Origin of the sequence: Streptomyces solitudinis, assembly GCF_036323765.1 — a bacterium.
Taxonomy (GTDB): Bacteria; Actinomycetota; Actinomycetes; order Streptomycetales; family Streptomycetaceae; genus Streptomyces.
Genome location: NZ_JAZDCW010000002.1, coordinates 516975 through 574043, shown reverse-complemented (window position 1 = coordinate 574043; position 57069 = coordinate 516975). Strand labels below are relative to the sequence as shown.

The following is a 57069-nucleotide window of genomic DNA, read 5'->3' as shown; positions in this document are numbered from 1 at the left end:
CACCGCAAGGTCATGGTCTTCAGGCCGCTGTACGCGGTCGGCGGCCAGGATCTCGGCTACCTGCCGGGCACGGCCGACGAGAAGATGAACCCGTGGGCGCAGGCCGTCTTCGACACGCTGTCGGCGGTCACCTCGCGGGAGGTCATCGAGGAGGTCGTGGCGCGCGGCATGCTGGAGGTCCTGCCGCTCACGCACATCCGCGGCCGTTCGCTGCACGACGCGTTCGTCATCGTGGACGAGGCGCAGTCCCTGGAGCGCAACGTGCTGCTCACGGTGCTCTCCCGGATCGGTCAGGACTCCCGCGTCGTGCTCACCCACGACGTCGCCCAGCGGGACAACCTGCGGGTGGGCCGGTACGACGGCGTGGCGGCGGTGGTGGAGCGGCTCAAGGGCCACCCGCTGTTCGCGCACGTCACCCTCTCCCGCTCCGAACGCTCGCCGATCGCCGCGCTGGTGACCGAGATGCTGGAAGAAGGGCGCCTCTGACCCCGGGCCACTCGGGCCGAGCCGGTGCCCGCGGCGGAACCCCGCCGCGGGCACCGGCTTTTCCGGCGTCGCCCGCCCCGGCCGGGACGAAGGGGGGAAATACCGCTGAACCGGGCACGCGTCACCGGCGAGGCGCAGGAGCCTACTCACGGCCCGGCCGGTTACGCTCGCGTTTCGGCAATTCCCCGGAAGGGAACGGCGTGTGAGCTTTCACACGCCACGCAGAATTGCCAGGGTGCCCGCCCGTCCGGCAGGGTGTGGAACTTGTCAGGCCCCGCATACGGCGCAGGGGCACCCCCAGGGGTGCAGCACCACACAACTCAACAGCCAACTCAGCCGTATGCCGCCCGAGAAGCACCACGCGGGTTCCGCTTGGGACCCAGCCGGGCCCGTACCTCCTGTGGCCATGTACACGCATGTACGACGGAGGGCAGTGCCAGGGGCACGATTGCGCCCGCGGGGTCACCACAGCGGGCAACTGTGGAAGGAAACTGTGTGACTGCTCGGATTTCGGTCCGGGGATTCGCCGTGGCGTCCGCCACCGCGGTCACCACCGTCGGAGCTGTCGTCGGTGTGGCCTCCGGGAGCCAGCAGGACGCGGCGGAGCCCGTCGAGTTCGTCGCCTCCGACGCGACGCTGCTCGCCGACATTCCGGTGGACGGCAACACCCAGGTGCAGACCGCCTCCCTCACGCAGCAGGCCGACCGCCAGTCGGACGCCGCCAACGACGCCGTCAAGAAGCAGGCCGAGGAGAGCGCCCGGAAGCAGGCCGCCAAGGACGCCGAGGCCCGGAAGCAGGCCGAGGAGGAGCGCAAGCGCAAGGAGGCCGAGGAGGCCGCCAAGAAGCGCGAGGAAGAGCGCCAGGCCGCGGCCAGCCGCAGCGCCGAGCGGTCGGCGTCCGCGTCCTTCCCGCAGCAGTCCTCCTACAGCGTCGCCGAGGTGCAGGCGATGGCCCAGCAGATCGTGGGCGGCGGCCAGTACCAGTGCTTCTCCAACATCGTGGAGCGGGAGAGCACCTGGAACTACCAGGCCACCAACCCCTCCTCCGGGGCCTACGGCCTCGTCCAGGCGCTGCCGGCCTCGAAGATGTCCTCGGTCGGCGCCGACTGGCGCACCAACCCGGCCACGCAGATCAAGTGGGGCCTGAAGTACATGAACGAGCGGTACGGCAGCCCCTGCGGCGCCTGGGAGTGGTGGCAGGTCAACCACTGGTACTGAGTCCGCGCCGCGCGCTCGCCACACCAGGTGCGACGCCCCTGTTCCCGCCGGCCGGGACCGGGGGCGTCGCGCGTTGCGCCGAAGGCAACCCCGCGGGCCGGTAACGTCGTCCCTCGGTGGGACAGGACCGGTTTCGAGCGGGGGCGAAGGACAACACCATGTCAGGACTTGACCGGCTGACGTCGGGGGCCGGGCGTCTGCTGTCGCGGATGGCCGACTTCCGCCAGCGGGCGGAGGAACAGCGCGAGCGACGCGACCACGAGCGCGGCCTGCCGACGGAGGAGGAGAGGGCCCAGCCGGTGCCGCCTGCGGCGCCCTCCCCCTCCGAACAGCCGCCGGCGCCCGCCACCGTCATCCCGTGGGGGCTGCGGGTGGCGTCGGAGGCCGGGTGGCGGCTGCTCGTCCTCGCGGGGGTCGTGTGGGTGCTGATCCAGGTGATCGGCGCCATCAGCCTGCTCATCATCGCCTTCTCGGCGGGCCTGCTCATCACCGCGCTGCTCCAGCCCACCGTGGCCCGGCTGCGGCGCTGGGGGCTCGGGCGGGGCCTGGCCACGGCCGCCACCTTCATCAGCGGCTTCGCGGTGATGGGCCTCATCGGCTGGTTCGTGGTCTGGCAGGTCATCGAGAACCAGGAGGACCTGACCCGCCAGGTGCAGGACGGCATCGACGAGCTGCGGAACTGGATACTGAACAGCCCCTTCCAGGTCACCGAGGACCAGCTCAACGACTCCGTCGACACCATCAACCAGTGGATCGGGGAGCACAGCCAGGAGCTCACGAGCGCGGGACTCCAGGGCGCCTCCTACATCGTCACCTTCTTCACCGGCGCGGCCCTCACCGCGTTCGTCTGCCTCTTCCTGCTCTACGACGGCCGCCGCATCTGGCAGTGGTTCCTGAAGTTCGTGCCGCTCGCCGCGCGCGAGGGCGTGGCCGGCGCGGGCCCGCGGGCGTGGGTCACGCTCACCGGCTACGTGCGCGGCACGGTGATAGTGGCCTTCATCGACGCCATCGGCATCGGGCTGGGCATCTGGGTCCTGGGAGTACCGCTGGCGGTGCCACTGGGCGTCATCGTCTTCCTGTCCGCCTTCGTCCCGGTGGTCGGCGCACTCGCCTCCGGGGCGCTGGCGGTCGTCGTCGCCTTCGTCACCAACGGCCTGGTGACCGCGCTCCTGGTGCTCGGGGTCGTGCTGCTGGTGCAGCAGATCGAAGGCAACGTCCTCCAGCCGCTGATCCTGGGCCGCATGGTGCAGGTGCACCCGCTGGCGGTCGTGCTCACCGTCACCGGCGGTTCGCTGCTCGCGGGCATCCCCGGCGCGGTGCTCGCGGTGCCGCTCGTCGCGGTCACCAACACGGTGGTCACCTACCTGCGGGCGTACGCGGAGTCCCGCAGCGCGCAGCCGCGCGCGGTCAGCGGCTCCACCGCGCTCGGGCTGTCCCCGGCGGTGCCGCCCTCGATGCCGGGGGCGAAGGAGCCGCCGAGCGGGGCGGTGGACGCCACCCAGGCCGTCGCCCGGGAGCTGGCCAGGGCCGAACGGGCCGCCGCCGGCGCCCCGGAGGAACCCGGCGGCGCGGCGGGGGAGCCGGAGCCGCCGCCGGGGCGGGGCGAGGCGGACGGGGGACGCCGCCCGTAGGGCGCGCCGTCCCGGTCCCCGCGCACCGCTGCGGGGAACGGGCCGGGCGGGCACGTGCGGCGCCGTGCGGTGCGCGTCAGTACGGTGACTCGTGGGCCTCGGCGAATGCCTTGAGCCGGAGCGTGTCGGCGTCCGTCCAGCCCGCGGGGGGCAGCACCGCCGCCCAGCCCTCCACCGCGTTCGTGCCGTAGCGGTGGCCGTGCGGCGCCGCCACGCCGTAGGACGTGCCCATGTCCACGGCCGTCTGCCAGAAGGTGACGAAGGGGAACCAGTTGACCTCCTCCGTCACGTCCGGGCCCAGCGGTTCCTCCAGCCACTCCGGAGGCTGGACGGCCAGCTCCGGCGACCACCACACGATCGGGTCCGAGGCGTTCTGCAGGTACACCACCCGCGGCCACTCCCACACGGCGCCCGCCGGCTGGAGCAGGTCCCGCTGGGGGTACTGCGCGAACCGGACGTTCCGCCCGCCGTCGTACACCGGCCGCCACACCGGGCTCCCCGGGTCGCGGCCCTCGGTGACCTCCGTCCACAGCGGGCTGTAGTTGGGCGGGCCCACCAGGAGGGCGCCGTCGGTCGAGGCCAGGAGGTCGTCGATGCCGTCGAAGGAGTCCTCGACGGCGGTGGCCCCCATGGACTCGCCGAACGCGACGAGCTTCGGCCGCTCGGCCTCCGGCATGCGCGCCAGGCGTTGCCGCACGGCGTCGACCAGCTCCCGTGTCGCCCTGCCCGCCTCCTGGCGGTCCACCACGAACGAGACCCAGCTCGGCAGGTACGAATACTGCAGGGCGACGATGGCGGTGTCGCCGTTGTACAGGTACTCCAGCGGTTCGGCGGTGCGGGCGTCGATCCAGCCGCTGCCCGTCGTCCCGGCGATGGCCAGCACCTCGCGGTCGAACCCCCCGGTGCGTTCCAGCTCGGCCACGGCCAGCTCCGCCTGTTCGGCGTACCCGTCGGCCGCGGCCCGGCCCACGTACACCCGCACCGGCTCCATCGCCTCGCCTCCGGTGAACGTGCTGATCTGCTCGGCGGACAGCACGCTGCCGGTGAAGTTGCGCCCCTGGTAGCCCAGGTCGTCCCAGGAGATCAGGGACGCGGGGCTGCCCGAGACGTACGGTGAGTCCGACGGGACGACGCCCTCCTTGGTGCTCTGGTCCGTGTTCGCCGCGATGTGCGAGGCGAGGTCCACGACGCCCCGCTCGAAGACGACGTCCTTGGCGCCGAAGGTCACCACCAGTGCGCTCACCAGCAGCCCGACGGTGACCGCGACCGGCTTCGGAACGAAGCGCAGCAGGCCGCGGATGAGCTGCCGGGTGCCGAGCCGGATGACGCGGGCGACCAGCAGCACCACCCAGCACAGCGCCATCGCCAGCAGCGCGATCATCATCGAGTGCCAGGTGAGCGTGGGCGGGAGTTCCTGGAGCTTGCGCAGCTCGCGCTGCATCCGGGCGCTCTCGCCCAGCAGCACGACGGTGAAGAACAGGCCCAGCGCCCAGTAGGCCTGCCAGGCGCGGGCCCGGACGCGCCGCTGCACGGCCTCGCCCGGGCGGCGCCGCACGAGCACCGGGACGACCCAGCTGAGCAGGCACCCGATCCCGTAGCCGATCGCCGCGGTGATGCCTCCGACGACCCCCTGGAGGTACCAGGGGCGCGGCACCAGGGAGGGGGTGAGGGAGAGCCAGAAGAAGACGGTGGCGACGGTGGTGGCCGTGAGGTCCGGCCAGCGCCGCACCAGCCAGGTGTCGTGGGGGCGCTCCCAGTACGGCGCGCGCAGGACGTCGAGGGCGCGGCGGCCGGCCTGCTGCCAGGGCGTGAGGAGGCCCGGCTCCTGCGCAGGAGCGGGAACCCGTTCCCCCGCGGTGTCGAGCATCGAGATCTCCCGGCTGTCAGTACCTGACGTCAGCGTCACGGTATTGGATGACTCGCCCGCTCCAGTGGACGCATCGGTGGATTCAGGGGTTGTGAGAGGGCACACCCCGCCCGGTCGTGGCGGGCGGCCGGGCGCGGTCGAGGGCGTGGGCGGGCGGGCCGCGGGTGCCCGGGGGGTCGGGAGCCGCTCCAGTCTGCCGACTGCGGGATCACCGCACATCCGCTTTTCCGCGGGGCTCCGGCGCGCGTACGGGAAATCGACCGTATCGCGTGGTGCCGGAGCGTAGTGCTGCGGCCACTGCGGTATTACCATCTGCTCCACCCCGCTCAGGAGCCTCGTGTGGCACGGGTCACACCTCATCGGCGGGACGCGACGGTACGTGCCGTCGCGCGCGGATTTGGGGGGCCGATGACGCAGACGCCAGGGCAGCAGTGGGGGCCACCGCCGCCCGTGCCACCACCCGCACCGGCCGGGCAGCCGGACAGCAGGCCGATGCGGAAGCGGCCGAAGTTCTGGGCCGCCGTCGCCGTCACGTACGTGCTCGCCTTCTCCTGTGCCGCCGTCGTCGGCGGGGACGGGGAGGAGTCCGGGGGCGGCGGGGAGCAGGCGGCGGCCTCCGCCCCGGCGGCACGGGAGGACGCGCGGCCGGCGGCCACGGTCACCGCGACCGTCACGGCCGATCCGGAGCCGCGCCCGGAGGTGACGGTCACGGAGGCGGTGGAGGTGAGGGTCACCGAGACCGTCACGGCGGAGCCCGCGGTCGTCGACGCGGGGGACGTGGGCGGTGCCGGCGGCGGAGGGGGCGACGACGGCGGGAGCGTCTCCTACGCGAACTGCTCGGCGGCCAGGGCGGCCGGCGCGGCCCCCGTCCGCGTGGGCGATCCCGGGTACGGCCGTCACCTGGACCGGGACGGGGACGGGGTGGGATGTGAGTGAACGGCGCCGCCCCTGAGGGCGGCGTCCGGCGGCGGCCCTGGGCCCCGGCACCGCCCGGTGCCGGGGCCCAGGGCCGTCCAGTGCCGGGACGGGGGCCGCGCCCGGGTGCCGCCTCCCGCGGGGGCGGTCAGCGCGCTGCGCGGTGCCGCGTGACATCGGGCGCGATGCCGCAGGTCACACGTTTCTCCACAGCCGCCCGGAGGGCTATGCACCAGGTGTATACCCGTGGTGTACAGTCCTCCGCATGTCCATCAGCCACACCCTTCTGGGGCTCCTGGAGGCCGGGCCCAGTCACGGGTACGACCTCAAACGCGCCTTCGACGAGCGGTTCCGGCAGAACCGGCCGCTCCACTACGGGCAGGTCTACGCGACGATGTCGCGGCTGCTGAAGAACGGCCTGGTCGAGGTCGACGGCATAGAGGCGGGGGAGGGCCCCGAGCGCAAGCGGTACGCCATCACCGACGCCGGGGTCACCGACGTCGCGCAGTGGCTGGAACGCGCGGAGAAGCCGGAGCCCTACCTCCAGTCCACGCTCTACACCAAGGTCGTCCTCGCCCTGCTCACCGGCCGGGACGCGGCGGGCCTGCTGGACACCCAGCGCGCCGAGCACCTGCGCCTGATGCGGGAGCTGACCCGTCGCAAGAACGGGGGCGATCTGGCCGACCAGCTCATCTGCGACCACGCCCTGTTCCACCTGGAGGCCGACCTGCGGTGGCTCGAACTGACCGCCGCCCGCCTCGACCGGCTCGCCCAGGAGGTAGCCGTATGACCGCCGAGACCACCACCGGCCCGCCCTCCGGGGCGCTGCTGCGCGCCACCGGGCTGCACAAGACCTACGGGACGACACCCGCGCTGGCCGGGGCCGACTTCGCCATCCACCCCGGTGAGGTCGTCGCCGTCATGGGCCCCTCGGGCTCGGGCAAGTCCACGCTGCTGCACTGCCTGGCGGGCATCGTCGCGCCGGACGCGGGCGCGGTGCACTACCGGGGGCACGAACTGTCGGCCATGTCGGACGCCGAGCGCAGCGCCCTGCGCCGGGGCGAGTTCGGCTTCGTCTTCCAGTTCGGCCAGCTCGTGCCCGAGCTGACCTGCACGGAGAACGTCGCCCTGCCGCTGCGGCTCGCCGGGGTGGAACGCAAACCCGCCGAGGCCAGGGCCCGGGAGTGGCTGGAGCGCCTGGAGGTGGACGACGTGCGGCACCACCGACCCGGGCAGGTCTCCGGCGGCCAGGGGCAGCGCGTGGCCATCGCCCGCGCCCTGGTGGGCACGCCGCGCGTGGTGTTCGCCGACGAGCCCACGGGCGCGCTCGACTCCCTCAACGGCGAGCGGGTCATGCAGCTGCTCACCGACGCGGCACGTGACACCAGGGCGGCCGTGGTCCTGGTCACGCACGAGTCGCGGGTGGCCGCCTACTCCGACCGCGAGGTCGTCGTGCGGGACGGCAAGGCCAGGGACATGGCGGGCGTGGCGGGCGCCGCGTGATCCGCCAGTGGGGCCGCGAGCTGCTCATGGGCGCCCGCATGGCGGCGGCGGGCGGCCGCGCGGGCTGGTCCCGCACGCTGCTGACGGCGGTGGGGGTCGGTCTCGGTGTCACGGTGCTGCTGCTGGCCGCGTCCGTGCCCACCGCGATGAGCGCCAGCTCGGCGCGCACGGACGCGCGGCAGCACATGTGGCTGGGCGGTGACGAGGTCGCGGCAGGGGAGCGCACGCTCGTTCTCGCCGACGCCGGGACGGAGTTCCGGGACAAGCGTGTCTGGGGACGGCTCGTCCAGCCCGACGGGGAACGGGAGGAGGCGGTGCGGCCGCCGGGCGTGGCCGAGCTTCCGGCGCCCGGGGAGATGCTGGTCTCCCCGGCGCTGCGGGAGCTTCTGGGCACGGCCGCGGGCGCACTGCTGGCGGAGCGGTTCGACGGCGCGCGCGTCGTCGGCACGATCGGGCCGGAAGGGCTGGAGGGGCCCCGGGAGTACGCGTTCTACCTGGGCAGCGACGAGCTGACCGCCCACGAGGGCAGCACCTACCGGGTCGCCGAGTTCGGCGTGGAGGCGGATTCCGGACCGCTGGACCCGGTGCTGGTCCTGCTCGTCGTCGTGATCCTCGTGGTCCTGCTCATGCCGATCGCGGTCTTCATCGCCACGGCGGTGCGGTTCGGCGGTGAGAGCCGGGACCGGCGGCTGGCGGCGCTGCGGCTCGTGGGCGCCGACGTGAACATGACGCGGCGCATCGCCGCGGGTGAGGCGCTGTTCGGCTCGCTGCTGGGACTGGTGATCGGTGCCGGCGTGTTCCTGGCCGCCCGGTCGTTCGCGGGAGGGGTGGAGCTGTTCGGCAACAGCGTCTACCCCGGGGACATGACGCCTGCCTGGCCGCTCGCCGTGCTGATAGCCATCCTGGTGCCCGTCTCCGCCGTCGCCGTCACCCTCCTCGCGCTGCGCGGTGTGGCGATCGGACCGCTCGGCGTCTTCCGGGAGGGCACCGACCGGGGGCGCCGCCTGTGGTGGCGGCTGGTGGTCTCGGCCCTCGGCACGGCCGTGCTCGTCGCGGCCGGTTCCAAGGTCGAGGGCGGGACGGTGTCGGAGCTGTGGATCGCCACCGGGATCGTCCTCGTCCTGATCGGCATCACCTCCCTGCTGCCGTGGCTGGTCGAGCGCCTGGTGTCGCGGATGCGCGGCGGCCCGCTGTCCTGGCAGCTCGCCACGCGCAGGCTCCAGCTCAACAGCGGCATGGCGGCCCGCGCGGTCAGCGGTGTCACGGTCGCGGTGGCCGGCGCGGTGGCCCTCCAGATGCTGTTCTCCACGGTGGAGGCCCGCGACTCCCGCGCGACCGGGCAGGACCCGAGCCGGGCGCAGGTCATGGCGGAGGCCGTCGTCTCCGACGGCGCGCAGGCCGACGCCGTCCTGGCGGACTTCGCCGCGACGGAGGGCGTCCGCTCGTCGCTCGGTTTCGTCACCGGGCACGGCGTCTCCGAGGAGACCGAGCCGGACGAGAGCGGCTACCTGACCACGGTGATGGTGACGGTGGGGGACTGCGCCACGCTCCGGCAGCTCGTGCGGACGGGTCCGTGCGCGGACGGTGACGTCTACGTGGCCGCCGCTCCGGACGAGGAGTCCGGCGCTCTGCCCGCCCCCGGGGAGCGGATCGACCTCCAGGGCGCGTACGAGGTGTCGGAGCGCGGGACGCCGCGGTGGTGGACGGTACCTGACGGCGCCCAGCGGGCCGAGTCCGTCCTGGACCCGGTGGGCTGGCAGCGCAGCGGGGTGTTCGCCACCCCGGCCGCGCTGGACGTCGCCCTCATGCGGGACGGACGGGTGACGGCGATGCTCCGGACGGAGCCGGGCGCCCCGGACGTCCTCGAACACGTGCGGAACACGGCAGGCGTCACCGACCCGAGCGTCAGGGTCATGGCGCTGGTCAGCACGCGGGCCAGCTCCGAGTTCGCCTCCATCCGCAGCGGGCTGCTGATCGGCTCACTGATCGTCATGCTGCTCATCGCGGCCAGCATGATCGTGTCGACGCTGGAGCAGCTGCGCGACCGCAAGCGGCAGCTCTCCGTGCTCGTGGCCTTCGGGACGCGGCGCTCCACGCTGGGTGCCTCGGTGCTGTGGCAGACGGCGATCCCGGTGGTGCTGGGACTGCTCCTCGCGGCCGCCGGCGGTACGGGGCTCGGTGTGCTGCTGCTGGACATGGTCGGCGAGTCCGCCTCGGACTGGCTGACCTTCCTGCCGCTCGCCGGAGCGGGCCTCGGGATGATCGCGCTGGTGACGCTGGCCAGTCTGCCGTCCCTGTGGCGGCTCATGCGGCCGGACGGTCTGCGCACCGAGTGACGTCCACGTCCACGGGCGCGTGAGCCCTCGCCCCGGTGCTCCCCTGTGGCGGCCTTCCCCGAGGCCGCCACAGGGGTTAAAGTGATATCACTTTGAAAGCACACCGGCACCGCCACGGGGGAGTCATGGACCACAGCACACGCAGGGACGACGGCAGCGCGGGCACCGGCACGGTGGACGCGCCGCAGATGCCCGCGGCCCCGGTGAGGGAGCATCCGGCGCACAGCCTCTCCGGCGCGCTCGGACTGCTGCTCGCTGCCGTCGGGCCGCTCCTGGGCATCGGCCTCGCCCTGGCCGGGATCGCCGTCGGCTTCAACCCCGGGGACCGGACGGCGCTGGGCGTCGTCATGCTCGTGCTCGGCGTGCTGCTGGCCATCGCCGCGCTGTTCGCCTGGAACGGCGTCAAGATGGTCGCCCCGGGTGAGGCCCGTGTCATCCAGCTCTTCGGGCGCTACGTGGGCACCCTGCGGACCGACGGCCTGCGCTGGGTCAACCCGCTGACCAGCAGCAGCAAGATCTCCACCCGGGTGCGCAACCACGAGACGGCCGTGCTGAAGGTCAACGACGCGGGCGGGAGCCCGATCGAGATCGCCGCCGTGATCGTCTGGCAGGTCGAGGACACCGCCCAGGCCACCTTCGGCGTCGACGACTACGAGGAGTTCGTCACCACCCAGGCCGAGACGGCCCTGCGGCACATCGCCACGAACTATCCCTACGAGGCGGACCAGAGCACCGAACTGTCCCTGCGGGACAACGCCGAGAGCATCACCGACCAGCTCTCGGCCGAGGTCAACGCACGCGTCGCCGCCGCCGGGGTGCACGTGATCGAGTCCCGCTTCACCCACCTGGCGTACGCCCCGGAGATCGCCGCCGCCATGCTCCAGCGGCAGCAGGCGGGCGCCATCATCGCCGCCCGGCAGCAGATCGTCGAGGGCGCCTGCGGCATGGTGGAGACGGCCGTCGCCCGGATCACCGAGCGGGACTTCGTGCACCTGGACGAGGAGCGCAAGGCCGCGATGGTCTCCAACCTGCTGGTCGTGCTCTGCGGTGACCGCGGCCCGCAGCCCGTCGTCAACACGGGCACCCTGTACCCGTGACCGAGCGCCGGCCCGCTCGCAAGCAGGTGCTGCTGCGGCTCGACCCGGCCGTCCACGACGCGCTCGCGCGATGGGCGGCGGACGAGCTGCGCAGCACCAACGCGCAGATCGACTTCGTGCTGCGCCGTGCGCTCGCGGACGCCGGACGCCTGCCGGGCGGCGCCCGCCCCCATCCGCGCCGCGGCCGCCCGGCGGGCGGCACGCCCAAGGACGGCCCCGCCGCCCCCGGAGCGGACGACGACCGCACGGCCCCTCCGGAGTGACCCGCGCGCCCAGGCGGGTACAGACGCCGGGTACGCCGGTACCGGAAAGAGGGAGGTGCGTCGCGGTGAGCACACAGAACTGGGTCCTCGTCGGGGTCCTCGGGGCGCTGGCGCTGGCGACGCTGGTGCTCGCCGTACGGCTCGCGCACAGGGTCGTCAGCACCCGCAGGCTGCTGCGGGACGCGGGTCTTCCGCAGCAGAGCCGGTTCACCACCTGGGCCGCGGTCCTCTACCTCGTCTCTCCGGTGGACCTCATGCCGGACCCGGTCCTGCTGGACGACATCGGGGTGCTGCTCCTGGCGCTCAGGTCCCTGCACGGCGCCGCGGAGAAGGCCGGGCTCGGCCGCCCGGACGGGCGGCCCGGGAAGAAGGGTGTGTCCCCGCGTCCGCAGGGCAGACGCAGTACTGACCGTTGACGTGAACAGCAACCGGACGGAGGCAGCAGCCATGCCGGCACTGCGACGACTGGCCAGGACGCTCACCCGCCAGATGCGACACGGCGGCTACGGATCGCGCCGCCGCGCCACCCCGCCCAGCCGGATGGGCCGCGGCCCGCACGGCGCGGGCATCGGATCCGCGGTGTCCGGGATCGTCCGTGCCGTGCGCGGCGCCTCGGCCACCGGCCGGCGCCCCCACCGGCCGGCCGGCCGGATGCGCCGGTGGTGAGACGCCCACCCGGAACGTCCCCGAGCGACCACGTCCTGGCCGCCTGAAGCAGCTCCCCGCCGCTTCAGGCGGCCAGCGGCCGTACGGGCAGGCCGTCCAGCGCCTCGCGCAGCGCCGCGGCGAACGCGGTGAACTCCGCCTGCCGCGCCGTACCGGTGCGCATCGCCAGCGCGATCCGCCGGGCCGGCGCCGGGTCGGCGAAGCAGCCGGTGGCGAGCCGTTCGTTGCGGTCGGTCTCCAGCCGCAGCGCGGTGCGCGGCAGCAGCGTCACACCGAGGCCGCCGGCCACCAGCTGGACCAGCGTGGACAGCCCGGCCGCGGTGGTCGTCACCTCGCCCGGGGCCTGCCGCCGCTGGTCGCGTCCGGCCTCGCGGCAGATCTCCAGGGCCTGGTCGCGCAGGCAGTGGCCCTCGTCCAGCAGGAGCAGCGGCAGGTCCCGCAGCCGCTGCCGGGGGATGCCGGTGCGCCCGGCCAGCTCGTGTCCGGCCTCCGTCACCAGGACGAAGTCCTCCTCGAACAGCGGCAGTTCCGTGACGCCCTGGGCGCCCAGCGGCACGGCGAGCAGCAGCAGGTCCAGCCGTCCGGAGCCGAGTCCGTCCAGCAGCGCCGCGGTCTGCTCCTCGTGCACCTGCAAGTCGAGGCGCGGGTAGCGCTCGTGCACCAGGCGCAGGACCGTCGGGAGCAGGTAGGGCGCGCAGGTGGGAATCACCCCGAGCCGCAGGACGCCGGTGAAGGGCGTGCGGGCCGCCTCCGCCTCCTCCAGCAGTTCCCCGACGGCGTCCAGCACCCGGCGGGCGCGCGCCGCGAGCCGTTCCCCGGCCGGGGTCAGCAGAACCCGCCGGGTGGTGCGTTCCAGCAGCCGGACGCCCAGCGCCTCCTCCAGCGCGGCGACGGCGCCGGAGAGGGCGGGCTGGCTCATCCCGATCCCGGCGGCGGCCTCCCGGAAGTGCAGGTGCTCCGCGACGGCCGAGAAGGCCCTCAGCTGGGCGAGGCTGGGCTGGCGGGGTTTGCTCACGTGACGGCTCACTCGAAGGTCGTGCCGCGGCGGCGACCGATAGCCGCCTCCGATCAACGGAAGTGAGTCTAGCTATTTCTTTGATCAATGAACGTTGTGGCAGGGTGTGAGATCCGTCCAACCCTCAGGAAGGCCCCAACCGGGAGCTTTCCACGCAACAAGGAGAGCGCGTGCTCACTGTCGGTGACCAGTTCCCCACGTTCGACCTGACCGCTTGTGTGTCGCTGGAGCAGGGCAAGGAGTTCCAGCAGATCGACCACAAGACGTACGAGGGCAAGTGGAAGGTCGTCTTCTTCTGGCCCAAGGACTTCACCTTCGTGTGCCCGACCGAGATCGCCGCGTTCGGCAAGCTGAACGACGAGTTCGCCGACCGTGACTGCCAGATCCTGGGTGTCTCCGGCGACTCGGAGTTCGTCCACCACGCCTGGCGCAAGGACCACGCCGACCTGCGTGACCTGCCCTTCCCGATGCTCGCGGACTCCAAGCACGAGCTGATGCGGGACTGCGGCGTCGAGGGCGACGACGGCTTCGCCCAGCGCGCCGTCTTCATCGTGGACCAGAACAACGAGATCCAGTTCACCATGGTGACCGCCGGGTCCGTCGGCCGTAACCCCAAGGAGGTCCTGCGGGTGCTGGACGCCCTGCAGACCGACGAACTGTGCCCGTGCAACTGGAGCAAGGGCGAGGACACCCTCGACCCGGTCAAGCTCCTCTCCGGCGAGTGAGGCGGTAGGACCATGGCACTCGACACCCTGAAGTCGGCACTGCCCGACTACGCCAAGGACCTGAAGCTGAACCTCGGTTCGGTCATCGGGAACTCGGACCTCCCGCAGCAGCAGCTGTGGGGCACCGTGCTGGCCTGCGCGATCGCCTCGCGCTCGCCGAAGGTGCTGGCCGAGCTGGAGCCGGAGGCGAAGGAGAACCTGTCCGCCGAGGCGTACACGGCCGCCAAGGCCGCCGCCGCCATGATGGCGATGAACAACGTCTTCTACCGCACCCGGCACCTGCTGTCGGACCCGGAGTACGGCACCCTGCGCGCGGGCCTGCGGATGAACGTCATCGGCAACCCCGGCGTGGACAAGACCGACTTCGAGCTGTGGTCGCTGGCCGTGTCCGCCATCAACGGCTGCGGCATGTGCCTGGACTCGCACGAGCAGGTCCTGCGCAAGGCCGGGGTGGACCGGGAGACCGTCCAGGAGGCCGTGAAGATCGCCGCCGTCGTGCAGGCGGTCGGCGCGACGCTGGACGCCGAGGCGGTCATCGCCGGATAGGCGCCCCGCTCACCCGCGCCACTCACCGTGGCGCACACCGCACCGCCTCACCGCGGCGCCTCACCGCGGCGTGCCCCGGACGGATTCCTCCGCCCGGGGCACGCCCGCGTCCGTGCCACGCGCCGCTGCACGGGCGGCGGCCCGGCGGGGATCCCTCAGGGCAGCGGGACCTCGAACCAGACGAGCTTGCCGGTGGACAGCCGGGTGGCGCCCCAGCGCTTGGCGATGCGGTTGACGAGGTAGAGCCCGCGCCCGCCCTCGTCCGTGGCCCGCGCCTGCCGCAGCCGGGGGAGCTGCGGCACGTCGTCGCCGACCTCGCAGCGCAGCGTGTCGGTGCGCAGCAGCCGCAGGGTCACCGGGCGTTCGGCGTACCGGACGGCGTTGGTGACGACCTCGCTCACCAGCAGCTCCACCGACTCCGTCAGCTCCTCGATGCCCCAGCCCACCAGCGCCCGGCGGGCCAGCCTGCGCGCCTGCCCGGCCGTCTCGGGACGCGGTTCGAGTGACCAGTACGCGACGTCGCTGGGCGCGATGCCGTCGAAGCGCGCGGCCAGCAGCGCGATGTCGTCGTCCCGGTCGCCCGGGCCGACGATGTCCAGCACCGTCTCGCACAGCGGCTCCAGCGGGGCGGAGGACTCCGGCATGGTGAGCCGGCCGGTCTCCGCCAGCTTCTCGCGCAGCGCCTCGATGCCCGTCCACACGTCCCGGTGCCGGGACTCCACCAGGCCGTCGGTGTACAGCAGCAGCGTCGCCCCGGCGGGCGCGTCCAGCTCGACGGCGCGGAAGTCCACGCCGCCGACGCCGATCGGCGCGCCCGGCGGTATGCGCAGCACCTCCGCGTGCCCGTCGCGGTGCAGCATCAGCGGCGGCGGATGCCCGGCGTTGGCGATGATCATGCGGTGCGCCACCGGGTCGTACACGGCGTAGATGCAAGTGGCCATGCGGTCCTCGCCGAGCCGCTGCGCCTGCTCGTCCAGGTGGTGCAGCACCTCCTGCGGCGGCAGGTCGAGCTGCGCCAGGGTCTGCGCCGTGGTGCGCAGCTGGCCCATGATCGCGGCCGAGGTGGTGGAGTGCCCCATCACGTCCCCCACGACCAGCGCCACGCGGCTGCCGGGCAGCGGGATCGCGTCGTACCAGTCGCCGCCGACCCGCGCCGACTCGGCGGCCGGCAGGTAGCGGCTGGCGAGCTGGACGCCGGTGGGCTGCGGCAGCCGCTCGGGCAGCATGGTGCGCTGGAGCTCGTCGGCGATGTACGCCTCGCGCCCGTACAGCACCGCCTTGTCCACGCCGAGCGCGGTGTGCGTGGCGAGCTGGGCGGCGACGAGGAGGTCGTCCGTCTCGAAGGCGTCGCGCTCGGGGCGGCGCAGGAAGACGGCGGCCCCGATCACCCGGCGGCGGCCCCGCAGCGGCGCCAGGATCGCGCGGTGCCCGCCGGGGACGTCGCGCTCCTGGCCCAGCAGCTCCGGCAGCGCCGCGCGGGCGGCGGGGGAGTCCCCGAACAGCGGACGCACCCCGCGCAGGACCTCCGCGAGCGCCCCGCCGGTGCGCACCTCGGCCAGCTCGGCGGCGCCGGCGGTGGGGTGTTCGGCGAACCCGGCGGCCAGCGGGAGGCGCCCGCCCGGGTCGAGCGGGGCGGCGGCGTGCGGCGCGGCGGCGGTGCCGGAGTGCTCGGCGTGGTCGGGCAGCCGGTCGGTGCGGCGCAGCCGCAGCCGGACGGGGCCGGTCGGCCGTTCGTCGCCGACCGGCAGCGGATCGCGCAGATACACCAGGATGGCGTCGGAGAAGGCGGGTACCGAGGCGCGGCACAGGCCGAGCACGGTCTCGTCCAGGTCCAGGCCGCGGGCGATCCTGCGGGTGGCGGCGCCGACGAACCGCAGCCGGTCGCCGCCGCGCCGGGCGTACTCGCCGCTGTCGTTGCCCGCCAAGTCGGCGCTCTCTGCGGCGGGGGAGGGTTTTGCCGCCGCTCCGGGGCCGGGGCGGGCGGGCTCGCGCACCGGGCTGCCCTCGGGCGTGGCCTCGGCCCGCGCGCGGGCGTGCGGGACCGCGTGGTCGGCGGGCGGGGCGGTGGGCGCCCCGGCGGCCGAGTGGCGTGGGGTGGTCGGGTACTCCGTCACGCGTCCGGTTTCCATCCGTCCCTGGAGGCACTTCCCAGCCGGGGGCTGGGGGAGGCCGTGTGCGGTTCAGTGCGGTGCCGGGAGAACGCCGGTTCGGGCGCTCCTACCCCGATACCCGGATCATGCTGCCGGGGAACGGGACCGGAAAGCCAGTATCCGTGGCCTCTCGCGGGTTGGACCCGCGCCGGTGCTCGCCCGTCCGTGCTGCTCACGTACGTGGCTCCTCTCGGGAACGCCCGTCAATCCCTCGCGGGTGCGGCGGAGTTGCTGCGGTGGGTCCTGCCGTCCCGATCAGTTTCGGAGGATGATCCTACGGTTTCGGGCGGGGAGCGTATCAAGAGGATCAGGGCCTCGGCTCGATCACGACGCACTCACCTCATGTCCGCGCCAGGTTACCCAGCGGAGCGTCGCGGCGCGGTCACGCCGGGCGGTGACGGCGCCGGGGTAACGGGCGGGGCGGTGACGGCGCCGTCCCCGGGCGGCCGGTCCCAGTCGTGCGGCAGCCGGGGCACCGGCCAGGCGGGATCGGGACGCCAGTGCTCCCAGCCGTCCGCGAACGGCGACCCCCACGCCTGGACGACGGCCAGGGCGGCCCGCCCCGCCGCCCGCACCCGCCCCGCCTGCCCGGCGTCCATCAGCCCGGCCGCCTGCGCCTGCGCGAACTCGTCCTCGTCCTGCCACCGCCAGGTGCGGTCGGTGTAGACGTCGAGGTCCAGGAAGTGGTCCTCGGAGTCCACCCCGCCCGGCCAGCGCCGCAGCGGCTCCTCCAGGTTCACGTACCAGCTCCTGAACCGCCAGTCCGGTTCCCAGAACAGCCACACCGACCACGGCTGGCCGGGACGGGCCAGCTTGAGCACCCCCGAGCCCAGCCACCGGCACCGCGTGGCCGTGCGCGGCTTGGTGTACCGGGTCGCCAGCGGCTCGCGGTGCACCGGCGTGCCGTCCGAGAGCTGCGGCTTCACGCACGGCGTGCCCGGCGCGAGCCAGACGGCCAGCAGCCCGGGGCCGTCCTCGACGACGGTCACCGGGCGGCAGATGTGCGGATGCTCCCGCCCGTTCGCCCGGTACCGCCACAGGATGGGCGTCCCGGGCGTCCAGCGGTCCGCGGGGCGATCACCGGTGGTGGGCTCCGCGGTCCGCTCAGTGTCCGCTGTCATCCACGGATGGTACCCGCGCCCGGCTCGCGCGTCCGGGGACCTCCGCGCTGGCCGCGCTCCGGTGCGCGGCCCCGTCCCCGTCCCCGTCCCGGCGCGGCAGACGGACGGGGCGGGGCGGAGGACGGGCCCGGGGGCAGCCCGGGGGCCGGTCAGGGGCGCGTCATGCGGAGCACGTCCAGTGCCTCGTCGAGCTGTTCCCGGGTCAGCAGGCCGCGCTCGACGTAGCCCCCGGCCAGCACGGCCTCGCGGATCGTGACGCGCTCGGCGAGCGCCCGCTTGGCGACCCTGGCGGCCTCCTCGTAGCCCAGGTACCGGTTCAGCGGCGTGACGACGGAGGGGGAGGACTCCGCGTACTCCCGGGCCCGCTCGACGTTCGCCGTGACGCCGTCCACCGTGCGGTCGGCCAGCAGGCGGCTCGCGTTCGCCAGCAGCCGCACCGACTCCAGCACGTTCCTGGCCAGCACCGGCAGCATGACGTTCAGCTCGAAGTTGCCCGCGGCGCCCGCCATGGTGACCGTCGCGTCGTTGCCGACGACCTGTGCGGCCACCATCAGCACCGCCTCGGGGACCACCGGGTTGACCTTGCCCGGCATGATCGACGAACCGGGCTGGAGGTCGGGCAGGTTGATCTCCGCGAGGCCGGTGCGCGGCCCCGACGCCATCCAGCGCAGGTCGTTGGCGATCTTCGTGAGGCCGACCGCGACCGTGCGGAGCTGGCCGGATGTCTCCACGAGCCCGTCGCGCGCCCCCTGCGCCTCGAAGTGGTCGCGGGCCTCCGTGAGCGGCAGGTCCGTCACGCGCGCGACCTCCGCGATGACCGCCGCGGAGAACCCGGGCGGGGTGTTGATGCCGGTCCCCACGGCCGTGCCGCCCAGCGGCAGTTCGGCGAGCCGGGGCAGGGACGCCCGGAGGCGGTCCACGCCGTTGCGCATCTGCGCCGCGTAGCCGGCGAACTCCTGCCCCAGCGTGACGGGGGTCGCGTCCATCAGGTGCGTGCGCCCGGACTTCACCACCGAGGCGAACTCCGCGGCCTTGCGCTCCAGCGCGTCGGCGAGGTGCTCCAGCGCGGGGATCAGGTCCGCCGTGACGGCGGCCGTCGCCGCGATGTGGATCGAGGAGGGGAAGACGTCGTTGGAGGACTGGCTGGCGTTGACGTGGTCGTTGGGGTGCACCGGCGCCCCCAGCCGTTCGGAGGCCAGCGTCGCCACGACCTCGTTCATGTTCATGTTCGACGAGGTGCCCGACCCCGTCTGGAACACGTCGACCGGGAAGTGGTCGTCCCAGCGGCCGTCCGCGACCTCAAGGGCCGCCGCCGCGATGGCCTCCGCCATCTCGGGAGCCAGCACGCCCAGTTCGGCGTTCACCGTCGCGGCGGCCGCCTTGACGTGGGCGAGCGCCTGGATGTGCGCGCGTTCCAGCCGCTGCCCCGAGACGGGGAAGTTCTCCACCGCGCGCTGGGTCTGGGCGCGCCACTTGGCGTGGGCGGGCACCTTGACCTCGCCCATGGAGTCGTGCTCGATGCGGTATGCGTCAGTCATGCCGCGAGCGTAGGCCGCCGGTGCCGCGCGAGGCCGCGCACGGCACCGGGCGGACGGCTCCGGACGGGCCGTTCCGGACGGCACCCGGCGGGCACCGTCCGGAGGCCGCCGCGGCGGTCAGGCGCCCGTGCGCACCGGGATCGAGGTCACGAAGGGCTGGGCCGGGCCGGGGTCGGTGAAGAAGTCGTTCCCCTTGTCGTCCACCACGATGAACGCCGGGAAGTCCGCCACCTCGATCCTCCACACGGCCTCCATGCCCAGCTCCGCGTACTCCAGGACCTCCACCTTCTTGATGCAGTCCTGGGCGAGCCGGGCGGCCGGGCCGCCGATGGAGCCGAGGTAGAAGCCGCCGTGGGTGCGGCACGCCTGCGTGACCTGGGCGCTGCGGTTGCCCTTCGCCAGCATCACGAACGAGCCGCCCGCCGCCTGGAACTGCTCGACGTAGGCGTCCATGCGGCCCGCCGTCGTCGGGCCGAAGGAGCCGGACGCGTAGCCCTCGGGCGTCTTGGCCGGGCCCGCGTAGTAGACGGCGTGGTCGCGCAGGTAGCCGGGCATGGCCTCGCCCGCGTCCAGCCGCTCCTTGATCTTGGCGTGCGCGATGTCGCGGGCCACGACCAGCGGGCCGGTCAGCGACAGCCGGGTCTTGACCGGGTGGCGGCTCAGCTCGGCGCGGATCTCGTCCATGGGGCGGTTGAGGTCGATGCGGACGACGTCCTCCTGGGGCGCGCCGCCCAGTTCCTCGTCCGTGGTCTCGGGCAGGAACCGCGCCGGGTCCCTCTCCAGCTGCTCCAGGAAGACGCCCTCGGCGGTGATCTTGGCCTTGGCCTGCCGGTCGGCCGAGCAGGACACGGCGATGGCCACCGGGCAGGACGCGCCGTGCCGGGGCAGGCGCACCACGCGCACGTCGTGGCAGAAGTACTTGCCGCCGAACTGGGCGCCGATGCCGATGCGCTGCGTCAGGCCGAAGACCTTCTCCTCCAGCTCCCGGTCGCGGAAGCCGTGGCCCGCGGGCGAGCCCTCCCCGGGGAGTTCGTCCAGGTAGTGCGCGGAGGCGTACTTGGCGGTCTTGAGCGCGTACTCGGCGCTGGTACCGCCCACCACGATCGCCAGGTGGTAGGGCGGGCAGGCGGCCGTGCCCAGCGAGCGGATCTTCTCCTCCAGGAACCGCATCATGGCGCCCTCGTTCAGCACCGCCTTCGTCTCCTGGTAGAGGAAGGACTTGTTCGCCGAACCGCCGCCCTTGGCCATGAAGAGGAACTTGTAGGCGTCGCCGTCCGCCGCGTACAGCTCGATCTGCGCGGGCAGGTTGGTGCCGGTGTTCCGCTCCTCCCACATGGTCAGCGGCGCCATCTGGGAGTAGCGCAGGTTGAGCTGGGTGTAGGCGTCGAACACGCCGTGCGAGAGGGCCTCCTCGTCGCCGCCCCCGGTCAGCACGTTCTGGCCGCGCTTGCCCATGACGATCGCGGTGCCGGTGTCCTGGCACATGGGCAGCACGCCGGCCGCCGCGATGTTGGCGTTCTTCAGCAGGTCCAGCGCGACGAACTTGTCGTTGGCGCTGGCCTCCGGGTCGTCCAGGATGCGCCGCAGCTGCGCCAGGTGCTCGGGGCGCAGGTAGTGCGAGATGTCGTGCATCGCCTCGGCCGCGAGCTTGCGCAGCGCCTCCGGCTCCACCCGCAGGAAGGTGCGCCCCGCGGCCTCGACGGTGCTGACCCCCTCGGTGGTGACCAGACGGTACGGGGTGCTGTCCTCGCCCACGGGCAGCAGGTCCGTGTACGAGAACTCCCGGTGATCCGGGCGGGGGCGGGCAGCCATGACGACGTGTTCCTCTCTCGACGACGAGCGCGTCCCACAGCGTAGAACGCCGCCGGGCGGTCCGGTCTGTGAGGTGGCGCTCAGTGGCGCCGGTGCGCGGTGTCGCGGACGCGCCGCGCGGCCCGTCCGGCGCCCCGGGCCCGGCCGCGCCGCCCCCTCACGACGTATCGCGATAGCGGCTAGGCTGCGGGGGTGGATGACGCAGCGTTCAGGAAGCAGCCCGCACCGCCTGCCGCACGGACCGCCGGCCGGCCCGATCCCGTACGGGCCTCGGACGCCGACCGCGACCGGGTGGCCGATCTGCTCGGTGACGCCCTGGCGGAGGGCCGTCTCACCGCCGAGGAGCACGCCGACCGCGTCGGGGCCGCCTACGCCGCCCGCACGCTCGGCGAGCTGGAGCCCCTGGTGGCCGACCTGCCCGGCGGCCGTCGGCCGGGTCCCGGCGCCGCCTTCGCGGCGGACGCCGCCGCGCCGCCCGCGAGCCGGGCCGGGCGGACGCTCGTCGCCGTCTTCAGCGGCGCCGCCCGGCGCGGACGCTGGCGGGCCGGGCCCCGGATCGACGCGTTCGCCTGCTTCGGCAGCGTGGAGCTGGACCTGAGCGAAGCCGTGTTCGAACAGCAGGAGGTGGTCGTCAACGCGGTGAGCCTGTTCGGCAGCGTCGAGATCACGGTGCCGGAGAACGTGACGCTGCGGGACGCCGGCTCCGGGGTGATGGGGGCGTTCGAGGTCGAGGGGCTGGCGGCGGACGATCCGAGTGCGCCCGTGGTGGTGGTGAGGGGCGTGTCGGTGTGCGGGGCGGTGCAGGCGGCCGCCCGGCGCGGCAAACGCGTCCAGGACTTGCGGTCCCGTCGCCACTGAGCGCTTAAGCGCACGCACAGCGGGTAGAGCTTCCGGCATCGCCCCGCGCGCGGCTCTCCCGTGAACTCCCGTGCGTCGGAAGGCAGATCGCCTCACAAGCCAGGGTGACTCCCCTCGCCGTCGTCAGGAGTAGACCGTGCCGCGACCGCCTCATCAGCCCCTGCAGGCCGCCGTCCTCCCCCCGCAGCGCACGCCGGACCACGGGCACGCCGGACCCTGGCACTCGGAAGCCGTCTGCCGCCGGGACGAGGCGGGGCTCTTCTTCGCCCCGTCGAAGGAGCCGACGGCGGAACGCCTCGCCCGGGAGCAGGCGGCCAAGGCGGTGTGCGCCCGCTGCCCGGTGCTGGTGGAGTGCCGCGAGCACGCGCTGCTCCAGCCCGAGCCCTACGGCGTCTGGGGCGGCCTGACGGCGGCCGAGCGCCGCGTCGTCCTCGCGCGCAGGCGGCGGCGGGACGTCACCGGGCAGGAAACCGCCGTCCCCGCCGCCCACGTCCGGCGCATCGCCTGACCCTCCCGGACCAGGCGGCGCCGCAGCCGGGACCGGACGGGCTCGCGGGGGAGCCCGTCCGGCGGTGCGGCGCGGCCGGGGGTCAGCTCGCGCGGTCGAAGTCGATCGCGCTGTAGGCCCGCAGCTTCGAGAGCTGGTGGGTGGAGTCGATCTGCCGGATCGTGCCGGACTTCGAGCGCATGACCAGCGACTGCGTGACGGCGGTCTCGGCGCTGTAGCGCACGCCCCGCAGCAGGTCGCCGTCGGTGATGCCGGTGGCCACGAAGAAGACGTTCTCGCCGCTCACCAGGTCGTCGGTGTGCAGCACGCGGTCCAGGTCGTGGCCCGCCTCCAGCGCCTTCTGCCGCTCCGTGTCGTCCTTGGGCCACAGCCTGCCCTGGATGGTGCCGCCCAGGCACTTGATGGCGCAGGCGGAGATGATGCCCTCGGGCGTGCCGCCGATGCCCAGCAGCAGGTCCACGCCGGTGCCCTCCCGCACGGCCATGATGGCGCCCGCCACGTCCCCGTCCGAGATGAACTTGATGCGGGCCCCCGCCTCGCGGACCTCACGGACGACGCCCTCGTGCCGCGGCCGGTCCAGGATCACCACGGTGACGTCCTCGGGCGCGCAGCCCTTGGCCTTGGCGACGCGGCGCACGTTCACCGACGCCGGGGCCTGGATGTCCACGTACTCGGCCGCCTCGGGTCCGGCGGCGAGCTTGTCCATGTAGAAGACGGCCGACGGGTCGAACATCGCGCCGCGCTCGGCGACCGCGAGCACGGAGACCGCGTTGGCCATGCCCTTGGCCGTCAGCGTCGTGCCGTCCACGGGGTCCACGGCCACGTCGCACTCGGGGCCGGTGCCGTCGCCGACGCGCTCGCCGTTGTACAGCATCGGCGCCTCGTCCTTCTCGCCCTCGCCGATGACGACGACGCCGTTCATCGAGACGGTGGAGACCAGGGTGCGCATCGCCTTCACCGCGGCCGCGTCCGCGCCGTTCTTGTCGCCCCGGCCGACCCAGCGGCCGGAGGCCATGGCCCCGGCCTCGGTGACCCGGACGAGTTCCAGCGCCAGGTTGCGGTCGGGCGCCTCGGGGCTCACCTCAAGCTGGGACGGGAGATGGTTTTCCGACATTCGGACGCACCTTTCTGCGCGGCCGGCCTGGGAGGGGCCGCCGGACAGTCAAGAGGAGTGAGGGTAGTACGACCATATCGGCACACCGGCAGAATGAGCAGCGGGCCCCACGGATGAGCGGCTGAGCCGGTGACGCGGGCCCCTCGTCCGGCGGCCGCGCGCCGATGGGGGACCATGGGGGTGTGGCAAGCATGGATGGCAAGAAATCCGTACGCGACATGGTGCTGTCGTTGTCCGTGATCCTCCTCGGCGCCGGGCTCCTGTACCTGACCGTCCCGAACGAGATCTTCACGGACGAGGACGAGCGGGCCTCCGTCCGCGAGGTCAGCTACCGCGCCGAGCTGGCCACGGCGGGCCGGGCCGCCCCCTACACCCTGCTGGCCCCCGCGGGGCTGGACGAGGGCTGGCGGGCCACGTCGGTGTACTACCGGGCGCAGAGCGACCACGGCGCCGTGTGGCACCTGGGCTTCCTGGACCCGGACACGGAGTACGCGGCGGTCGAGCAGAGCGACGGCCCGGCGGAGAAGTTCGTCGCCGAGGTCACCCACCGGGCGGAGCCGACGGGGGAGACGAGCGCGGTCGACGGCGAGGAGTGGGCCCGCTACGAGGGCCCCAAGTACGACGCGCTGGTGCGGAGCGGTCCGGGCGTGACGACGGTGGTGGCCGGGACCGCCCCGTTCGAACGGCTGGCCGAGCTGGCTGCCGCCCTGGAACCCGGGCAGCCGGACCCGGCGGCGCAGGAGCAGGCGGCGCGGGACGAGCAGGCCGCGCGGGCGGACGACGGGGCGCGGGCCGCCGGTCAGGGGTGAGCCCCCCCGAGCCGGGCGCGCTCGTGGCTCCGGGCGCCCGGCGGATGCGCGGAAGCGCCCGGCGCGGGCCGTGGGGCCACGAGCGCCGGGCGCTTCGTGCGCGCGGTGTCAGACGGTGGTCACCGCGTCGCGGGCGGCCAGCCGCGGGGCCCGCGGGTGGAAGGCGTCGGCGCCGGGGCGGCCGATGTTGACGACCATGAGCACCTTCTGCTTGCCGTCGCCGAAGAACTCCTTGTTCACGCCCTCGGCGTCGAAGCCGGTCATCGGGCCCGCGGCGAGCCCCGCCGCGCGCACGCCGAGGATGAAGTAACCGGCCTGGAGGCTGGCGTTCAGCGTGCCGGCCTGCTCCCGCGCGGGCAGCTCGGAGAAGTAGGCGTCCTTGAGGCCGGGGAAGGCCGGGAACAGCTCGGGGAGCCGCTCGTGGAAGTCCAGGTCGACGGAGAGGACGGCGGTCAGCGGCGCGGTGCGCGTCTTGGCCTGGTTGCCCTCGGCCAGGTGCCGCACCAGACGCTCGCGGGCCTCCTCGGACCGGACGAGCGTGATGCGCAGCGGCGACTGGTTGAACGCCGTGGGGGCCAGCTTGACGAGGTCGTAGACGGCCTCGATCTGCTCGTCGGTCACCGGCTCGTCGGTGAAGGTGTTGGCGGTGCGCGCCTCGCGGAACAGCAGGTCCTGGGCGGCGGCGTCAAGGGCGAGAGTCATGTCCGTCCTCGTTCGGTGTTCGGGGGTCGGCGTCCACTGTAGGACGGTTGGGTGAACCTTCAACTATCGGGTTCTGTTCCCGCCCCCACGCCCGCTGTGCGCCACCTCACACCCGAGCGGCCCGCCCGCCCCGCCCCCGGTCAGGGGCGCGGACCGCCGCCACCCGGCGCGCCCGGCTCCGCGTCCGCCGCCAGCGCCGCGTCCAGCCGGGCCCGGGCACCGGCGAGCCAGCCCCGGCAGATCTCCGCCAGCTCCTCACCGCGCTCCCACAGGGCCAGCGACTCCTCCAGCGTGGCGCCGCCCGCCTCCAGCCGCCGGACGACGTCGATCAGCTCGTCCCGCGCCTGCTCGTAGCCCAGCGCCGCGTCGTCCGCGGCCTCCGGGCCCGCCGCCGTCCCGCCCCGGGCCTCATCCGCCCCGGGCGCCTCCGTCCGGGCCTCGTCCGCCCGGGAGCTGTCCTTCTGCGCCATGCGCCCCACCCTAGCCGGGGGGTGTGACGGTGACGGCGAACTCCCCTTCGGCCACCCGGGCACGCAGCACCTCGCCGCCGCCCACCCCGGCCGCGTCCCGCACCGCCGAGCCGTCCGCGCGCTGGAGCACCGCGTACCCGCGGCGCAGCGTGGCGGCCGGGGAGAGCGCCACCACCCGCGCGCGGGTGTGCTCCAGATCGGCGCCCGCCCGGTCGAGCAGGTGGCCCAGCGTGCGGCGGGAACGCAGCAGCAGGTCGTCCACCTGGTCCGCCCGCTCCTCCACCAGCCGCCCGGGGTAGGCCAGCACCGGACGGCTCACACAGTCCGCCAGACCGCGCTCCTGGGCGTCAAGGTGCCCGGCGAGCCACCGCCGCGCCCGGTCACGCAGCTGCGCTATCCGCTCGTACTCCTCGCCCACGTCGGGCACGACGTCCTTGGCCGCGTGCGTGGGCGTACGCGAACGCAGATCCGCCACCAGGTCCAGCAGCGGGTTGTCCGGCTCGTGGCCGATCGCCGAGACGACCGGCGTCCCGCACTCCGCCACCGCCCGCACCAGCCGCTCGTCCGAGAACGGCAGCAGATCCTCCACACTGCCGCCGCCGCGCGCGACGACGACGACCTCCACCAGCGGGTCCGCGTCCAGCTCCCGCACGGCGGCGATGACCTGCGGCACCGCGTGCACTCCCTGGACGGCGACGTTGCGCACCGCGAACCGCACCGCGGGCCAGCGCTGCCGCGCCGTCTCCAGCACGTCCCGCTCGGCGGCCGAGGCCCGCCCGGTGACCAGCCCGACCACGCGCGGCAGGAACGGCAGCGGCCGCTTGCGGGACGCCGCGAACAGCCCCTCGGCCGTCAGCGCCCTCTTCAGCTGCTCCAGCCGCACCAGCAGCTCCCCCATGCCCACGGGGCGGATCTCGACCGCCCGCAGCGAGAGCTGGCCACGCGGCGCGTACCACTCCGGCTTCGCGTGCACGACGACGCGCGCGCCCTCCCCGACGACGTCCGCCACCTGGTCGAACACCTGGCGGAAGCACGTCACGCCGACGGACATCTCGTGCGAGGGGTCCCGCAGGGTCAGGAACACCACGCCCGCGCCGGGACGGCGGCTGAGCTGGGTGATCTGCCCCTCCACCCACACCGCGCCCAGCCGGTCGATCCACCCGCCGATCAGCCGCGACACCTCGGCGACCGGCAGCGGCGCCTCGGGCGACGTGTTGAGAGCCATGCCGCGACCCTACCGGCCGCCTCCGACACCGTCCGGCGCCCGGCCGCCCTCCCGCCGCCGCGCCCGCCGTTCGCCCACGGCCCACACCACCGCGCCCAGCACCAGCCACGCCGCGCCCAGCGCCCGCGCCTCACCGCTCGCCGTCACGACCACCGCCACGACCACCGCGAACCCCGCCAGCGGCAGCGCCACGTGCGCCACCGGACGCACCGCCGAGCCGCCCCGCCGCCGCACCGCGAAGTAGCCGACGACCGACAGGTGCAGCAGCGCGAACGCGGTCAGGGCACCGACGTTGACCAGCGAGACGAGCCGGTCCAGCCCGTTCACCGCGCGGGCCGCCCACACCGCCGCCACGAGCGTCACCACCGCCGACACCAGCAGCGCCCGCCAGGGCACGCCGGTGCGCGGGTGCACCACCGCCAGCCAGCCCGGCAGCCGCCGGTCGCGGCCCATGGCGAACAGCAGCCGGGCCCCGGCCGCCTGCCCGGCCAGCGCAGCGAACGCAGCGCCGACCGCCTTGCTGGCCGCCACCGCCGTCTGGAGCCAGCCGCCGACCGCCGCGCGGGCGGTGTCGTAGAACAGCGTCCCCTCCGCCTCCGGCCCCACCTCCGCGCTGGCGACCGGAGTGAGCACGGCGGCCAGGTACGTCTGGAGCACGAAGAGCGTCCCGGCGACCACCAGGCACGTCAGCACCGCGCGCCCCACCCGCCCCGGGCCGCCGACCGACTCCTCCGCGAAGTTGGCGATGGCGTCGAAGCCCAGGTAGGACAGCACCGCGACCGAGACCGCGCCCAGCACGGCCACCGCCGAGAACCCCGCGTCCCCCGTGAACGGGGTCAGCCAGCCCCGCGCGGGCCCCTCGCGCACCAGCACCACCGCGGCCGCCGCCACGAACACCAGCAGCACCGCGATCTCCAGTGCCAGCACCGCGAACCCGACGGTCGCGGCCGCGCGCACCCCGGAGAGGTTCAGCGCACCGGTCACCAGCACGGCCAGCAGCGTCCACACCCACCGGTCCACGCCCGGCACCAGCTCCGCCATGGCGAACCCGCAGAACAGGTAGGCCACGGCCGGGATCAACAGGTAGTCCAGCGACGCCATCCACCCGGCGGCGAACCCGGCCGGCCGCCCCAGCCCGGCCCGCGCGTACGCGTACACCGACCCGGCCCGCGGCACCACCCGCACCATGCGGGCGTACGACAGCGCCGTCAGCCCCATGGCGACGGTGGCCACCAGGTACACCAGCGCGACCGCGCCGCCGCTGCGGGCGTCCAGCGCACCGAAGATGCCGACGGGTGCCATCGGCGCGATGAACAGCAGCCCGTAGACCAGCAGATCGCGAAACGTCAGGGAACGCCGCAGAGTCCCCTCGAAGGGGGCGGATCGTGGCATACCCGCCAGCTTGCCGTACCCGGTGCGCCCTCCGGTGGACCCGGGCGCGCCCGTACGATGGGTGTCATGACTGCTGACACCGCCCGCCGCGTCCTCCTCGCCGCCCCCCGTGGTTACTGCGCGGGTGTGGACCGAGCCGTCGTCGCCGTGGAGCAGGCGCTGGAGCAGTACGGCGCCCCCGTCTACGTCCGCCACGAGATCGTCCACAACAAGTACGTCGTGCGCAGCCTGGAGAAGAAGGGTGCCATCTTCGTCGAGGAGACGGCGGAGGTGCCGCCGGGCGAGATCGTCATCTTCTCCGCCCACGGCGTCGCGCCCGAGGTCCACCGGGAGGCCGAACGCGGCAAGCTCGCCACGATCGACGCGACGTGCCCGCTGGTCACCAAGGTGCACAAGGAGGCCGTCCGCTTCGCGCAGGACGACTACGACATCCTCCTCATCGGCCACGAGGGCCACGAGGAGGTCATCGGCACCTCCGGCGAGGCCCCCGAGCACATCACCCTCGTGGACGGTCCGGACGACGTGGCCGACGTCGAGGTGAGGAACCCGGAGAAGGTCGTCTGGCTCTCCCAGACGACGCTGTCCGTGGACGAGACGATGGAGACGGTCGACGCGCTCAAGGAGAAGTTCCCCGCGCTGATCAGCCCGCCCAGCGACGACATCTGCTACGCCACGCAGAACCGGCAGACCGCCATCAAGCAGGTCGCCGCCGAGTCCGACCTCGTCCTGGTCGTCGGCTCGAAGAACTCCTCCAACTCCGTCCGCCTGGTCGAGACGGCCCTCGCCCACGGCGCGTCCTCCGGTCACCTGGTGGACGGCGCGGACGAGATCGACGAGGCGTGGCTGGACGGCGTGCGCACCGTCGGCGTCTCCTCCGGCGCCTCCGTCCCGGACGTCCTGGTCGAGGGCGTTCTGGAGTGGCTGGCCGCACGCGGCTACGCGGACGTCGAGGTCGTCCAGCCGGTGCAGGAGCACATGCAGTTCTCCCTGCCGAAGGAGCTGCGCCGCGACCTGCGCGCGGAAGCAGCCGAGAAGACCCGCGGCTAGCCGCGCCCCGGCCCCGCCGGACGGTGCGCCGCACCGGGCGGTGCGCCGGCCCGGGCGGCGTCAGTCCGGGCGCCTGTCCGGGCGGCGTCGGCGCGTGCCTCGGCGGTGCGCGGCGTGCGCGGCTGGGGCGGACGCCCCCGCGCCTCCTCGCGCTCCCGGCGCCGCGCCGCCGCCCGCATCGCCCGCCGGACGAGCGCGGCGATCGCGGTCAGCAGCGTCCCGCCGTACACCCACCCCGCCTCCACGGCCAGCGCCGTGACGATGGCCATCACCCAGCCCGCGAAACCGTCGCCGCCACCGGTGAGGACGAGCAGCCCGGCGGCGTAGGCGATCGGGGCGACGATCGGCGTCGTGAGCCCGTCGGCTGGCCGCACCCACAGCGCGGAGGCGGGCCCCACCAGCAGGAAGAGCAGGCCGTACACGCCCGGCGAGCCGTCCAGCACCAGCCGCACCAGCCCGCCGAGCAGCAGCATCACGGCGACGGTCAGCACCCCGCTGCCCAGCGCCGTCAGCCGCAGCCCGGGCGGCCGCGAGGCCGTCCCGCCGGGCCCGCCGAGCTTGCCGCGTTCCGGCGGCGGCCGCCGGAGCACGGCGGCCCTCCGGGGAGCGCCGTCCCGCGCACCTCGGCGGCCGCCCTCCCGCGCCGGACGCGGCAGGGCGGGACGCAGCCGGCCGCCCGGGGTCACAGACACACGCTGTCGGTCCACCCGACCAACGTAGGAGCCCGCACCCCGCGCCCGCGCCGCTGACACGCCAGGGGTCCTCCGCCCGGCCGCCCGCCGCCCAGGCGACCGGCTCCGTCACCGCAGGGCGGGCACGCCCGTAGACTGGTGGACCGGCCCGCACGCCCGGGCCGTCCGCCCAGCCCCCTTCGCTACGGGAAGTCGCCACGTGTCGCTCACGATCGGAATCGTCGGCCTGCCCAATGTCGGCAAGTCGACCCTGTTCAACGCCCTGACCAAGAACGACGTGCTGGCGGCCAACTACCCGTTCGCCACGATCGAGCCGAACGTCGGCGTCGTGGGCGTTCCCGACCCCCGGCTGGCGAAGCTCGCCGAGATCTTCGGCTCCGAGCGCGTCCTCCCGGCGACGGTGGACTTCGTCGACATCGCGGGCATCGTCCGCGGCGCCAGCGAGGGCGAGGGCCTGGGCAACAAGTTCCTCGCCAACATCCGCGAGTCCGACGCGATCTGCCAGGTGATCCGCGCCTTCCGCGACGAGAACGTCGTTCACGTGGACGGCAAGGTCTCCCCGAAGAGCGACATCGAGACGATCAACACCGAGCTGATCCTGGCCGACCTCCAGACCGTCGAGAAGGTCCTGCCGCGCCTCCAGAAGGAGGCCCGCGTGAAGAAGGACAAGCAGGCCCAGGTCAAGGCCGTCGAGGACGCCAAGGCCATCCTGGAGGAGGGCCGCACGCTCTTCTCCGCGGGCATCGCCCAGGGCACCGAGGCCGCCAAGGAACTGCACGAGCTGCACCTCCTCACCACGAAGCCGTTCCTCTACGTCTTCAACGTCGACGAGGAGGAACTGACCGACGAGGCGTTCAAGGACGAGCAGCGCGCCCTCGTCGCCCCCGCCGAGGCCATCTTCCTCAACGCCAAACTGGAGTCCGACCTCGCCGAACTGGACGAGGACGAGGCCCTGGAACTGCTCCAGTCCGTCGGCCAGGAGGAACCGGGCCTGGCCACCCTCGCCCACGCGGGCTTCCGCACCCTCGGCCTCCAGACGTACCTGACGGCGGGCCCGAAGGAGTCCCGCGCCTGGACGATCCGGAAGGCCGCCACCGCCCCCGAGGCGGCCGGCGTGATCCACACGGACTTCCAGAAGGGCTTCATCAAGGCCGAGGTCATCTCCTTCGACGACCTGGTCGCCGCCGGCTCCGTCGCCGAAGCCCGTTCCCGCGGCAAGGCCCGCATGGAGGGCAAGGACTACGTCATGCAGGACGGCGACGTGGTGGAGTTCCGCTTCAACGTGTAGCGGGTCACGTATCACCACGTCGCTGATCCGGCGGACACGCAGTTGAGAAGGGTCCGGCTCTTTGGAGTCGGACCCTTGTTTCTTCCGCGCTGGGGTTGCCCCAACCAGGACGCCCACAACACCATGGCCGACTACTTCATCACCGACGGGCCCGGCCATCAACGCGATCATCGCCGCCCTCGCGGATGCCTTCTACGAAGCGGCAGTCGATCAGCAGGTGGACTCAACCTGAGTAAGCGCCGAGAGGTCAGACGTCCTTGATCTGCACGCGGTCGCCGCACAGTTTCGACCAGCCGTCGCGGTCCGAGGTCAGAACGAGGACGGGTCCCGGGGAGCGAAGTGCCGTCGCGGCGACGAGGGCGTCGATGGCGTACTTGTGGCCGTGCAGGCCGCCGACGTCGCTCAGCAGCTGCACCGCGGTGAGACTGTCCGCCTGGGTGACGTCCCGGACCTGAAGGCGGGAGAGCAGCCAGCGCAGCCGGGCGGTATCCGTCTTCCCGTGGACGGCCTCCACCACCGTCAGGGCCGACACGAGGACGGACGCGCCCACGCGCCGAGCGGCCTCGATCCGGGTGATCATCTGGCGGTCGTTGCTCAGCAGCAGCGACAGCGCCTGGGAGTCGAGCACCAGGGACCTGGCCGCCGGCTCCTTCACGCGGCGCTGTCGGTCGACGCGTAGGGCGCCAGTGCGTCACCGAATAGTTCGCTCTGCGCGGTCTGGACTTCGGCCTCGCTCAGCGGCTCGTGCTCGGCTTCGTAGGCGGCCACGATCTCGGCGAGGCCGTCCATGGCGAGCTGGTGCCGGACCGCCGCCGTCACGTACGCGGACACTCCGCGCTTGCCGGTACGTGTGCGCAGGGCCCCGAGGAGTTCCGAGGGCATCGAGACGGAGATGTTCTCCGTGCCGCCGGGGCGGGATGACTTCATGAGGGCAGTCTAGTACAGGAACTATTACAGTGCTGCGGTCCTGTGCAGCCTGCTTCCTCCTCTCCGACCCGCGCCGAATGTACTGCTGCCGCCCGGAACAGCGGCGGGTACCCGGACGGCCCTCGTCCGCACGGTCGCCGGTGCCCCGGCCTACGTGCTCGCGGGGCCGAGGCGGCAGCCGGTCCGGGCTGCCCGGACCGGGGCACGGCGATGTTCCAGCGCGGGCCTGCCTCCGCCCGGTGGCCGGGGGCGCGAGGCGGGCGGAGGCGGTGGCGGGGGGCGTGCTGGTATCGGGGCATGGACACCAAGCGGCGCGTGCTCATCGTCGCCTACGACGGCGCGCAGATCCTCGACATCGCCTGCCCCAGCGGTGCTCTGGACATCGCCAACCGGTACGGGGCGCAGCCGCCGTACGCCATCGAGCTGGCCACCCTCGGCCGCCGGGCCGCCCGCAGCTCCGCGGGCATCCTGGTGGGGGCGGCGCAGGGGCTGGAGGCGGTCACCGGAGGTCTGGACACGCTGTTCGTGGTGGGCGGCATCGGCTGTGAGGACGCGGCGGCCGACGAGCGGTTACGGGACCAGGTGCGCCGGCTGGCGGGCCGCAGCCGGCGTGTGGCCTCCGTCTGCACCGGTGCCTACGTGCTGGCCGCGGCCGGGCTGCTGGACGACCGGCGCGCGACGACCCACTGGGGCTGGGGGCAGCGGCTGGCCGAGCGCCACCCCGCCGTGGCCGTGGACGTGCGCCCCCTCTACGTACGCGACGGCAACGTCTACACCTCGGCGGGGGTCACCAGTGCGATCGACCTGACGCTGGCCCTGATCGAGGACGACCACGGGCCGACGCTGGCCCGTGCCGTCGCCCGGGAACTCGTCACCCACCTGCACCGGCCGGCCGACCAGGCGCAGATCTCCACGTTCCTGGCCGCTCCGCCGCCGCAGGACCGGGTGATGCGGGCCGAACGCTCCCTCGCCGAGACCGGCCGTCTCGACGTCCTGCTCGTGCCGGGTGCGGGCAACCGCGGCACCGTCGCGGCGATGAACGACGAGAAGCTCCTGCGCTGGATACGCCGGATCCACCGGCACAGCCGGTGGACGGTCTCCGTGTGCACCGGCAGCCTCGTCCTGGCGGCGGGCCTGCTGGCGGGGCGCCGGGCGACGACCTACTGGGCCTCCGCCGAGTACCTCCAGTCCACGTTCGGCGTGACCTACCTGCCGCAGCGCTACGTGCGTTCCGGGAAGATCATCACCGCGGCCGGGGTCTCGGCGGGAGTGGACATGTCCCTCTACCTCGCGTCGCTGATCGTGGGGGAGGACACGGCCAAGGCGGTGCAGCTCGCTGTCGAGTACGACCCCCAGCCCCCCTTCGCCTCCGGGAACGCCGCGGACGCCGGCCCCCGTCTGAAGGAACGCGCACTGGAGTTGCTGGCCGCCTCGCAGGTGTAGGCGGGCGTGGTCGCGGCGGACCGGTGACGGGCAGCCGGGACGGTGGCGGGGCGGGGACGGAAGGGGGCGGGACGGTGGCTACGGGCGTGTGCCGGTCTGGCGGGCGGCGCGCCAGTCCGGAGCGAGCACGGACCACACCTCCATGTCGTGGCGGGTGCCGCGGTAGGGGTAGCTCTCGCGCAGGACGCCGTCCCTGCTCATGCCCAGCCGCCGGGCGACGGCGATGCTGGGCCCGTTCGCCGCCGAGACGTGCCACTCCACGCGGTGGATGCCCCGTTCCTCGACGGCCCAGTCGATGAGCACGCGCGCGGCCCGGGTCACCAGGCCCCGGCCCACCGCCGACGGCTCCAGCCAGCAGCCCGCCTCGGCGACGCCGTCCGTGACGTCCAGCGTGCGCAGGATGACGGCGCCGACCAGCGTGCCGTCCGCCCATATGCCGTGGATGCGGCCGGTGTCGGCGGCGGTCTTGTCGGCGTACGCCTGGAGGAACGCGCGGCTGGACGCCAGGTCTGTGACGACGTCCGGCAGTCCGTTGTGCCGTCCGATGAACTCGCGTCCCCGGTCCATGTGGGCGTGGAACTCCTCGGCCCGCCACGGCTCCAGCGGGCGCAGCTCCGCTCCGTCGTCCCCCAGGGAGATCGCGTACACCTGTGTCCTCCACCCGCCGCAAGCCCGCTTCGACGGGGGCATCCTCGCACGTGGGCCCGGGACCCGGGGCTCCGCTGGCGGTCGGGGAGGATGGGGGGATGGCACGGGAACGGGTGTGGGACGGGCGGGGCTGCCCCTGCGGGGCGGCGGACGGCTACGCGGACTGCTGCGGGCGGCTGCACGCGGGACGGGCGCGGGCGGCGCGGCCCGAGGAGCTGATGCGGTCGCGGTACAGCGCCTTCGTCGTGGGCGACGCCGCCTACCTGCGCGGGACGTGGCACCCGCGCACCAGGCCCGCCGTCCTCGGCCTCGACCCCGGGCAGCGGTGGCTGGCGCTGGAGGTGCTGGCCAGTACCGACGGCGGCCCGTTCGGAGCGGAGGGCCACGTGGAGTTCCGGGCGCACTACGCGGAGCCCGGCGGCGGTACCGGCGTGCTGCACGAACGCAGCCGCTTCGTCCGCCACGAGGGTGCCTGGGTGTACCTCGACGGCGTCGTCCACGGCTGAGCGGGCGTCCGGGCCGGGCCCGGCCCGGAGCCCGGTCCGGACGCCCGCCGGGCGTGCGGCCCGGGGGCGTCAGTCGAGTGCGGTGACGGTCACGGAGACGGTGAGCGCGGCGCCGGGGGCCAGGTGCGGCCGGGCGGCGGTCTCGGCGGCGGCGCGGGCGGCGCGGGCCACGTCCAGCGCGCGGTGTCCGCGCGAGACGGCGAGGTGCAGGCCGACGCGGGTGTGCGGGCCGCCGGGGCCGGTGCGCGGGTGGCGGACGTGGACGCCCCGGTCGTCGCGGAGGGCTCCCGGCGGCGTCCCCGGGCCGGGGCGCAGGGACGCCACGCCGGGCAGGGCCTCCACGGCGCGGGCCACCGCGTCGGCCAGTTCCTCCTGGCGCGCGGGGGGCGCCGTGTCGCTGGTGCGGGCGTCGTTCATGTCAGCGGCCCTCCGCCTCGTCGCCGGGAACGGTGTGCAGGTCGTCCACGCTGACGTCCACCGCGCCGACGTCCAGGCCGAGCTGTCCGGTGGCCGCGGCGAGGACGCGCTGCCGCACGGCCTCGGCGGTCTTCGGCACCGGGGAGGTGAGGTCGAGCGGTGCGGTGACGCCGATGCGGACCCGGACGGGGCCGCGCGGGAGCCGGGAGCCGGGCAGCGCGGGACGGTGGGCGGGGGCCGTCGCGTCGAGCGGGACGACGCGGCAGTCTCCGGCGCGGACGCCGGGGACGGTCTCGGCGGCGGCGCGGAACGCGCGGGCGGCGGCGGCCTCCGCGAGCCAGGCGTCCTCGTCCGCGCCGCCCAGCGGCAGCAGGGCGCCGGGGCTGTGCTCGCCGGACGCGCCGTCCGGGCCGGGTTCCGGGTTCGTGGTCATGCGCTCATCGCCTCCGTCAGGTAGCGCCGTGCGCGGAAGGCCCTGTGCCGCCGCACGGCGACGGTCACCCGCAAGTCTTCCGGAAAACCGCGCCGGGCGCGTGACGACCGGCCGCGCGTCGGATGCGGCACGGTGCGCGCGCGTGGCGCGCCGGGGGTGGACGGGCGGGTCCCGGGCCCGCGCCGCCGGACGTGGGGGTCCGGGCCCGTCGCCGGGCCGGGGGAGTGGCCGAACGGTGGCCGGACGGCCGGACGGACGTCCTCCGGTGGCTCCCGGCCGTGCTGACGCCTTGTCAGTCCGCGCAGGTCACAGCACGTTGTCGCAGACCGCGTACCGCCGTTCCACACACGTTTCGCACGGAATTACGCGGATTGACCGTCAATTGGCATGACCTCGCTGTGACAGATGCATGAACTGCGGGCGCACCCCTTGTGCGATTCCTATGGTTCGGTGAACCTTTCGGCGACGGCGCGTGAATGTCATGTCCGCGACGTCAACGCCCCCCACTGGCGCACCACCAACGAGAAGGATCTCTCAATGGCAGTGATGCGTTCCCCCAAGCGCAGATGGTCGACCGTGACCGTGGCCTCCGCCGCGGCCGTGGCCATCAGTGTCGGCCTCGCGCTACCCGCCGCGGCCGCCGACAGCCCCGAAGGCGTGATCGCCAACGCGGGCGCGCCGAACGCGATCGCCGGGACCTACATCGTCACCCTCGACGAGGACGGCCCCGACGCGGAGTCGAAGGCAGGCAAGGCGCTCGCCGCGAAGTACGGCGCCGACATCAAGATCACCTACGAGGAAGCGCTCAACGGCTACGCCGTCGAGCTGACCGAGAAGCAGGCCAAGCGGTTCGCCGCCGACCCGGCCGTGGAGAAGGTCTACCAGGACCAGAAGGTCTCCATCAGCGCGACGCAGCCCAACCCCACCTGGGGCCTGGACCGCATCGACCAGCCCAGCCTGCCGCTGAGCAACAGCTACACCTACCCGGACTCCGCCGGTGAGGGCGTCACCGCCTACATCATCGACACCGGCATCCGGCACAGCCACAGCGACTTCCGCGGGCGGGCCCGCTTCGGCTTCGACGCCTTCGGCGGCAACGGCAACGACGGCAACGGGCACGGCACCCACGTCGCGGGCACCGTCGGCGGCCAGACCTACGGCGTGGCCAAGAAGGTCGACCTCGTCTCCGTGCGGGTGCTCAACGACTCCGGCTCGGGCAGCAACTCCGGCGTCATCGCCGGTGTGGACTGGGTGACGCGGAACGCCCAGAAGCCGGCCGTGGCGAACATGAGCCTGGGCGGCGGCGCCAACAGCGCCCTGGACCAGGCCGTCCGCAACTCGATCGCCTCGGGCGTGACCTACGCCGTGGCGGCGGGCAACAGCAACGCCAACGCCTCCGGGTTCTCCCCGGCGCGCGTCGCCGAGGCCCTGACCGTCGGCTCCTCCACGCGGACCGACGCCCGGTCCTCCTTCTCCAACTACGGCTCGGTCCTGGACCTCTTCGCGCCGGGGTCGGACATCACCTCCGCGTGGATCGGCAGCGACTCGGCGACCCGGACGATCTCCGGCACGTCGATGGCCTCGCCGCACGTCGCCGGTGCCGCCGCCCTCGTGCTGGGCGAGAACCCGTCCGCCAGCCCGGGCCAGGTCGGCTCGGCGCTGAACTCCGCCGCCGTCACCGGCAAGGTGACCAACCCCGGCTCCGGCTCCCCGAACCGGCTGCTCCAGACCGGCGAAGGCGACCCCGGCGACCCGGGCGACCCCGGTGAGCCGGGCGAGGGCCGCTTCGAGAACGGCAACGACGTCACCATCTACGACAACCGGACCGTCGAGTCGGCGATCACCGTGAGCGGGATGTCCGGCAACGCCCCCGCCGACCTCCAGGTCGAGGTCAACATCCAGCACACCTACATCGGTGACCTTCGGGTCGAGCTGGTCGCCCCGACCGGCGCCGCGGCGGTCCTGAAGGACTTCGGCACCGGCGGCAGCAGCGACAACATCAACCAGACCTACAGCGTCAACGCCTCCTCGGTGGCGGCCAACGGCACGTGGAAGCTGCGCGTGACCGACAACGCCCTCTGGGACTCGGGCAAGATCGACGCCTGGGCCCTCCAGTTCTGATCCGTCCGGCAGCGCCGGCCCACTCGCCGCACACGGCGCGTGACCGATGAACCGGCCCCCACGGCCCCGCCGTGGGGGCCGGTCCGCGCGCCGGGCACGTCCGCGTCCCCGCGGGGCGGCTTTGAACTGCGTCTCATCACATCGGGTGAATCGTTGGCCGGTTATTGCGCGGCGCAACCCAGCGTTGCCAAGCTGTGGCCGGACCGTCGAGAGATGTGGGAGGAAATGTGCCTTTCGGTGAACAGCCCGCGTACCTGCGGGTGGCCGGGGACCTCCGCCGGAAAATCCTCGACGGTGTGCTGCCTCCGCACGCGCGGCTGCCCTCGCAGGCCAGGATCCGCGCCGACTACGGGGTGTCCGACACGGTGGCGCTGGAGGCCCGGAAGGTCCTGATGGCCGAGGGCCTGGTCGAGGGCAGATCGGGCTCGGGCACCTACGTGCGCGAGCTGCCCGAGCCGCGCCGCGTCGCCCGGACCGGCTTCCGCGCCGTCGGCGGCCCCTCCACGCCGTTCCGCCAGGAGCAGGGGGACGACGGCGTCAGGGGCACCTGGGAGTCGTGCAGCGTGCAGGAGGCGGCGGGCGGCGCCGTGGCGGCGCGCCTGCGCATCGAGCCGCAGGACCGCGTCATGCGGACGCGCTACGTCTTCCGCAGTGGCGGGGAGCCCATGATGCTCTCCACGTCCTGGGAGCCGCTGTCCCTGACCGGCCGCACGCCCGTGATGCTCCCCGAGGAGGGGCCGCTGGGCGGGCAGGGCGTGGTGGAACGGATGGCGGCGATCGACGTCGTCGTGGACAACGTGGTGGAGGAGGTCGGCGCGCGCCCCGGGCTGGCCGACGAGATGGCCGCGCTCGGCGGCGTCGCGGGGCACTGCGTCCTGGTCATCGCGCGCACCTTCCGCGCGGGCCGCCGCCCGGTGGAGACGGCCGACATCGTCATGCCGGCCGACCGCTACCACGCCACCTACCACCTCCCGGTGCGCTAGCTGGCGCACCGGCGCCAGTCCCACGCGGCCCCGGCCCAGCTCCCCACCGGCACCGCCGGCCCCCGCCGCCGTCCGGCGACGGCGGCCCCGTCGGCACGCGCCGCACGCGGCCCGGCCGCCCGCCGTCCGTGTGGCGCGGGTCACGCCGGTCACGCGGGTGTGCGCCGGGTGGCGCTGGCCGAAAGCGTGCCTCTTCGTGCCAGATCGAATGCGGTGCGTGAATGTCAGGCGTACGCTCGGGCATATGCGGAAAGCGGCATCATGACGGTCAGGGGAGGGGCGATGGGCGAGAGCACCACGCGGCCCTGGATGGTGATACGGCAGGACGAGGACGGCGGCCGCTACCGGGTCGGGCGCTGCGCCACCCGGGTCGAGGCCGAACGCCTCGCCCACCGGCTCGGGGCGACGCACTCCGGCGTGCGCCCCGGGGCCGACGGGGCGGGCCGTCCGGGCGAGGCGTCACCCCCGGACGGCGCGCCGGTTCCGGAGGCGGCGCCCGGCACGTCCGGTGGCGGGCCGCAGCGCTATCTGGTCGAGCGTTTGGAGCAGCCGAGCGGTGACCCTGTCTGACCCCGGGCACAATCGGGGGTGCGGGCCGCGGGGCCGCCATCGCCGGGACGGTGTCCCAGAGGTTCCGGCGCTGCCACCCGAACAGGGACGTGTGCGGAGTGAGCGAGGAACCGAGCGCAGTCGATTCGCTGCTCGACACGCTGCGCTTCGGCGTCGTCATCCTCGACACCGCGGGCCGCGTCCTGCTGTGGGGGCCGACGACCGAGGAACTGCTCGGCTGGCGCAGTGACGAGGCCGCCGGGCACCGCTTCACCGAGTACCTCGTCGCCGAGGAACGCGAGGCGGACCCGGCACCGCGGCTCTACGCCGCACTGCGGCGCGGCAGGCTGTGGCGCGGCGCGCTGCGCGCCCGGCACCGGGACGGGCACACGGTCGAGATCGAAGGGCGGGCCTCACTGCTGGAGGACGCCGACGGAGAGCCGTTCATTCTGGCCAATGTGGTGGAGATCAGCAGACTGCGCGCCATCGAGCACGATCTCGCCGCCCTGGACGCCCTGTTCGACTCCTCCCCGCTCGGCATCGCCCTCTTCGACGAGCAGAAGCGCTTCGTGCGCGTCAACCAGGCGCTGGAACGGCTCAACGGCATGCCCGCCGAGCGCATGCTCGGACGCACCGTGGAAGAGGTGCTGCCACCCGGCGTCGCCCGGGAGGTCGCCGAGGTGCAGGCCGCGGTCCTCAGCACCGGGCGCACCCTCGTTGACATGGTGATGACCGCCCCCGACGGCCGGGGCGCTCGCTCGGTGTCCTACTCGCGGCTCACCGACCGCGCCGGGCAGGTGATCGGCACGAGCTGCACGGTCATGGACATCACCGAACGCCGCGACGCCCTGGAGAAGGCGGAACGCTCCCGGGAGCGGCTCTCCCTGCTGGACGACGTCGGCGTCGCGCTCGGGGACCTGCTCGACGTCCGCGAGATCTCCCAGGCCCTCGCAGAGTCCCTGGTGCCGCGCTTCTGGGACTACGCGGGCGTCATGCTGCACGGGGCCGTCGTCTACGGCGACGAGCTGCCCGGACGCCTGCCCGTCTCCGGCGTCCCGCTGCTCCAGCTCGGCGTCGCGGGCAAGCGGCGCGGTCTCGAAGTGGAGCGGATGCTGCGCGTCGGCCAGGACATCGCCTTCGCGCCCGACTCGTTCTTCGCCACCGTCCTCGCCAGCGGGCGCCCGCACCTGGCGTCCTCGCAGCGGGAACTGGCGGACGCCACCTTCCCCGGCGATCCCAAGGTGCAGGCCGCGATCGACCTCGGCATCCACTCCCTGATGACGGTGCCGCTGCGGGCCCGCGGCATCGTGCTGGGCCTGCTGGTCATCAGCCGCGCCGACGACAGCGAGCCGTTCGACCGGGACGACGTCGCCCTCGTCATGGAGCTGGCCGCGCGCGCCGGGACGTCCCTGGACAACGCCCGGCTCTACGCCAGGGAGCGGGAGGGCGCGCTGATGCTCCAGCGCAGCCTGCTCCCGCAGCGGGTGCCCTCGCCGCCGGGCACGCGCGTCGGCTACCGCTACGTGCCCGGCAGCAGCGGCACCGAGGTCGGGGGGGACTGGTTCGACGTCATCCCGCTGGCGGGCGGCCGGGTCGCGCTGGTGGTCGGCGACGTCATGGGGCACGGGCTGCGGGCCGCGGCGACCATGGGGCGGCTGCGCACGGCGGTGCGCACGCTCGCCGCTCTCGACCTCAGCCCCGACGAGCTGCTGCGGCGCGTCCACGACCTGGCCGACGACCTGGCGCAGGGCCCCGAGGAACCGCTCATGGCCACCTGCGTCTACGCCGTCTACGACCCCTCCACCCGGCTGTGCTGCATCGCGAAGGCCGGGCACGTGCCGCCGCTGCTGGTCACGCCCGACGCCGCCACGGGCCGGTGGCGCGCCCGCCCCCTCGCGCTGCCCTCGGGCGCGCCCCTGGGGGTGGGCGGAGTGCCCTTCGAGGCACGGGAGTTCACCGTCGAGGAGGGCGCCGTGCTCGTCCTGTACACCGACGGGCTCATCGAGTCCCGGCACGAGGACATCAGCGAGGGGCTGGACCGGCTGTGCGCGCGGCTCAGCGGTGCGGAGGGGGAGCTGGACGTCGAGGACCTGTGCGACGACGTCATCGGGACGCTCGCGCACGGCGGCGCCAGCGCGCCCGAGTCCGTGGACGACGTCGCGCTGCTGCTCACCCAGCTCGGCGGCCTCCCGGTGGACAGCGCCGCCGCCTGGACGTTCCCAGCCGAGGTGCTCGCCGTGCGCCGGGCACGCCACCAGGTGCGCCGCACCCTGGAGGACTGGGGGCTCACCGCGCTGACCGACGAGGCGACGCTGCTGGTCAGCGAGTTGGTCACCAACGCGCTGCGCTACGCCCACGGCCCCATCGGGGTGCGCATGGTGCGCGGCGCCTCGCTCCTGGTGGAGGTCTCCGACCCGCTGCCCGATCCGCCGCGGGCGCGCGTGCCCGCGGCGGACGACGAGGGCGGCCGCGGCATCCAGCTCGTCGCCCGGTCCGCCCGCCGCTGGGGCACCCGGCACGGGGCCATCGGCAAGACGGTGTGGTTCGAGCTGACCCTGCCCGGTGAGAAGAACCACAGGGCAGGGCAGCACGCCCCGTGATGGTTGCGGGAGCCGCCGGAGCCGGAAAGGGTGGGGAAGGCCGGGGCGTGCGGGCGCGGGAGCGCGCGCGGTCCGGCTGACGCGAACCGGGTGTCGGGCCGCCCGCGGGCTGCGACACTGCTGGAGTGCGCGGACGGCAGCCCCGGGGGCGGCCGGACACGCGGCGGGAACGACGGGGCTGACGGGAAGGGGCGGCGTTGAGCGATATTCCAGTCGAGGCGGGCAAGCCGGACGACGTACGCCGGGCCCTGGCGCTCCTCAACGCCGCAGGCGCGCGCATCGGCAACTCCCTCGACCTGGAGCGGACGGCGCGCGAACTGCTCGACGTCGCCGTACCGCAGTTCTGCGACCTGGCCTCCGTCGACCTGTTCGAGGCGGTGCTCGCCGGGGACGAGGCGCGGCCCGGCAGCGGCGGGGAGGGCAGCGCGCCGCTGCGGCGGGTGGCGCTGGCCAGCGCGGTCGGCGACGGCTCGTACGCGGACGCCGTCCCCCTCGGAGCCACGCACCGCTACGCCTTCGAATCGCCGTGCGCGCTCGCGCTGCGCACCGCCCGGGTACGCCCCGTGGACCCGCCCGCGCCGCACGGCGGCCACCCGTCACCGCACTTCGGGCTCCCTGTGCACTCCACCCTCGCCGTGCCCATGGTGGCCCGCGACCGGGTGCTGGGCCTGGTGCAGTTCTCCCGGACGAAGGGCAGCGAGCCCTTCGGGGACCGGGACGCGGCGCTCGCCGCCGAGCTGGCCGCGCGGGCCGCCGTCTGCATCGACAACGCGCGGCTGTACCGGCGCGAGCACGAACGCGCCCTCATACTGCAACGCAGTCTGCTGCCCCCCGACGACCCGGAGGCGTCGGGCCTCGACATCGCCTGCCGCTACCGCCCCGGCACGGCGGCCACCGAGGTGGGCGGCGACTGGTTCGACGTCATCGAGCTGCCCGGCCACCGCACCGCGCTCGTCGTCGGCGACGTGATGGGCCGCGGTCTGCGCGCCGCCGTCGCCATGGGGGAGCTGCGCACGGCCGTGCGCACGCTGGCGCTGCTGGACCTGGAACCGGCCGAGGTGCTGGAGCGGCTGGACGAGATCGCGGCGGGCCTGGGCGGCTCCGCCTACCGGCGGCGCGGCGGCGGCACCCCGGACGACCTGGCCGAGGTCTACCTCGCCACGTGCGTCTACGCCGTGTACGACCCGGTCGCGCGCCGCTGCACGTTCGCCAACGCCGGGCACCTGCCGCCCGTCCTGGTGGAGCCGCCCGGCCGGCGGGAGGCGGGGGAACCCCCGCTGCTGCTGGAGGTGCCCGGCGGTGTGCCGCTCGGCGTGGGCGGCGAGCCCTTCGAGCAGATCGAGGTGGAACTGCCGGACGGCGCGCTGCTGGCCCTCTACACCGACGGGCTCGTCGAGTCCCGGGACCAGCCGCTGGACGCGGGGCTCCAGGCGCTGCGGACCGCGCTCACCGACTCCGACCGCCCGCTGGAGGACGTCTGCGACCGGGTGTTCGCCGGTACGGACACCGACCACGGCGACGACGACATCGCGCTGCTGCTCGCCCGCGTCCAGGGGCTGCCGCGTTCGGCCGTCGGGGACTGGCTGCTGCCCGCCGAGCCGCGGTCCGTCGCCCGCGCCCGCGAGCTGGCCTGCGCCCAGCTCGCCGGCTGGCGGCTGGACGGCCTGATCGACACGACGGAGCTGCTGGTCAGCGAACTGGTCACCAACGCCCTGCGGCACGGGGAGGGGGAGATCCGGCTGCGGCTGCTGCTGGACCGCACGCTGGTGTGCGAGGTGTGGGACGCCGGGCTGGTGCAGCCGCGCCGCCGCCGCGCCCGGGACACCGACGAGGGCGGTCGCGGCCTGCAACTGGTGGACCTGCTCTCCGCCGGGTGGGGCAGCCGCCGCACCCCGCGCGGCAAGACGGTGTGGTGCGAGCTGACGCTGCCCGACGAGGACACCGTCAAGCCGCCCGACTCCGTCGACGCCCTGCTGGACGCCTTCCCCGCGCTGTGACGCCGGGCGGCCCGCGGCCCCCCGCCAACCGGGTGGCCTTTCCCCCCGGGTGGGCCGTGTCGGCCCGGGCGTGCCGCTGACGGCACGTTCGATGGGCGGCGAAAGATGTGATGAGCCGCCTATCCGTTGTGCCGACCGGATCGGGCGTCAGCTCCGGAGGTAGTCGTCATGCCAGCCGTGCCAGCCGCGCCCCCAGCACCAGCCGTACCGGCCGCGCCGGACAGGAGGACGGCCACCCGGCCCCGGGCGGCCGTCCTCGCCGCTTTCCTGCTGCTGCCCTGCGCCCTCACCGGCTGCGGCGCGGAGGAGGACAGCGGCGAGGGCAAGAGCGGCGCCGCCCGCGACCTGTCCGTCGCCGCCCGCGATCAGGTGCGGGACGGCGGCGTCCTGCGCTGGGCCGTCGAGACGGCGCCCAGCACGCTCAACGCGTTCCACGACGAGGCCGACGCCACCACGGACCGGATCGCCGGGGCGACGCTGCCCGCCCTGTTCACGGTGGACAGCCGAGGACGCCCCCAGCTCAACACCGACGTCCTGGAGTCGGCGGAGGTCACCGAGCGGGAGCCGCAGCAGAAAGTCGTCTACACGCTGCACCCCGAGGCCCGGTGGAGCGACGGCCGACGGGTCGGGGCGGCCGACTTCCAGGCCCAGTGGAAGGCCCTCAGCGGTGCGGACAACGCGTTCTGGGCGGCCCGCAACACCGGGTACGACCAAGTCCACAAGGTGGCAGAGGGGCCGGGGCCGCGCGAGGTCGAGGTCACCTTCGCCCGTCCGTTCAGCGACTGGAAGTCCCTCTTCACGCCGCTCTACCCCGAATCCGTCACGGGCGAGCCCGAGGCGTTCAACGACACCTCGCGCACCAGCCTCCCGGTCGCCGCGGGCCCGTTCCGCGTCGAGGACGGCACGCTCGACCCCGGCGCGGACGCGGTCACGCTGGAGCGCAACCCGAAGTGGTGGGGGGAGACCGCCAAGCTCGACGCGATCGTGCTCACCGCCGTCCCCCGGAAGGAACGCGCGCGGGCGCTGGCGGCGGGCCGCGTCGACCTCGCCGAGATCCGGCCGTCCACCGCCGAGCGCATCGCCGCCGCGAAGGAACCGGCGAGCACCGGGCGCGGGGCGGCCCGCGGCGACGCCGGGGCGAAGACGGCCGGGGGTCAGGACGCGACGGAGGACGCGGACGCTGAGGACGCCGCGCAGGAGAAGGACGCCGCAAAGCAAGAGGACGCCGAGAAGGAGAAGGACGGCGGAAAGGAGGAGAAGGAAGAGGGCGCCGCGGAGAAGAAGGACGGCGGCGCCGCGCAGGGCGCGGAGACCGGGGGCGGGGCCGGGGACGCGGCGGACACCGGGCGGCGGAACCTGCGGCAGTACGCCGTGCGCCGCGCGTACGCCCCCGTCTACCTCCAGCTCGCGCTGAACGGTTCCACGGGTCCGCTGCGGGACGAACGGGTCCGCCGGGCGGTGGCCCGCGCCCTGGACCGCGAGGCGCTGGCCGCCGCGGCACTCGGTCCGGCCGGGCTCGACGGGCGGGCGCTCGGCAGCCACCTGCGCATGTACGACCAGGCCGGTTACCAGGACGGCAGCACGGCGCTCGGCGAGCCCGGCCCCGCGTCCGCCGCGGCGCTCCTGGCGTCGGCGGGCTGGCGGGGCGGGCCGCCGGCCGACGCCGGCCCCGGAGCCGGGGCGGACGCCGGGCCGGACGGCTCCCCGTTCGCCGTGACCGCGCCCGTCCTCACCGGGCTGACCCACAGCGCGGCCACCGGCCACGCCGCCGTCCTGCGGCAGACCGCGCACGCGCAGACCCGTGCCGCCCGCGCCGCCGGGAAGGACGGGGACGACGACGCGGCGCGGCGGAGGAAGGCGGCCGAGGCGGCACGGGAGAAGGCGGCCGAGGCGACGGAGGCGCTCGACCGCGTGCTCGGCGGCCTGCTCCGGGCCGAGGGCGGCAGTCTCGTGCGGGCCCGCGAGGGCGAGAAGCTGGAGCTGCGCCTCGTGCTGCCCGCCGGGGACCGTACGAGCCACGTCCGCAGGACCGGGGACGGCATCGCGCGGATGCTGCGACGGGTCGGTGTGGACGTCCGCATCACGCGGGTGCCCGACGCCGCGTTCCTCCAGGACCACGTCGTCTCCGGCGACTTCGACCTGGCCCTGTACTCCTGGCCCGCGACCGCCTTCCCGGTCACCGACACCCGGCCGGTCTTCGCCAAACCGGTGGTCTCCCTCGACGGCGCACTGCTGATCGAGCAGAACTACACCCGCGTCGGCACCGACCAGATCGACCAGCTCTTCGAGGAGGCCGCCGGAGAGCTGGACGAGGACGCCAGAGCGGACCTGGTGCGGCGCATCGACGCCCGGCTGTGGGCCGCGGCCGGTTCCCTCCCCCTCTACCAGCACCCGCAGCTCGTGGCGGTGGACCGGCGGCTGGCCAACGCCGGGGCGTTCGGCCTCCAGACGCCCCGCTACCAGGACATCGGCTTCGTCCGGCGCCGCTGACGGGCCGCGCCGGGGTCGCGCGCCGGACGTCCCGGGGCCCGCGCCGGGGGCCGCCGGGAGCACCGGTTGCACCCCTGCCCGTACCATGGGGGTCCAGGCCGCGGCGTCACCGAGATGAGCCCGGCGGGCACGCGGGCCCCACCCGTCCGCGCAGCCATCCACGACTCCGGGAGAAGCGCCGCAAGCATGCCCACGCGCCACGACATCCGAAACGTCGCCATCGTCGCCCACGTCGACCACGGCAAGACCACCCTCGTCGACGCCATGCTCCGGCAGGCCGGAGCCTTCGCCGCCCACCAGCAGGTGGACGAGCGGGTCATGGACTCCGGTGACCTGGAGCGCGAGAAGGGCATCACCATTCTCGCCAAGAACACCGCGGTCAAGTACCACCCCAAGAGTGGTGGCGGCCCGGTGACGATCAACATCATCGACACCCCGGGGCACGCCGACTTCGGCGGGGAGGTCGAGCGCGGCCTGTCCATGGTGGACGCCGTCGTCCTCCTGGTCGACGCCTCCGAGGGGCCGCTGCCGCAGACGCGCTTCGTGCTCCGCAAGGCGCTCCAGGCGGGGCTGCCCGTCATCCTGTGCATCAACAAGACCGACCGCTCCGACGCCCGCATCGCCGCCGTCGTGGACGAGACCTACGACCTGTTCCTCGACCTGGACGCCACCGAGGAGCAGATCGAGTTCCCCATCGTCTACGCCTGCGCCCGGGACGGCGTCGCCTCGCTGACCAAGCCGGAGGACGGCACCGTCCCCGGGGACAGCGACAGCCTGGAGCCGTTCTTCACCACGCTGCTGGAGACGGTCCCGGCCCCCGTCTACGAGGAGGGCGCGCCGCTCCAGGCCCACGTCACCAACCTCGACGCGGACAACTTCCTCGGCCGCATCGCGCTGTGCCGCGTGCAGCACGGCACCCTGAAGAAGGGGCAGACCGTCGCCTGGATGAAGCGCGACGGGTCCGTGCAGAGCGTGCGCATCACCGAGCTGCTGATGACGGACGCGCTCACCCGGCGTCCCGCCGAGCAGGCGGGCCCCGGCGACATCTGCGCCGTCGCGGGCATCGCGGACATCATGATCGGCGAGACCCTGGCCGATCCCGAGAACCCGGTCGCGCTCCCGCTGATCAAGGTGGACGAGCCCGCCATCTCCATGACGATCGGCACGAACAACTCGCCGCTGGTCGGCAAGGGCGGCAAGGGGCACAAGGTCACCGCGCGCCTGGTGAAGGACCGGCTGGACCGCGAGCTGATCGGCAACGTCTCGCTGCGGGTCCTGCCCACCGACCGTCCCGACGCCTGGGAGGTGCAGGGCCGCGGCGAGCTGGCCCTGGCCATCCTCGTCGAGACGATGCGGCGGGAGGGGTTCGAGCTGACCGTCGGCAAGCCGCAGGTGGTCACCCGGGAGATCGACGGCAAGCTCCACGAGCCGGTCGAGCGCATGACCATCGACGCCCCCGAGGAGCACCTGGGGGCCATCACGCAGCTCATGGCGTCCCGCAAGGGCCGCATGGAGACGATGACGAACCACGGTTCGGGCTGGGTGCGGATGGAGTTCGTCGTGCCCTCCCGGGGCCTGATCGGCTTCCGCACGGAGTTCCTGACCGAGACGCGCGGCACCGGCATCGCGCACTCCATCTCCGAGGGCCACGAGCCCTGGTTCGGCGAGCTGCGCACCCGTAACAGCGGCTCCCTCGTCGCCGACCGGGCCGGCGCGGCGACGGCGTACGCGATGATGAACCTCCAGGAGCGCGGCACGATCTTCGTCGAGCCGGGCACCGAGGTGTACGAGGGCATGATCATCGGCGAGAACTCGCGCGCCGACGACATGGACGTGAACATCACCAAGGAGAAGAAGCTCACCAACATGCGGGCCGCCTCCTCGGACACCACGGAGAACCTGGTGCCGCCGCGGAAGCTGTCGCTGGAGCAGGCGCTGGAGTTCTGCCGCGAGGACGAGTGCATCGAGGTGACCCCCGACACCGTCCGCATCCGGAAGGTGAACCTCGACCAGCGTGAGCGGGCCCGCGCGGCCTCCCGCGCCAAGCGCTGACCGCTCCCGCAACCGCAGCCGCGCCGCTGCCGCACCCCGAAGGGCCGGGCCCCCGTGACGGGCCGCCCGGCCCTTCGGCGCGCTCCGGTGCCTGTACACGAGATGGCGTTTCGGGTATGAAGTTGATCTTCCGTCGTCACGTGATGAGTGTCATCTTCCGTCCGGAATCCGGATGCGAGGAGCCGAAAGACGCGTTAACAGTCCGTTTCGATCCCGTCTGTAACGGATTGTTTTGTCCGGATTTCGAGCATCGTCCCCCTGCTGATGTGACCATATCGAGATCCCTCATCTGTGGTTTACGCGCGCTGATTCCCCAATAGTTGGGTCCATCGAGCTCGGGTCTACGAGCCATGTGCCGTCGCCGGCGCTGGTTCGTGGCAACGGGCCCCGCTGGAGTCGGCCTCCGGTCGGCGGGACAGCGGTGGACCGTCCCGTAATGACAGAGGACTCCTGAGGAGGCAAACCCATGCGCGGTGCCAAGAGCGCCAAGTGGGTCGCGAGTGCGATAGTCGTGGCCCTTGCCGCGACCGCCTGTGGCAGTGGCAGTGACGACGGGGAGGAAACGTCCAGCTCCGGTAAGCCCGAGGGCTACGTCTCGATCGAGGTCGGCGAGCCGCAGAACCCGCCGATCCCCTCGGACACCAACGAGAGCAACGGCAGCTACCTGGTCAAGGCCCTGTTCACTCAGCTCCTGGAGTTCGACGACCAGGGTGAGATCGTCTACCTGAACGCCGAGTCCGTCGAGTCCGAGGACTCCAAGACCTGGACGGTCAAGCTCAAGGACGGCTGGACCTTCCACAACGGCGAGAAGGTCACCGCCCAGTCGTACGTGGACACCTGGAACTGGGCCGCGAACGTGAAGAACAACCAGAAGAACAGCTTCTGGTTCTCCGACATCGCCGGCTACGAGGACGTCCACCCCGAGGAGGGCGAGCCGACGGCGGACACGATGTCCGGCCTCAAGGTCGTCGACGACCTCACCTTCACGATTGAGCTGTCCGGCCCGGTGCCGTACTTCCAGTACAAGCTCGGCTACACCACCTGGGCCCCGCTGCCCAGCGTCGCCTTCGACGACCCGAAGGCCTTCGGTCAGAAGCCGATCGGCAACGGTCCCTACACCTTCGAGAAGTGGGACCACAACAAGGTGTTCCAGGTCGCCGCCTTCGACGAGTACAAGGGCGAGGACAAGGCGCACAACTCGGGCATCCAGTTCAAGAACTACTCGACGCCCGAGGCCGCGTACCAGGACCTGATGTCCGGCAACGTGGACATGGTCCGCACGATCAGCGCGAAGGACCTGCCCAAGTACAAGACGGATCTGGGCGACCGCGCGATCGAGCAGCCGTACGCGGCGGTGCAGAGCATCGTTCCGGCCTTCTACAGCAAGCCCTTCAAGGACGTCGACCCCAAGGTCATCCAGGGCCTGTCGATGGCGATCGACCGCGAGACCATCGCCAAGACCGTCCTGAACGGCACCCGCGACCCGGCCACCAGCTTCACGCCGCCCCAGGTCAAGGGCAACCAGGACCTCGACATGCCGAGCCTGACCTTCGACCCCGCGCAGGCGAAGAAGCTCGTCGAAGAGGGCGGCGGCATCCCGGGCAACAAGGTCTGGATCCAGTACAACGCCGACGGCGGCCACAAGGAGTGGGTGACCGCGGTCTGCGAGAACATCCGCCAGAACACCGGCGTCGAGTGCATCCCGGACTCCAAGCCGGACTTCCAGACGGACCTCGACCTGCGTGACGCCAACAAGGTCAAGGGCATGTACCGCGGCGGCTGGGTCGCGGACTACCCGCTGAACGTCAACTTCATGCGGGAGCTCTACCACACCAAGGCCGAGGCCAACAGCGGCCGCTTCTCCAACAAGGAGATCGACGCGCTCTTCGAGGAGGGCGACAACGCCGAGTCCCTGGAAGAGTCGATCCGTCTCTACCAGGAGGCCGAGCAGCTGCTGGCCGAGGAGATGCCGGCCATCCCGATGTTCAACTACAAGATCAACGCCGGCTACGGCGAGGGCGTTGAGAACGTGAACGTCGACTGGCACGGCGACCTGGTCGTCAACGAGGTCACCGCCAAGTAGCTCGCCCGCGGTCCGACCGCAACCCGGCCAATCCCGCCGCCCGCCGCCATACGGCGGGCGGCGGGCGGCCGACGGGGCCGTTCCCGCCACAGCGGGACGGCCCCCGGGGCCTGTCGTAACCAATGGAGGAAACATGGGGCGCTACGTCGCGCGGCGACTGCTCCAGATGATCCCGGTGTTCATCGGCGCAACACTGCTGATCTTCCTGATGATGTACAGCCTGCCCGGTGACCCCGTGCGCGCGCTGTGGGGAGAGCAGTCGGTCGACGAGGCGCAGATCGCCGCGATGAAGAAGGACCTGGGGCTCGACCTGCCGCTCTGGCAGCAGTACTGGAACTACCTGATCGGGCTGTTCCAGGGCGACTTCGGCACCCAGATCGCCAGCCAGCGGCCCGTCGCGGACGTCATCGCGGACGCCCTGCCGGTGACGGTGAGACTGGCCCTGTTCGCGTTCACCTTCACCGTGCTCGTCGGCATCACGCTCGGCGTGATCGCGGGCCTGTGGGCGGACACGCTGCTCGACCGCGGCATGCTGATCTTCACGCTGCTGCTGATCTCCGTGCCGTCGTTCGTGCTGGGCTACCTCGCGCAGTTCGTCTTCGCGTTCAAGCTCGGCTGGCTGACGCCGACCGTGCGCGACTCGGAGAATTTCAGCGAACTGGCCATGCCGGCGATCGTGCTCGCCTCGCTGTCGCTGGCGTACGTGGTCCGGCTCACCCGCACCTCCATCGTCGAGAACATGCGTTCCGACTACATCCGCACGGCCACCGCCAAGGGTCTTCCGCGGCGCCGCGTCGTCGGCGTCCACCTGCTGCGCAACTCGATGATCCCCGTGGTGACGTTCCTCGGCACCGACCTCGGCGCACTCCTGAGCGGCGCGGTCATCACCGAGGGCATCTTCAACATCCAGGGTGTCGGCAACACCGTCTTCCAGGCGCTCATCCGCCGTGAGGGCTCCACCGTCGTCGGCATCGTGACCCTGCTCGTGATCATCTATCTCTGTGCCAGCCTGATCGTTGACCTGCTCTACGCGGTCCTGGACCCGAGGATCCGTTATGTCTGACGTGACCGCCAAGGTCGTGCCCGCGCCGGCCCCCTCGCTCGCGGAGGAAGGCGCCGACCCGGGGGCCGCGGGGCCGGCCGGCAAGCCGCGGAGCCTGTGGTCCGACGCCTGGCACGACCTGCGCCGCAACCCCCTCTTCGTGGTCTCCGCCATCCTCATCGCGTTCCTCCTGGTGATGACCTTCTGGCCCGGCCTGTTCACCAGCGCGTCGCCGCGCCACGGCGACCTGGCCAACCACTACCTCGGAGAACCCGAGCTGGGGAACTTCTTCGCCCCCGAATGGCTGGGCTACGACGCCCAGGGGCGCAGCATCTACGCCCGGATCGTCTACGGCACCCGTGCCTCGGTGATCGTCGGTGTGGCGGTGACCGCCCTGGTGACCCTCCTCGGCGGCCTGGTGGGCATGTTCGCCGGGTACTTCGGCGGCATCGTCGACAGCCTCCTGTCCCGCCTCACGGACACCTTCGCCGGCATCCCGTTCCTGCTCGGCGCGATGGTCGTGCTCAACGTCTTCGACGTGCGCACCGTGTGGATCGTGGTCGTCGCCATGGCGTTCCTCGGGTGGACCCAGATCGCCCGTGTGGCGCGCGGATCGGTCATCTCGACCAAGCAGTCCGACTACGTGCAGGCCGCCCGCGCGCTGGGCGCCGGGACGGGCCGCATCCTGCTGCGCCACGTGCTGCCCAACGCCGTGGCGCCGGTGATCGTCGTCGCCACCATCGCGCTCGGCGGGTACATCGCGGCGGAGGCCAGCCTGTCGTTCCTCGGCATCGGGCTCTCCGAGCCGACGGTGTCGTGGGGCATCGACGTCTCCAACGGCAAGGACCAGCTGCGCAACGCGCCCTTCGTCCTGCTGTCGCCGGCCGTGATGGTCTCCGTCACGGTGCTGGCGTTCATCATGCTCGGCGATGCGGTGCGCAACGCCCTCGACCCCAAGCTGCGCTGAGGGAGGCGTACGTGATTACCGTCGACAAGACCGCGGCCGGTCCGGAACCGCGCGAGGAGGACGGCTCCAAGCGTCCCCTCCTCGAAGTGCGGGACCTGCACGTGGAGTTCCACACCCGTGATGGCGTGGCCAAGGCGGTCAACGGCGTGAACTACGCCGTGTCCGCCGGCGAGACGCTCGCCGTGCTCGGTGAGTCGGGGTCCGGCAAGTCCGTGACCGCGCAGGCCGTCATGGGCATCCTCGACATGCCGCCCGGCCGCATCACGAAGGGCGAGATCCTCTTCCAGGGCCAGGACATGCTGAAGATGTCCAAGGAGGAGCACCGGAAGATCCGCGGCGCGCGGATGGCGATGATCTTCCAGGACGCCCTGTCGTCCCTCAACCCCGTGTTCACCGTCGGGTTCCAGCTCGGCGAGATGTACCGCATTCACCAGGGCATGTCCCGCAAGGACGCCAAGGTCAAGGCCATCGAGCTGATGGAGCGGGTCAAGATCCCCGCCGCGCGTCAGCGGGTGAACGACTACCCGCACCAGTTCTCCGGTGGTATGCGGCAGCGGATCATGATCGCCATGGCGCTGGCCCTGGAGCCCGACCTGATCATCGCGGACGAGCCGACGACGGCGCTGGACGTCACGGTGCAGGCGCAGGTCATGGACCTCCTCGCGGAGCTCCAGCGCGAGTTCCACATGGGCCTCATCCTCATCACCCACGACCTGGGCGTGGTCGCCGACGTCGCGGACAAGATCGCGGTGATGTACGCGGGGCGGATCGTGGAGACGGCGCCGGTGCACGAGCTGTACAAGCGCCCGGCGCACCCCTACACCCGCGGCCTGCTCGACTCGATCCCGCGCCTGGACCAGAAGGGCCAGGAGCTGTACGCGATCAAGGGCCTGCCGCCCAACCTGACGCGCATTCCGCCGGGCTGCGCCTTCCACCCGCGCTGCCCGAAGGCGCAGGACGTGTGCAGCGCGGACGTTCCGCCGCTGTACCAGGTCACCGAAGCGGACGGCACCGACCTGGCCGGGCGGGCCAGCGCCTGCCACTTCTGGAAGGAGACCCTCCATGGCTGACCTCAGGAAGACCGACGAGGCCGCGGTGGACGGCGCTCCCTCCCGGGGGACGGCGACGGCGGTGGCCGGGGCGCGGGCGACCGAGCGCGCCGAGCCCATCCTCCAGGTGCGCGACCTGGTCAAGCACTTCCCGCTGACCGTTGGCGTCCTCTTCAAGCGGCAGGTCGGAGCGGTGCAGGCGGTCGACGGCGTCTCCTTCGACCTGGTCGAGGGCGAGACGCTGGGCATCGTCGGCGAGTCCGGCTGCGGCAAGTCGACGGTGGCCAAGCTCCTGATGAACCTGGAGCGGCCGACGTCGGGGCAGATCCTGTACCGGGGCGAGGACATCAGCAAGCTGTCGGGGCGGGCACTGAAGGCGGTGCGGCGGAACATCCAGATGGTGTTCCAGGACCCCTACACCTCGCTCAACCCGCGGATGACGGTGGGCGACATCATCGGGGAGCCCTTCGAGATCCACCCGGAGGTCGCGCCCAAGGGCGACCGGCGCCGGAAGGTGCAGGAGCTGCTGGACGTCGTCGGACTGAACCCGGAGTACATCAACCGGTACCCGCACCAGTTCTCCGGCGGGCAGCGCCAGCGCATCGGCATCGCCCGCGGCCTGGCCCTCAACCCCGAGGTCATCATCTGCGACGAGCCGGTCTCGGCCCTGGACGTCTCGGTGCAGGCCCAGGTCATCAACCTGATGGACCAGCTCCAGGACGAGTTCAACCTGTCCTACATCTTCATCGCCCACGACCTGTCGATCGTGCGGCACATCTCCGACCGCGTCGGCGTGATGTATCTGGGCAAGATGGCCGAGATGGGGACGGACACCGAGATCTACGACCACCCCACGCACCCCTACACCCAGGCCCTGCTGTCCGCCGTCCCGCAGCCGGACCCGGAGAACCGGGAGCGCCGGGAGCGCATCCTCCTCACCGGCGACGTGCCGTCCCCGGCCGACCCGCCCTCGGGCTGCCGCTTCCGCACCCGCTGCTGGAAGGCCGTGGACAAGTGCGCGGAGGAGGTGCCGCTGCTGGCGGTGCCGGAGGTGTTCGAGAGCAGCGACTCCGGGGCCCGTCACCCCTCGGCCTGCCACTTCGCCGAGGAGCGGGACGTCGTGCACGTCTGACGCGCCGCCGTCCGGCCCAAGCGCCCGCCCGGTTCTCCGGGCGGGCGCTTCGTCGTTCCCCGGCGGGGCCGGGTGCCGTGCCCCTTGCCGTGCCCCGGGAGGGCGTCCTCCTGGGGCAAGCGGCGTTCCCGGCGTCCTGCATACGGGGGGTTTCGCGGACGCAGTCCTGGCCGATGGGGGTGGCAGGCGTGCGGAACGCCCGGATCAGAGGTGGTATGGGCGGAAAGTCGGATCTTCGGTCCGCTGGGCTGGGAAGGAGGCACGTCATGCGCGGAGCCACACGCGTCACCCGCACCGTCGCATCGGTCGCGGCGATCGCCCTGGCCGCCGGGGCCTGCGGCGGCGGGGGCGGTGACGGGGGCGGCGGCTCCGGCGTCGTGCGGGCCTCCTGGGGTGATCCGCAGAACCCGCTGGAGCCCGCCAACACCAACGAGGTGCAGGGCGGCAAGGTCCTCGACATGGCGTTCCGCGGCCTCAAGCGCTACGACCCCGAGACGGGGGAGGCGGTGGACGCGATGGCCGAGTCCATCGAGACCGACGACCAGCGGACGTTCACCGTCACGATCGAGGACGGCTGGACGTTCACCGACGGCACCGACGTCACCGCCTCGTCTTTCGTGGACGCCTGGAACTACGGCGCGCTGCTCACGAACAACCAGGTCAACGCCTACTTCTTCCAGTTCATCGAGGGCTACGACGAGGTCCACCCGTCCGACGAGGGCGCCGAGCCCACCGCGCGGACGCTGTCGGGCCTGGAGGTGGTGGACGACACCACCTTCCGCGTCACGCTCACCGAGCCCTTCTCGCTGTGGCCGGAGACGCTGGGCTACAACGCCTACGCGCCGCTGCCGCGGATGTTCTTCGAGGACCACGACGCCTGGCTGGAGAAGCCGGTCGGCAACGGCCCGTACAAGATCGACTCCTACCAGCGCGGCCAGTCGATGCGGCTGTCGAAGAACGAGGACTACGCGGGCGAGGACGAGGCGCAGAACGAGGGCGTCGAGCTGCGCGTCTACACCGACAACAACACCGCCTATACCGACGTCCAGGCCGGCAACCTCGACGTCGTCGACGACGTGCCCGCCTCCCAGGTCCGCAACGCCGAACAGGACCTGGACGGCCGCTACATCAACCAGCCCGCCGGGATCATCCAGACGCTCTCCTTCCCCCTGTACGACGAGGACTGGGAGGGCGAGGACGCGGCGCGGCTGCGGCGCGGGATCTCCATGGCGATCAACCGCGAGGAGATCACCAGCCAGATCTACGGCGACACCCGCACCCCGGCCACCGACTGGACCTCGCCGGTGCTCGGCGAGGAGGGCGGCTACGAGGAAGGGCTGTGCGGCGAGGCGTGCGACTACGACCCCGACCGGGCCAAGGAGCTGATCGACGGGGCGGGCGGACTGCCCGGGGGCGGGGTCACGCTCACCTCCAACGTGGACACCGGCTCCCACCGGCAGTGGATGGACGCCGTCTGCAACAGCATCAACAACGTCATGGACGACAACGGTGCCTGCCGGGTCGACCCCGTCGCCACGTTCGCCGAGTTCCGCGAGCGCATCAGCGGCGACCGGATGCGCGGGATGTTCCGCACCGGCTGGCAGATGGACTACCCGCTCATCCAGAACTTCCTCCAGCCGCTCTACTACACAAACGCCTCGTCCAACGACTCCGGGTACAGCAACCCCGAGTTCGACCGGCTGGTGGACGAGGCCAACGCCGCGCAGGACGAGTCCACGGCGGTGGAGAGGTTCAAGGACGCCGAGCGGCTGCTCGCCGAGGACCTGCCGGCCGTTCCGCTGTGGTACCAGAACGGCAGCGCCGGCTACTCCGACCGCGTGGAGGGCGTCCGGCTCAACCCCTTCTCCGTCCCGGTGTACACGGACATCAAGGTCAACTGACCGCGGCCCGGGAGCCGCCCGCACGCGACACGGGCGGCTCCCGGGCACCGCGTTCCGCACTCCGGAGCCGAGGAGGCCGTTGTGGGGCACTACGTCATCCGGCGCCTGCTCCAGATGGTCCCGGTGTTCATCGGGACCACGTTCCTGATCTTCGTCATGGTCCACGCGCTCGGCGACCCGGTGGCCGCGCTCTTCGGCGACCGGACGCCCGACCCGGCCACGGCGGCACGGCTGCGGGCCGAGTTCAACCTCGACAGGCCCCTGTGGCAGCAGTACCTGCTCTACATGCGCAACATCTTCACCGGGGACTTCGGCACCGCGTTCAACGGGCGCCCGGTACTGGAGCTGCTGCAGACCGCGTTCCCGATCTCCTTCCGGCTGATGCTCGTGGCGATCGCCTTCGAGATCGTGCTCGGCATCGTCCTCGGAGTCGTCTCGGGGCTGCGCAAGGGCGGGGGCGTGGACTCCTCGGTGCTGCTGCTCAGCCTCGTTGTCATCGCCGTCCCGACCTTCGTCACCGGCGTGCTCGCGCAGTTCCTCTTCGGCGTCAAGCTCGGCTGGATCAACCCGGCCGTCAGTCCCGAGGCGCGGATCGGCGAGCTGGTCCTGCCCGGGCTGATCCTCGCCCTCGTCTCGCTCGCCTACGTCACCCGGCTCACCCGCACCTCGGTGGCCGAGAACGCGCGCGCCGACTACATCCGCACCGCCACCGCCAAGGGCCTGAGCCGGCGCCGC

At 73.1% G+C, this 57069-nt stretch carries 49 protein-coding genes and 1 pseudogene (2 of these 50 running past the window's edge); 33 read left to right on the top strand and 17 right to left on the bottom strand.

Annotated elements, in window-relative coordinates:
• The 3 genes from phoH2 to V1J52_RS06210 all read left to right on the top strand — a co-directional run.
• A protein-coding gene (phoH2, locus tag V1J52_RS06220) for an RNA 5'-3' helicase PhoH2 (protein WP_330138575.1) crosses the window boundary here: on the top strand, window positions 1–486 show its final stretch. The gene continues 846 nt to the left of window position 1, outside the view; 486 of the gene's 1332 nt are visible here — the last part of the coding sequence; the start codon falls outside the window, past its left edge; its stop codon occupies window positions 484–486.
• 495 nt (window positions 487–981) lie between these two features.
• Window positions 982–1704 (top strand): aggregation-promoting factor C-terminal-like domain-containing protein, encoded by a 723-nt coding sequence (locus tag V1J52_RS06215; protein WP_330138574.1) that lies wholly within the window; start codon window positions 982–984, stop codon window positions 1702–1704.
• 158 nt (window positions 1705–1862) lie between these two features.
• A complete protein-coding gene (locus V1J52_RS06210; RefSeq protein WP_330138573.1) occupies window positions 1863–3335 on the top strand; it encodes an AI-2E family transporter in 1473 nt (490 codons plus the stop codon).
• 76 nt (window positions 3336–3411) lie between these two features.
• Here V1J52_RS06210 and V1J52_RS06205 read toward each other — a convergent pair whose 3' ends face one another.
• The gene (locus tag V1J52_RS06205) at window positions 3412–5202 is read right to left on the bottom strand and encodes an alpha/beta hydrolase (RefSeq protein WP_330138572.1); all 1791 of its coding nucleotides are present in this window, start codon (window positions 5200–5202) and stop codon (window positions 3412–3414) included.
• 408 nt (window positions 5203–5610) lie between these two features.
• Here V1J52_RS06205 and V1J52_RS06200 point away from each other — a divergent pair, with 408 nt between their 5' ends.
• From V1J52_RS06200 to V1J52_RS06170, 7 genes are all read left to right on the top strand, one after another.
• Window positions 5611–6138: an excalibur calcium-binding domain-containing protein gene (locus V1J52_RS06200; protein ID WP_330138571.1), complete on the top strand. Its 528-nt coding sequence runs from the start codon at window positions 5611–5613 to the stop codon at window positions 6136–6138.
• A gap of 244 nt (window positions 6139–6382) precedes the next feature.
• Complete coding sequence (locus V1J52_RS06195) at window positions 6383–6907, top strand: PadR family transcriptional regulator (RefSeq protein WP_330138570.1); 525 nt, start codon at window positions 6383–6385, stop codon at window positions 6905–6907.
• Window positions 6904–7620, top strand: coding sequence for an ABC transporter ATP-binding protein (locus V1J52_RS06190; RefSeq protein ID WP_330138569.1), 717 nt, complete (start codon window positions 6904–6906; stop codon window positions 7618–7620). The genes V1J52_RS06195 and V1J52_RS06190 overlap by 4 nt, the downstream gene beginning before the upstream one ends.
• Entirely contained in the window at window positions 7617–9956 is a 2340-nt protein-coding gene (locus V1J52_RS06185) for an FtsX-like permease family protein (protein ID WP_330138568.1), read from the top strand. The genes V1J52_RS06190 and V1J52_RS06185 overlap by 4 nt, the downstream gene beginning before the upstream one ends.
• A 125-nt stretch (window positions 9957–10081) precedes the next feature.
• Window positions 10082–11053 carry an SPFH domain-containing protein gene (locus tag V1J52_RS06180; RefSeq protein ID WP_330138567.1) on the top strand — a complete coding sequence of 324 codons (972 nt, stop codon included), beginning with the start codon at window positions 10082–10084 and terminating at the stop codon, window positions 11051–11053.
• Window positions 11050–11316, top strand: coding sequence for a type II toxin-antitoxin system antitoxin (locus V1J52_RS06175; RefSeq protein ID WP_330138566.1), 267 nt, complete (start codon window positions 11050–11052; stop codon window positions 11314–11316). The genes V1J52_RS06180 and V1J52_RS06175 overlap by 4 nt, the downstream gene beginning before the upstream one ends.
• 65 nt (window positions 11317–11381) lie before the next feature.
• Window positions 11382–11732, top strand: coding sequence for a YkvA family protein (locus V1J52_RS06170; RefSeq protein WP_330138565.1), 351 nt, complete (start codon window positions 11382–11384; stop codon window positions 11730–11732).
• A gap of 314 nt (window positions 11733–12046) precedes the next feature.
• Here the strand turns inward: V1J52_RS06170 and V1J52_RS06165 are convergent, their stop codons facing one another.
• Entirely contained in the window at window positions 12047–12997 is a 951-nt protein-coding gene (locus V1J52_RS06165) for a hydrogen peroxide-inducible genes activator (RefSeq protein ID WP_330138564.1), read from the bottom strand.
• Window positions 12998–13167: 170 nt separating this feature from the next.
• On the opposite strand from V1J52_RS06165, the gene V1J52_RS06160 reads away from it, so the two are divergent.
• Window positions 13168–13722 carry a peroxiredoxin gene (locus V1J52_RS06160; protein ID WP_330138563.1) on the top strand — a complete coding sequence of 185 codons (555 nt, stop codon included), beginning with the start codon at window positions 13168–13170 and terminating at the stop codon, window positions 13720–13722.
• Between the two features lie 12 nt (window positions 13723–13734).
• Window positions 13735–14268 carry an alkyl hydroperoxide reductase gene (locus V1J52_RS06155; protein ID WP_330138562.1) on the top strand — a complete coding sequence of 178 codons (534 nt, stop codon included), beginning with the start codon at window positions 13735–13737 and terminating at the stop codon, window positions 14266–14268.
• Between the two features lie 155 nt (window positions 14269–14423).
• Here V1J52_RS06155 and V1J52_RS06150 read toward each other — a convergent pair whose 3' ends face one another.
• From V1J52_RS06150 to V1J52_RS06135, 4 genes are all read right to left on the bottom strand, one after another.
• Window positions 14424–16397, bottom strand: coding sequence for an ATP-binding SpoIIE family protein phosphatase (locus V1J52_RS06150; RefSeq protein ID WP_330138561.1), 1974 nt, complete (start codon window positions 16395–16397; stop codon window positions 14424–14426).
• A gap of 377 nt (window positions 16398–16774) precedes the next feature.
• A complete protein-coding gene (fomD, locus tag V1J52_RS06145) occupies window positions 16775–17539 on the bottom strand; it encodes a cytidylyl-2-hydroxypropylphosphonate hydrolase (RefSeq protein WP_330138560.1) in 765 nt (254 codons plus the stop codon).
• Window positions 17540–17688: 149 nt separating this feature from the next.
• Window positions 17689–19077 (bottom strand): class II fumarate hydratase, encoded by a 1389-nt coding sequence (locus tag V1J52_RS06140; RefSeq protein ID WP_330138559.1) that lies wholly within the window; start codon window positions 19075–19077, stop codon window positions 17689–17691.
• Between the two features lie 117 nt (window positions 19078–19194).
• A complete protein-coding gene (locus V1J52_RS06135) occupies window positions 19195–20889 on the bottom strand; it encodes a fumarate hydratase (RefSeq protein ID WP_330138558.1) in 1695 nt (564 codons plus the stop codon).
• A 192-nt stretch (window positions 20890–21081) separates the two neighbouring features.
• Here V1J52_RS06135 and V1J52_RS06130 point away from each other — a divergent pair, with 192 nt between their 5' ends.
• Complete coding sequence (locus V1J52_RS06130; RefSeq protein ID WP_330138557.1) at window positions 21082–21747, top strand: DUF1707 SHOCT-like domain-containing protein; 666 nt, start codon at window positions 21082–21084, stop codon at window positions 21745–21747.
• A gap of 136 nt (window positions 21748–21883) precedes the next feature.
• On the top strand, window positions 21884–22255 hold the full coding sequence (locus V1J52_RS06125; RefSeq protein WP_330138556.1) for a WhiB family transcriptional regulator: 372 nt from the start codon (window positions 21884–21886) through the stop codon (window positions 22253–22255).
• Between the two features lie 82 nt (window positions 22256–22337).
• Here V1J52_RS06125 and glpX read toward each other — a convergent pair whose 3' ends face one another.
• Window positions 22338–23369: a class II fructose-bisphosphatase gene (gene glpX, locus V1J52_RS06120; RefSeq protein WP_330138555.1), complete on the bottom strand. Its 1032-nt coding sequence runs from the start codon at window positions 23367–23369 to the stop codon at window positions 22338–22340.
• A 191-nt stretch (window positions 23370–23560) separates the two neighbouring features.
• Here glpX and V1J52_RS06115 point away from each other — a divergent pair, with 191 nt between their 5' ends.
• Window positions 23561–24178 carry a DUF4245 domain-containing protein gene (locus V1J52_RS06115; protein ID WP_330138848.1) on the top strand — a complete coding sequence of 206 codons (618 nt, stop codon included), beginning with the start codon at window positions 23561–23563 and terminating at the stop codon, window positions 24176–24178.
• A 108-nt stretch (window positions 24179–24286) separates the two neighbouring features.
• Here the strand turns inward: V1J52_RS06115 and V1J52_RS06110 are convergent, their stop codons facing one another.
• The 4 genes from V1J52_RS06110 to V1J52_RS06095 all read right to left on the bottom strand — a co-directional run bounded on the left by V1J52_RS06110 (window position 24287) and on the right by V1J52_RS06095 (window position 27967).
• Window positions 24287–24880, bottom strand: a complete 594-nt coding sequence (locus V1J52_RS06110) for a malonic semialdehyde reductase (protein ID WP_330138554.1) — start codon at window positions 24878–24880, stop codon at window positions 24287–24289.
• 140 nt (window positions 24881–25020) lie between these two features.
• The gene (locus V1J52_RS06105) at window positions 25021–25350 is read right to left on the bottom strand and encodes an exodeoxyribonuclease VII small subunit (protein WP_443075727.1); all 330 of its coding nucleotides are present in this window, start codon (window positions 25348–25350) and stop codon (window positions 25021–25023) included.
• A gap of 10 nt (window positions 25351–25360) precedes the next feature.
• Window positions 25361–26575, bottom strand: a complete 1215-nt coding sequence (gene xseA, locus V1J52_RS06100) for an exodeoxyribonuclease VII large subunit (RefSeq protein ID WP_330138552.1) — start codon at window positions 26573–26575, stop codon at window positions 25361–25363.
• A 9-nt stretch (window positions 26576–26584) separates the two neighbouring features.
• Window positions 26585–27967, bottom strand: a complete 1383-nt coding sequence (locus V1J52_RS06095; RefSeq protein ID WP_330138551.1) for an APC family permease — start codon at window positions 27965–27967, stop codon at window positions 26585–26587.
• Window positions 27968–28024: 57 nt separating this feature from the next.
• Here V1J52_RS06095 and V1J52_RS06090 point away from each other — a divergent pair, with 57 nt between their 5' ends.
• The gene (locus V1J52_RS06090; RefSeq protein WP_330138550.1) at window positions 28025–29014 is read left to right on the top strand and encodes a 4-hydroxy-3-methylbut-2-enyl diphosphate reductase; all 990 of its coding nucleotides are present in this window, start codon (window positions 28025–28027) and stop codon (window positions 29012–29014) included.
• Here the strand turns inward: V1J52_RS06090 and V1J52_RS06085 are convergent.
• A complete protein-coding gene (locus V1J52_RS06085) occupies window positions 29011–29706 on the bottom strand; it encodes a DUF6542 domain-containing protein (protein ID WP_330138549.1) in 696 nt (231 codons plus the stop codon). The genes V1J52_RS06090 and V1J52_RS06085 overlap by 4 nt on opposite strands.
• A 199-nt stretch (window positions 29707–29905) precedes the next feature.
• Between V1J52_RS06085 and ychF the strand changes: the two genes are divergently transcribed.
• Window positions 29906–30994, top strand: a complete 1089-nt coding sequence (gene ychF / locus V1J52_RS06080; RefSeq protein ID WP_330138548.1) for a redox-regulated ATPase YchF — start codon at window positions 29906–29908, stop codon at window positions 30992–30994.
• A 247-nt stretch (window positions 30995–31241) separates the two neighbouring features.
• Here the strand turns inward: ychF and V1J52_RS06075 are convergent, their stop codons facing one another.
• Window positions 31242–31649, bottom strand: a complete 408-nt coding sequence (locus tag V1J52_RS06075; protein ID WP_330138547.1) for a PIN domain-containing protein — start codon at window positions 31647–31649, stop codon at window positions 31242–31244.
• Window positions 31646–31921, bottom strand: coding sequence for a hypothetical protein (locus tag V1J52_RS06070; RefSeq protein WP_330138546.1), 276 nt, complete (start codon window positions 31919–31921; stop codon window positions 31646–31648). Before V1J52_RS06070 ends, V1J52_RS06075 begins: the two co-directional genes overlap by 4 nt.
• A gap of 315 nt (window positions 31922–32236) precedes the next feature.
• Here V1J52_RS06070 and V1J52_RS06065 point away from each other — a divergent pair, with 315 nt between their 5' ends.
• Window positions 32237–33364: a DJ-1/PfpI family protein gene (locus V1J52_RS06065; protein ID WP_443075739.1), complete on the top strand. Its 1128-nt coding sequence runs from the start codon at window positions 32237–32239 to the stop codon at window positions 33362–33364.
• A gap of 78 nt (window positions 33365–33442) precedes the next feature.
• On the opposite strand, the gene V1J52_RS06060 is transcribed toward V1J52_RS06065, so the two are convergent.
• Complete coding sequence (locus V1J52_RS06060; protein WP_330138544.1) at window positions 33443–34012, bottom strand: GNAT family N-acetyltransferase; 570 nt, start codon at window positions 34010–34012, stop codon at window positions 33443–33445.
• Between the two features lie 98 nt (window positions 34013–34110).
• Here V1J52_RS06060 and V1J52_RS06055 point away from each other — a divergent pair, with 98 nt between their 5' ends.
• Window positions 34111–34518, top strand: coding sequence for a YchJ family protein (locus V1J52_RS06055; RefSeq protein ID WP_330138543.1), 408 nt, complete (start codon window positions 34111–34113; stop codon window positions 34516–34518).
• Window positions 34519–34587: 69 nt separating this feature from the next.
• Here the strand turns inward: V1J52_RS06055 and V1J52_RS06050 are convergent, their stop codons facing one another.
• Complete coding sequence (locus V1J52_RS06050) at window positions 34588–34935, bottom strand: hypothetical protein (RefSeq protein ID WP_330138542.1); 348 nt, start codon at window positions 34933–34935, stop codon at window positions 34588–34590.
• 1 nt (window position 34936) lies between these two features.
• Window positions 34937–35368 carry an Asp23/Gls24 family envelope stress response protein gene (locus V1J52_RS06045; RefSeq protein ID WP_330138541.1) on the bottom strand — a complete coding sequence of 144 codons (432 nt, stop codon included), beginning with the start codon at window positions 35366–35368 and terminating at the stop codon, window positions 34937–34939.
• 537 nt (window positions 35369–35905) lie between these two features.
• Here V1J52_RS06045 and V1J52_RS06040 point away from each other — a divergent pair.
• The 14 genes and pseudogenes from V1J52_RS06040 to V1J52_RS05975 form a co-directional block, all read left to right on the top strand.
• Window positions 35906–37489, top strand: a complete 1584-nt coding sequence (locus tag V1J52_RS06040) for a S8 family peptidase (protein WP_330138540.1) — start codon at window positions 35906–35908, stop codon at window positions 37487–37489.
• A 227-nt stretch (window positions 37490–37716) separates the two neighbouring features.
• Window positions 37717–38472: a GntR family transcriptional regulator gene (locus V1J52_RS06035; RefSeq protein WP_330138539.1), complete on the top strand. Its 756-nt coding sequence runs from the start codon at window positions 37717–37719 to the stop codon at window positions 38470–38472.
• A 282-nt stretch (window positions 38473–38754) separates the two neighbouring features.
• Window positions 38755–39042 (top strand): hypothetical protein, encoded by a 288-nt coding sequence (locus V1J52_RS26100; protein WP_443075726.1) that lies wholly within the window; start codon window positions 38755–38757, stop codon window positions 39040–39042.
• A 98-nt stretch (window positions 39043–39140) separates the two neighbouring features.
• Complete coding sequence (locus tag V1J52_RS06025; protein WP_330138538.1) at window positions 39141–41621, top strand: SpoIIE family protein phosphatase; 2481 nt, start codon at window positions 39141–39143, stop codon at window positions 41619–41621.
• Between the two features lie 239 nt (window positions 41622–41860).
• Window positions 41861–43618 (top strand): annotated as a pseudogene (locus tag V1J52_RS06020) (ATP-binding SpoIIE family protein phosphatase); the annotation flags it as partial.
• 168 nt (window positions 43619–43786) lie between these two features.
• On the top strand, window positions 43787–46108 hold the full coding sequence (locus tag V1J52_RS06015) for an ABC transporter family substrate-binding protein (RefSeq protein ID WP_330138537.1): 2322 nt from the start codon (window positions 43787–43789) through the stop codon (window positions 46106–46108).
• Between the two features lie 186 nt (window positions 46109–46294).
• Window positions 46295–48160, top strand: a complete 1866-nt coding sequence (typA, locus tag V1J52_RS06010) for a translational GTPase TypA (RefSeq protein WP_330138536.1) — start codon at window positions 46295–46297, stop codon at window positions 48158–48160.
• 466 nt (window positions 48161–48626) lie between these two features.
• Window positions 48627–50243 carry a peptide ABC transporter substrate-binding protein gene (locus tag V1J52_RS06005; RefSeq protein WP_330138535.1) on the top strand — a complete coding sequence of 539 codons (1617 nt, stop codon included), beginning with the start codon at window positions 48627–48629 and terminating at the stop codon, window positions 50241–50243.
• 133 nt (window positions 50244–50376) lie between these two features.
• Entirely contained in the window at window positions 50377–51306 is a 930-nt protein-coding gene (locus tag V1J52_RS06000; protein ID WP_330138534.1) for an ABC transporter permease, read from the top strand.
• On the top strand, window positions 51299–52252 hold the full coding sequence (locus tag V1J52_RS05995) for an ABC transporter permease (protein ID WP_330138533.1): 954 nt from the start codon (window positions 51299–51301) through the stop codon (window positions 52250–52252). The genes V1J52_RS06000 and V1J52_RS05995 overlap by 8 nt, the downstream gene beginning before the upstream one ends.
• 11 nt (window positions 52253–52263) lie before the next feature.
• The gene (locus V1J52_RS05990; RefSeq protein WP_330138532.1) at window positions 52264–53322 is read left to right on the top strand and encodes an ABC transporter ATP-binding protein; all 1059 of its coding nucleotides are present in this window, start codon (window positions 52264–52266) and stop codon (window positions 53320–53322) included.
• Complete coding sequence (locus tag V1J52_RS05985) at window positions 53315–54433, top strand: ABC transporter ATP-binding protein (RefSeq protein ID WP_330138531.1); 1119 nt, start codon at window positions 53315–53317, stop codon at window positions 54431–54433. The genes V1J52_RS05990 and V1J52_RS05985 overlap by 8 nt, the downstream gene beginning before the upstream one ends.
• A 266-nt stretch (window positions 54434–54699) precedes the next feature.
• Window positions 54700–56334, top strand: a complete 1635-nt coding sequence (locus tag V1J52_RS05980; protein WP_330138530.1) for a peptide ABC transporter substrate-binding protein — start codon at window positions 54700–54702, stop codon at window positions 56332–56334.
• 81 nt (window positions 56335–56415) lie between these two features.
• Window positions 56416–57069, top strand: partial view of an ABC transporter permease gene (locus V1J52_RS05975; RefSeq protein WP_330138529.1) — the 5' portion only. The gene runs 270 nt beyond the window's last position; the window shows 654 of its 924 coding nt (coding positions 1–654); the start codon lies at window positions 56416–56418; the stop codon falls past the right edge of the window.

What these genes read in the sequence shown, in the direction of transcription:
- glpX (WP_330138555.1), bottom strand. Translation starts at nt 23,369, where the DNA reads ATGTCGGAAAACCATCTCCCGTCCCAGCTTGAGGTGAGCCCCGAGGCG.
- V1J52_RS06195 (WP_330138570.1), top strand. Translation starts at nt 6,383, where the DNA reads ATGTCCATCAGCCACACCCTTCTGGGGCTCCTGGAGGCCGGGCCCAGT.
- V1J52_RS05995 (WP_330138533.1), top strand. Translation starts at nt 51,299, where the DNA reads ATGTCTGACGTGACCGCCAAGGTCGTGCCCGCGCCGGCCCCCTCGCTC.
- V1J52_RS06070 (WP_330138546.1), bottom strand. Translation starts at nt 31,921, where the DNA reads ATGAAGTCATCCCGCCCCGGCGGCACGGAGAACATCTCCGTCTCGATG.
- V1J52_RS06205 (WP_330138572.1), bottom strand. Translation starts at nt 5,202, where the DNA reads ATGCTCGACACCGCGGGGGAACGGGTTCCCGCTCCTGCGCAGGAGCCG.
- V1J52_RS06000 (WP_330138534.1), top strand. Translation starts at nt 50,377, where the DNA reads ATGGGGCGCTACGTCGCGCGGCGACTGCTCCAGATGATCCCGGTGTTC.
- V1J52_RS06150 (WP_330138561.1), bottom strand. Translation starts at nt 16,397, where the DNA reads ATGGAAACCGGACGCGTGACGGAGTACCCGACCACCCCACGCCACTCG.
- V1J52_RS06045 (WP_330138541.1), bottom strand. Translation starts at nt 35,368, where the DNA reads ATGACCACGAACCCGGAACCCGGCCCGGACGGCGCGTCCGGCGAGCAC.
- V1J52_RS06200 (WP_330138571.1), top strand. Translation starts at nt 5,611, where the DNA reads ATGACGCAGACGCCAGGGCAGCAGTGGGGGCCACCGCCGCCCGTGCCA.
- V1J52_RS26100 (WP_443075726.1), top strand. Translation starts at nt 38,755, where the DNA reads ATGGGCGAGAGCACCACGCGGCCCTGGATGGTGATACGGCAGGACGAG.
- V1J52_RS05980 (WP_330138530.1), top strand. Translation starts at nt 54,700, where the DNA reads ATGCGCGGAGCCACACGCGTCACCCGCACCGTCGCATCGGTCGCGGCG.
- xseA (WP_330138552.1), bottom strand. Translation starts at nt 26,575, where the DNA reads ATGGCTCTCAACACGTCGCCCGAGGCGCCGCTGCCGGTCGCCGAGGTG.
- typA (WP_330138536.1), top strand. Translation starts at nt 46,295, where the DNA reads ATGCCCACGCGCCACGACATCCGAAACGTCGCCATCGTCGCCCACGTC.
- V1J52_RS06055 (WP_330138543.1), top strand. Translation starts at nt 34,111, where the DNA reads ATGGCACGGGAACGGGTGTGGGACGGGCGGGGCTGCCCCTGCGGGGCG.
- fomD (WP_330138560.1), bottom strand. Translation starts at nt 17,539, where the DNA reads ATGACAGCGGACACTGAGCGGACCGCGGAGCCCACCACCGGTGATCGC.
- V1J52_RS06155 (WP_330138562.1), top strand. Translation starts at nt 13,735, where the DNA reads ATGGCACTCGACACCCTGAAGTCGGCACTGCCCGACTACGCCAAGGAC.
- V1J52_RS06095 (WP_330138551.1), bottom strand. Translation starts at nt 27,967, where the DNA reads ATGCCACGATCCGCCCCCTTCGAGGGGACTCTGCGGCGTTCCCTGACG.
- V1J52_RS06210 (WP_330138573.1), top strand. Translation starts at nt 1,863, where the DNA reads ATGTCAGGACTTGACCGGCTGACGTCGGGGGCCGGGCGTCTGCTGTCG.
- V1J52_RS06140 (WP_330138559.1), bottom strand. Translation starts at nt 19,077, where the DNA reads ATGACTGACGCATACCGCATCGAGCACGACTCCATGGGCGAGGTCAAG.
- V1J52_RS06015 (WP_330138537.1), top strand. Translation starts at nt 43,787, where the DNA reads ATGCCAGCCGTGCCAGCCGCGCCCCCAGCACCAGCCGTACCGGCCGCG.
- V1J52_RS06115 (WP_330138848.1), top strand. Translation starts at nt 23,561, where the DNA reads ATGGATGGCAAGAAATCCGTACGCGACATGGTGCTGTCGTTGTCCGTG.
- V1J52_RS06040 (WP_330138540.1), top strand. Translation starts at nt 35,906, where the DNA reads ATGGCAGTGATGCGTTCCCCCAAGCGCAGATGGTCGACCGTGACCGTG.
- V1J52_RS06105 (WP_443075727.1), bottom strand. Translation starts at nt 25,350, where the DNA reads ATGGCGCAGAAGGACAGCTCCCGGGCGGACGAGGCCCGGACGGAGGCG.
- V1J52_RS06110 (WP_330138554.1), bottom strand. Translation starts at nt 24,880, where the DNA reads ATGACTCTCGCCCTTGACGCCGCCGCCCAGGACCTGCTGTTCCGCGAG.
- V1J52_RS06050 (WP_330138542.1), bottom strand. Translation starts at nt 34,935, where the DNA reads ATGAACGACGCCCGCACCAGCGACACGGCGCCCCCCGCGCGCCAGGAG.
- V1J52_RS06190 (WP_330138569.1), top strand. Translation starts at nt 6,904, where the DNA reads ATGACCGCCGAGACCACCACCGGCCCGCCCTCCGGGGCGCTGCTGCGC.
- V1J52_RS05985 (WP_330138531.1), top strand. Translation starts at nt 53,315, where the DNA reads ATGGCTGACCTCAGGAAGACCGACGAGGCCGCGGTGGACGGCGCTCCC.
- V1J52_RS06135 (WP_330138558.1), bottom strand. Translation starts at nt 20,889, where the DNA reads ATGGCTGCCCGCCCCCGCCCGGATCACCGGGAGTTCTCGTACACGGAC.
- V1J52_RS06180 (WP_330138567.1), top strand. Translation starts at nt 10,082, where the DNA reads ATGGACCACAGCACACGCAGGGACGACGGCAGCGCGGGCACCGGCACG.
- V1J52_RS06005 (WP_330138535.1), top strand. Translation starts at nt 48,627, where the DNA reads ATGCGCGGTGCCAAGAGCGCCAAGTGGGTCGCGAGTGCGATAGTCGTG.
- V1J52_RS06090 (WP_330138550.1), top strand. Translation starts at nt 28,025, where the DNA reads ATGGGTGTCATGACTGCTGACACCGCCCGCCGCGTCCTCCTCGCCGCC.